51 protein-coding genes, 1 pseudogene and 1 riboswitch (1 of these 53 only partly in view) are annotated in these 55,087 nt (G+C 70.4%); of the genes and pseudogenes, 23 read left to right on the top strand and 29 right to left on the bottom strand.

The genetic code is table 11. The features are described 5' to 3' along the window. Positions 1 to 712: 712 nt before the first annotated feature. Complete coding sequence (locus AAFF41_RS45265) at positions 713 to 1,078, bottom strand: DUF488 family protein, N3 subclade (RefSeq protein WP_319752324.1); 366 nt, start codon at positions 1,076 to 1,078, stop codon at positions 713 to 715. Between the two features lie 98 nt (positions 1,079 to 1,176). Then, a complete protein-coding gene (locus AAFF41_RS45260; RefSeq protein WP_343325903.1) occupies positions 1,177 to 4,890 on the bottom strand; it encodes a S8 family serine peptidase in 3,714 nt (1,237 codons plus the stop codon). A 559-nt stretch (positions 4,891 to 5,449) separates the two neighbouring features. Here AAFF41_RS45260 and AAFF41_RS45255 point away from each other — a divergent pair. Further along, positions 5,450 to 5,761 (top strand): annotated as a pseudogene (locus AAFF41_RS45255) (GNAT family N-acetyltransferase); the annotation flags it as partial. Between the two features lie 67 nt (positions 5,762 to 5,828). Here AAFF41_RS45255 and AAFF41_RS45250 read toward each other — a convergent pair. Continuing rightward, positions 5,829 to 6,668: a LysR family transcriptional regulator gene (locus AAFF41_RS45250; protein ID WP_319752285.1), complete on the bottom strand. Its 840-nt coding sequence runs from the start codon at positions 6,666 to 6,668 to the stop codon at positions 5,829 to 5,831. Positions 6,669 to 6,761: 93 nt separating this feature from the next. Here AAFF41_RS45250 and AAFF41_RS45245 point away from each other — a divergent pair, with 93 nt between their 5' ends. Next, positions 6,762 to 7,499 carry an SDR family oxidoreductase gene (locus AAFF41_RS45245; protein ID WP_319752323.1) on the top strand — a complete coding sequence of 246 codons (738 nt, stop codon included), beginning with the start codon at positions 6,762 to 6,764 and terminating at the stop codon, positions 7,497 to 7,499. 30 nt (positions 7,500 to 7,529) lie between these two features. On the opposite strand, the gene AAFF41_RS45240 is transcribed toward AAFF41_RS45245, so the two are convergent. Both AAFF41_RS45240 and AAFF41_RS45235 read right to left on the bottom strand, forming a co-directional pair. After that, positions 7,530 to 8,786: a glucarate dehydratase family protein gene (locus AAFF41_RS45240; protein WP_343325902.1), complete on the bottom strand. Its 1,257-nt coding sequence runs from the start codon at positions 8,784 to 8,786 to the stop codon at positions 7,530 to 7,532. Between the two features lie 229 nt (positions 8,787 to 9,015). Continuing rightward, a complete protein-coding gene (locus AAFF41_RS45235; protein WP_319752283.1) occupies positions 9,016 to 9,957 on the bottom strand; it encodes an LAETG motif-containing sortase-dependent surface protein in 942 nt (313 codons plus the stop codon). Positions 9,958 to 10,414: 457 nt separating this feature from the next. Here AAFF41_RS45235 and AAFF41_RS45230 point away from each other — a divergent pair, with 457 nt between their 5' ends. Next, positions 10,415 to 11,089: a TetR family transcriptional regulator gene (locus AAFF41_RS45230; RefSeq protein WP_343326455.1), complete on the top strand. Its 675-nt coding sequence runs from the start codon at positions 10,415 to 10,417 to the stop codon at positions 11,087 to 11,089. A 186-nt stretch (positions 11,090 to 11,275) separates the two neighbouring features. Next, on the top strand, positions 11,276 to 11,650 hold the full coding sequence (locus AAFF41_RS45225) for a Zn-ribbon domain-containing OB-fold protein (RefSeq protein ID WP_319752321.1): 375 nt from the start codon (positions 11,276 to 11,278) through the stop codon (positions 11,648 to 11,650). Between the two features lie 60 nt (positions 11,651 to 11,710). Here the strand turns inward: AAFF41_RS45225 and AAFF41_RS45220 are convergent, their stop codons facing one another. From AAFF41_RS45220 to AAFF41_RS45210, 3 genes are all read right to left on the bottom strand, one after another. Beyond that, entirely contained in the window at positions 11,711 to 12,517 is an 807-nt protein-coding gene (locus tag AAFF41_RS45220) for a pectate lyase (RefSeq protein WP_319752282.1), read from the bottom strand. A gap of 35 nt (positions 12,518 to 12,552) precedes the next feature. Beyond that, entirely contained in the window at positions 12,553 to 13,533 is a 981-nt protein-coding gene (locus tag AAFF41_RS45215; RefSeq protein ID WP_343325901.1) for a pectate lyase family protein, read from the bottom strand. Positions 13,534 to 13,886: 353 nt separating this feature from the next. Then, entirely contained in the window at positions 13,887 to 14,411 is a 525-nt protein-coding gene (locus AAFF41_RS45210) for a hypothetical protein (protein WP_319752280.1), read from the bottom strand. A 364-nt stretch (positions 14,412 to 14,775) separates the two neighbouring features. On the opposite strand from AAFF41_RS45210, the gene AAFF41_RS45205 reads away from it, so the two are divergent. Genes AAFF41_RS45205 through sigJ form a run of 3 tightly spaced genes read left to right on the top strand, consistent with a single transcriptional unit; the run spans position 14,776 to position 16,971 of the window. Beyond that, positions 14,776 to 15,210, top strand: a complete 435-nt coding sequence (locus AAFF41_RS45205; RefSeq protein ID WP_343325900.1) for a hypothetical protein — start codon at positions 14,776 to 14,778, stop codon at positions 15,208 to 15,210. Then, complete coding sequence (locus tag AAFF41_RS45200; protein ID WP_319752278.1) at positions 15,207 to 16,031, top strand: SDR family oxidoreductase; 825 nt, start codon at positions 15,207 to 15,209, stop codon at positions 16,029 to 16,031. The genes AAFF41_RS45205 and AAFF41_RS45200 overlap by 4 nt, the downstream gene beginning before the upstream one ends. A 7-nt stretch (positions 16,032 to 16,038) precedes the next feature. Next, on the top strand, positions 16,039 to 16,971 hold the full coding sequence (gene sigJ / locus AAFF41_RS45195; protein WP_319752277.1) for an RNA polymerase sigma factor SigJ: 933 nt from the start codon (positions 16,039 to 16,041) through the stop codon (positions 16,969 to 16,971). Between the two features lie 41 nt (positions 16,972 to 17,012). On the opposite strand, the gene AAFF41_RS45190 is transcribed toward sigJ, so the two are convergent. From AAFF41_RS45190 to AAFF41_RS45180, 3 genes are all read right to left on the bottom strand, one after another. Further along, positions 17,013 to 17,963, bottom strand: a complete 951-nt coding sequence (locus AAFF41_RS45190) for an SDR family NAD(P)-dependent oxidoreductase (RefSeq protein ID WP_319752276.1) — start codon at positions 17,961 to 17,963, stop codon at positions 17,013 to 17,015. A gap of 318 nt (positions 17,964 to 18,281) precedes the next feature. Beyond that, positions 18,282 to 18,668, bottom strand: a complete 387-nt coding sequence (locus AAFF41_RS45185; protein WP_099919007.1) for a PPOX class F420-dependent oxidoreductase — start codon at positions 18,666 to 18,668, stop codon at positions 18,282 to 18,284. A gap of 44 nt (positions 18,669 to 18,712) precedes the next feature. Beyond that, positions 18,713 to 19,351: an HAD family acid phosphatase gene (locus AAFF41_RS45180; RefSeq protein ID WP_319752275.1), complete on the bottom strand. Its 639-nt coding sequence runs from the start codon at positions 19,349 to 19,351 to the stop codon at positions 18,713 to 18,715. A 230-nt stretch (positions 19,352 to 19,581) separates the two neighbouring features. On the opposite strand from AAFF41_RS45180, the gene AAFF41_RS45175 reads away from it, so the two are divergent. Further along, entirely contained in the window at positions 19,582 to 20,928 is a 1,347-nt protein-coding gene (locus AAFF41_RS45175) for an NAD(P)/FAD-dependent oxidoreductase (protein ID WP_319752274.1), read from the top strand. Between the two features lie 15 nt (positions 20,929 to 20,943). Here the strand turns inward: AAFF41_RS45175 and AAFF41_RS45170 are convergent, their stop codons facing one another. Then, a complete protein-coding gene (locus tag AAFF41_RS45170) occupies positions 20,944 to 21,705 on the bottom strand; it encodes a type 1 glutamine amidotransferase domain-containing protein (protein ID WP_343325899.1) in 762 nt (253 codons plus the stop codon). 136 nt (positions 21,706 to 21,841) lie between these two features. Here AAFF41_RS45170 and AAFF41_RS45165 point away from each other — a divergent pair, with 136 nt between their 5' ends. Together AAFF41_RS45165 and AAFF41_RS45160 are read left to right on the top strand one after the other, a co-directional pair. Beyond that, the gene (locus AAFF41_RS45165) at positions 21,842 to 22,672 is read left to right on the top strand and encodes an SAM-dependent methyltransferase (RefSeq protein ID WP_319752272.1); all 831 of its coding nucleotides are present in this window, start codon (positions 21,842 to 21,844) and stop codon (positions 22,670 to 22,672) included. 115 nt (positions 22,673 to 22,787) lie between these two features. Next, positions 22,788 to 24,170: a S1 family peptidase gene (locus AAFF41_RS45160; RefSeq protein ID WP_343325898.1), complete on the top strand. Its 1,383-nt coding sequence runs from the start codon at positions 22,788 to 22,790 to the stop codon at positions 24,168 to 24,170. Between the two features lie 89 nt (positions 24,171 to 24,259). Here AAFF41_RS45160 and AAFF41_RS45155 read toward each other — a convergent pair whose 3' ends face one another. Both AAFF41_RS45155 and AAFF41_RS45150 read right to left on the bottom strand, forming a co-directional pair. After that, positions 24,260 to 24,448 (bottom strand): hypothetical protein, encoded by a 189-nt coding sequence (locus AAFF41_RS45155; protein WP_060896602.1) that lies wholly within the window; start codon positions 24,446 to 24,448, stop codon positions 24,260 to 24,262. Positions 24,449 to 24,551: 103 nt separating this feature from the next. Further along, a complete protein-coding gene (locus AAFF41_RS45150; RefSeq protein WP_343325897.1) occupies positions 24,552 to 25,724 on the bottom strand; it encodes an ROK family protein in 1,173 nt (390 codons plus the stop codon). 184 nt (positions 25,725 to 25,908) lie between these two features. On the opposite strand from AAFF41_RS45150, the gene AAFF41_RS45145 reads away from it, so the two are divergent. Continuing rightward, complete coding sequence (locus AAFF41_RS45145; protein ID WP_319752269.1) at positions 25,909 to 27,111, top strand: Gfo/Idh/MocA family protein; 1,203 nt, start codon at positions 25,909 to 25,911, stop codon at positions 27,109 to 27,111. Positions 27,112 to 27,136: 25 nt separating this feature from the next. Here AAFF41_RS45145 and AAFF41_RS45140 read toward each other — a convergent pair whose 3' ends face one another. Next, entirely contained in the window at positions 27,137 to 27,832 is a 696-nt protein-coding gene (locus AAFF41_RS45140) for a L,D-transpeptidase family protein (protein ID WP_060896594.1), read from the bottom strand. Positions 27,833 to 28,013: 181 nt separating this feature from the next. Here AAFF41_RS45140 and AAFF41_RS45135 point away from each other — a divergent pair, with 181 nt between their 5' ends. Further along, positions 28,014 to 29,432: a pyridoxal phosphate-dependent decarboxylase family protein gene (locus AAFF41_RS45135; RefSeq protein WP_343325896.1), complete on the top strand. Its 1,419-nt coding sequence runs from the start codon at positions 28,014 to 28,016 to the stop codon at positions 29,430 to 29,432. On the opposite strand, the gene AAFF41_RS45130 is transcribed toward AAFF41_RS45135, so the two are convergent. After that, the gene (locus tag AAFF41_RS45130; RefSeq protein WP_319752267.1) at positions 29,398 to 30,174 is read right to left on the bottom strand and encodes an SDR family NAD(P)-dependent oxidoreductase; all 777 of its coding nucleotides are present in this window, start codon (positions 30,172 to 30,174) and stop codon (positions 29,398 to 29,400) included. The two genes, AAFF41_RS45135 and AAFF41_RS45130, sit on opposite strands and share 35 nt — an antisense overlap. An 18-nt stretch (positions 30,175 to 30,192) precedes the next feature. Here AAFF41_RS45130 and AAFF41_RS45125 point away from each other — a divergent pair, with 18 nt between their 5' ends. Further along, the gene (locus tag AAFF41_RS45125; protein ID WP_319752266.1) at positions 30,193 to 30,729 is read left to right on the top strand and encodes a hypothetical protein; all 537 of its coding nucleotides are present in this window, start codon (positions 30,193 to 30,195) and stop codon (positions 30,727 to 30,729) included. A 2-nt stretch (positions 30,730 to 30,731) separates the two neighbouring features. On the opposite strand, the gene AAFF41_RS45120 is transcribed toward AAFF41_RS45125, so the two are convergent. The 4 genes from AAFF41_RS45120 to AAFF41_RS45105 form a co-directional block, all read right to left on the bottom strand. Next, positions 30,732 to 31,646, bottom strand: coding sequence for an SDR family oxidoreductase (locus tag AAFF41_RS45120; RefSeq protein WP_319752265.1), 915 nt, complete (start codon positions 31,644 to 31,646; stop codon positions 30,732 to 30,734). Between the two features lie 123 nt (positions 31,647 to 31,769). Then, positions 31,770 to 32,399 (bottom strand): MBL fold metallo-hydrolase, encoded by a 630-nt coding sequence (locus tag AAFF41_RS45115; protein ID WP_319752264.1) that lies wholly within the window; start codon positions 32,397 to 32,399, stop codon positions 31,770 to 31,772. Next, a complete protein-coding gene (locus tag AAFF41_RS45110) occupies positions 32,399 to 33,484 on the bottom strand; it encodes an S-(hydroxymethyl)mycothiol dehydrogenase (protein ID WP_343325895.1) in 1,086 nt (361 codons plus the stop codon). The genes AAFF41_RS45115 and AAFF41_RS45110 overlap by 1 nt, the downstream gene beginning before the upstream one ends. A 31-nt stretch (positions 33,485 to 33,515) precedes the next feature. Further along, positions 33,516 to 33,974, bottom strand: coding sequence for a glycosyltransferase (locus AAFF41_RS45105; RefSeq protein WP_343325894.1), 459 nt, complete (start codon positions 33,972 to 33,974; stop codon positions 33,516 to 33,518). Positions 33,975 to 34,825: 851 nt separating this feature from the next. Between AAFF41_RS45105 and AAFF41_RS45100 the strand changes: the two genes are divergently transcribed. The 3 genes from AAFF41_RS45100 (at position 34,826) to AAFF41_RS45090 (ending at position 38,314) form a co-directional block, all read left to right on the top strand. Beyond that, on the top strand, positions 34,826 to 35,965 hold the full coding sequence (locus AAFF41_RS45100; RefSeq protein WP_319752319.1) for an inorganic phosphate transporter: 1,140 nt from the start codon (positions 34,826 to 34,828) through the stop codon (positions 35,963 to 35,965). A gap of 44 nt (positions 35,966 to 36,009) precedes the next feature. Beyond that, positions 36,010 to 36,246 (top strand): hypothetical protein, encoded by a 237-nt coding sequence (locus tag AAFF41_RS45095; RefSeq protein ID WP_319752260.1) that lies wholly within the window; start codon positions 36,010 to 36,012, stop codon positions 36,244 to 36,246. Between the two features lie 154 nt (positions 36,247 to 36,400). Continuing rightward, the gene (locus AAFF41_RS45090; protein WP_343325893.1) at positions 36,401 to 38,314 is read left to right on the top strand and encodes an SMI1/KNR4 family protein; all 1,914 of its coding nucleotides are present in this window, start codon (positions 36,401 to 36,403) and stop codon (positions 38,312 to 38,314) included. 42 nt (positions 38,315 to 38,356) lie between these two features. Here AAFF41_RS45090 and AAFF41_RS45085 read toward each other — a convergent pair whose 3' ends face one another. Beyond that, a complete protein-coding gene (locus AAFF41_RS45085; protein WP_319752258.1) occupies positions 38,357 to 38,503 on the bottom strand; it encodes a hypothetical protein in 147 nt (48 codons plus the stop codon). A 175-nt stretch (positions 38,504 to 38,678) separates the two neighbouring features. Between AAFF41_RS45085 and AAFF41_RS45080 the strand changes: the two genes are divergently transcribed. Continuing rightward, on the top strand, positions 38,679 to 41,456 hold the full coding sequence (locus tag AAFF41_RS45080; RefSeq protein ID WP_343325892.1) for an alpha/beta hydrolase: 2,778 nt from the start codon (positions 38,679 to 38,681) through the stop codon (positions 41,454 to 41,456). A 91-nt stretch (positions 41,457 to 41,547) separates the two neighbouring features. Here AAFF41_RS45080 and chvE read toward each other — a convergent pair whose 3' ends face one another. Next, a complete protein-coding gene (gene chvE / locus AAFF41_RS45075; RefSeq protein WP_319752256.1) occupies positions 41,548 to 42,636 on the bottom strand; it encodes a multiple monosaccharide ABC transporter substrate-binding protein in 1,089 nt (362 codons plus the stop codon). Between the two features lie 808 nt (positions 42,637 to 43,444). On the opposite strand from chvE, the gene AAFF41_RS45070 reads away from it, so the two are divergent. Continuing rightward, positions 43,445 to 45,199 (top strand): ABC transporter ATP-binding protein, encoded by a 1,755-nt coding sequence (locus AAFF41_RS45070; protein ID WP_319752255.1) that lies wholly within the window; start codon positions 43,445 to 43,447, stop codon positions 45,197 to 45,199. Between the two features lie 132 nt (positions 45,200 to 45,331). On the opposite strand, the gene AAFF41_RS45065 is transcribed toward AAFF41_RS45070, so the two are convergent. Beyond that, positions 45,332 to 45,622 carry a hypothetical protein gene (locus AAFF41_RS45065; RefSeq protein ID WP_054236541.1) on the bottom strand — a complete coding sequence of 97 codons (291 nt, stop codon included), beginning with the start codon at positions 45,620 to 45,622 and terminating at the stop codon, positions 45,332 to 45,334. A gap of 172 nt (positions 45,623 to 45,794) precedes the next feature. Between AAFF41_RS45065 and AAFF41_RS45060 the strand changes: the two genes are divergently transcribed. After that, the gene (locus AAFF41_RS45060) at positions 45,795 to 46,160 is read left to right on the top strand and encodes a nuclear transport factor 2 family protein (protein WP_319752254.1); all 366 of its coding nucleotides are present in this window, start codon (positions 45,795 to 45,797) and stop codon (positions 46,158 to 46,160) included. Positions 46,161 to 46,184: 24 nt separating this feature from the next. Here the strand turns inward: AAFF41_RS45060 and AAFF41_RS45055 are convergent, their stop codons facing one another. Further along, positions 46,185 to 46,829 carry a MarR family winged helix-turn-helix transcriptional regulator gene (locus AAFF41_RS45055; RefSeq protein ID WP_343325891.1) on the bottom strand — a complete coding sequence of 215 codons (645 nt, stop codon included), beginning with the start codon at positions 46,827 to 46,829 and terminating at the stop codon, positions 46,185 to 46,187. Positions 46,830 to 46,888: 59 nt separating this feature from the next. Between AAFF41_RS45055 and AAFF41_RS45050 the strand changes: the two genes are divergently transcribed. Both AAFF41_RS45050 and AAFF41_RS45045 read left to right on the top strand, forming a co-directional pair. Beyond that, entirely contained in the window at positions 46,889 to 47,833 is a 945-nt protein-coding gene (locus AAFF41_RS45050; RefSeq protein ID WP_343325890.1) for a hypothetical protein, read from the top strand. Positions 47,834 to 47,850: 17 nt separating this feature from the next. Then, positions 47,851 to 47,937, top strand: a riboswitch (ZMP/ZTP riboswitch). Positions 47,938 to 47,960: 23 nt separating this feature from the next. After that, the gene (locus tag AAFF41_RS45045; RefSeq protein ID WP_319752250.1) at positions 47,961 to 48,812 is read left to right on the top strand and encodes a bifunctional 5,10-methylenetetrahydrofolate dehydrogenase/5,10-methenyltetrahydrofolate cyclohydrolase; all 852 of its coding nucleotides are present in this window, start codon (positions 47,961 to 47,963) and stop codon (positions 48,810 to 48,812) included. A gap of 115 nt (positions 48,813 to 48,927) precedes the next feature. Here the strand turns inward: AAFF41_RS45045 and AAFF41_RS45040 are convergent, their stop codons facing one another. Both AAFF41_RS45040 and AAFF41_RS45035 read right to left on the bottom strand, forming a co-directional pair. Then, positions 48,928 to 49,914, bottom strand: coding sequence for a CU044_5270 family protein (locus AAFF41_RS45040; protein WP_343325889.1), 987 nt, complete (start codon positions 49,912 to 49,914; stop codon positions 48,928 to 48,930). Further along, positions 49,907 to 50,470 (bottom strand): RNA polymerase sigma factor, encoded by a 564-nt coding sequence (locus AAFF41_RS45035; RefSeq protein WP_319752248.1) that lies wholly within the window; start codon positions 50,468 to 50,470, stop codon positions 49,907 to 49,909. Before AAFF41_RS45035 ends, AAFF41_RS45040 begins: the two co-directional genes overlap by 8 nt. A 105-nt stretch (positions 50,471 to 50,575) precedes the next feature. Between AAFF41_RS45035 and ctaD the strand changes: the two genes are divergently transcribed. Both ctaD and AAFF41_RS45025 read left to right on the top strand, forming a co-directional pair. Then, complete coding sequence (gene ctaD, locus AAFF41_RS45030; protein WP_319752247.1) at positions 50,576 to 52,261, top strand: aa3-type cytochrome oxidase subunit I; 1,686 nt, start codon at positions 50,576 to 50,578, stop codon at positions 52,259 to 52,261. After that, complete coding sequence (locus tag AAFF41_RS45025) at positions 52,258 to 52,605, top strand: hypothetical protein (RefSeq protein WP_343325888.1); 348 nt, start codon at positions 52,258 to 52,260, stop codon at positions 52,603 to 52,605. Before ctaD ends, AAFF41_RS45025 begins: the two co-directional genes overlap by 4 nt. On the opposite strand, the gene AAFF41_RS45020 is transcribed toward AAFF41_RS45025, so the two are convergent. From AAFF41_RS45020 to AAFF41_RS45010, 3 genes are all read right to left on the bottom strand, one after another. Next, complete coding sequence (locus AAFF41_RS45020) at positions 52,592 to 53,584, bottom strand: polyprenyl synthetase family protein (protein ID WP_319752318.1); 993 nt, start codon at positions 53,582 to 53,584, stop codon at positions 52,592 to 52,594. The two genes, AAFF41_RS45025 and AAFF41_RS45020, sit on opposite strands and share 14 nt — an antisense overlap. A 111-nt stretch (positions 53,585 to 53,695) precedes the next feature. Further along, positions 53,696 to 54,376, bottom strand: coding sequence for an HAD family hydrolase (locus tag AAFF41_RS45015; RefSeq protein WP_343325887.1), 681 nt, complete (start codon positions 54,374 to 54,376; stop codon positions 53,696 to 53,698). Between the two features lie 458 nt (positions 54,377 to 54,834). Then, a protein-coding gene (locus AAFF41_RS45010) for a TetR/AcrR family transcriptional regulator (RefSeq protein WP_054236550.1) crosses the window boundary here: on the bottom strand, positions 54,835 to 55,087 show its end. 419 nt of this gene lie beyond the right edge of the window; 253 of the gene's 672 nt are visible here — the last part of the coding sequence; its start codon lies off the right edge, out of view — the gene reads right to left on this strand; its stop codon occupies positions 54,835 to 54,837.

Genomic DNA, 55,087 nt, shown 5'->3' with positions numbered 1-55,087 from the left:
TCCCTTGGGTGGGCCGGGACCGCGAACCGGCAGCGCATCTGAGAACGGGAGAGGGTGCCGCGCGTGGCGCGGCACCCTCTTGGTTCGTGCGGGTCAATGCTGCCCGCTTGCCTGATAGGAGTTGTTTCTCCTGCTTCTTGGTTGTCTTCAGGAAATCGTCTGCATTCCACAAGGTGATCACACCTCGCTTCCCCTCTGAGGTCTTCGGGCTGCTTGCCCGCCACAGCAGCTTTTCGGAGTCGCTGTCGTCCACCTCGACCATTCCCACCTCGTCCGTGGGGCAGGTGGGCATCTTGACCGAGAGGCGGGAGCCGTCGATCCGGATGCCCGCCAGGATGGTCGCCGCCGGGTCGGAATGCTGTAGGCGCCGTACACCCAGGTGCCGACGGCGGCGAGGGCCGCCAGGCCGAGTACTGACCCCATCAGGACAAAGGGCCACACTGGTCGTTCACGAGGCTGGTTCAGCAGGGGAGGTATCCCCCATCCCTCCAATTGGCGCGGCGTTCCCACCTCTTGTGGCACGGGTTGCTTCCTGCTCTGAGGTACATGTAGGCGAATCGGTAGCCGTACCGCATCCATTGCCGCATGTGCCGGTTCTCGTGACGTATCCGGGCCCTGTTGGTGAATTCACTGCGGTTATAGGTGAGGTACGTCGTGCCGAGGGTGGCTCCGCCGCGGGCGTGGAGGCCGAAGCCCCCCGTGCACACCCGCATCATCCCGTAGCGGTAGCGGCATCGATAGCCCAGGTAGCGGCTCCCGATGTACGCGAGGCCGACTCCGACGATGCGTGCCTGCTGGCCGTTTCGCCACCGGGAGTAGAGGTTGTGGGCGCGCCTTCCGTAGTGCGGTGCAGGCGGAAGCGAGCCGTGCCGGCGGGGATCCCGACCACAGCGGCGGCCTCCGTCGGCGTCAGCCCGGCTCGGTCCTTGGTGGCGGTGAGCAAGGTGACCTTGTCGTGGGCGGCGACATCACGCAGGTGCTGCACGGCCGGCCGGTGATCGGCGTCCTCCAGTTCGCCGATGTAGCGATCCCGGAACTCCGCGAAGCGCTCCTGGTCGTGGTGGTGCCAGTGGCGCAGGTCCGTCCTCTGACAACGGGGAACGCCGCGTGGGCAGGGCCGCCGGCTGCGGTCCCACCCACGCGGTGCTGTCCCAGGTGATTTCCCGGGGTGTGACGTCAGCGCAGGCCGAAGGCCCGAGTGATCGTCTGTGAGACGGTGTTGCCCGCGCTGTCCCGCGCGCCGACCCGGAGGGTGACGAAGTCGGCGGACCGCGGCGCGCGCAGGTTCGTCCGCCATCCGTCGTCGCACCGGCTCAGGTCGGTCCGCTGCCAGGTCGCACCGTCGTCGTACGACACCTCGACGGTCGGCTTCCCGATGGTGGCGGTGGTGCCCGGCAGGTGCGAGGCGGTCACCGTCAGGCCGGCGTGCCGGTCGGCACGGCCGGATTTGTCGGTGTCCACGCCGTAGTCGAGCTGGATGAGCGGCAGGGACACCGCCGCATCGCTGCCGGTGACCGCGGAGGTGAAGTCCCACTCGGTCAGTGTGTGCGTCGAGTACGGGTCGGCCCAGGTGCCGCGGTCGTTGTCGAGGACCAGCCGGTAGGGCAGGCGCTCGGCGCCGAGGCCGGGAACCTGCAGGTACTCGGCGTTGCCCCAGTTGAGCTGCTGGTCGCCCTGGTAGAGCGACATCCAGTCCTTGACGTCGAAGTTCGCGCCGGCCTCGCCGATGTGGCCGGACCCCGAGTCACCCCAGCCCGGCGCGGTGATGTACATCGTGTCGAGGTAGCGCACCGGCTGGTAGTTGACCGGGCCCATGCGGGGCCGCTGGATCGGGCCGAACCAGCTGACCTTGCCTGTCTTGCGCGCCGGGTAGTGCAGCGGGTCGATCGAGTGCTGCCCGGTCTCGCCCTGGATGAAGGCGTCGTCAAGCCACGTGGTGCCGGCGGTGACCCAGTCGGTGCGCTCGCCCTGGGCGGGCGCGGTGAGCTGGTTGCCGACGGCCCAGCCGCGCCAGACGTCCGGACGGAACTCCATCGCCTTGCCCTGCCGGTAGTTCCGGAAGGAGACGTTCACCCGGCCGAGGTCCTTGGACTCCTCACGCCAGGTCGGGTCCGCCGGAACGGCGCCCGTCCAGTGGTGCACGACGTCGTAGACGTAGTCGGTCGTGGGGTGCGAGGTGACCTTCAGCGAGACCGCGCCGTGCCGAAGTCGGCCGAGCAGGTCGGCGCCCTGGTCGGCGTTGAGCGTCGCCACCGTCACCGGGGCCGGGCTCTCCGGGCTCCAGGGGTTCTCGTCCCAGGGCTGCAGGCGGCCGACGCCGTCGTTGACGACCAGCAGCAGCCGGGCGCCGGCGGCCGCGGCGGCCTCCGCCTGGGCCTTGATCCCTTCCGTGCCGGCGCCGCGCACCACGACGGCCTTGCCGCGCACGTTCTGCCGCGCGAGCTCCTCGGCCGTGCCGTCACCGGCGAAGACCGCCGTCAGGTTCCGGGTACCGGCGGGCAGCGGCGTGGCCGCGCGCTTGACCAGCGGGTCGTTGAAGGTCGTCGACTTCGTGCTCACGGTCAGCGCGGGCTGCTCGAGGCGGAAGCGGGCGCCGGTCTCGAACTCGCCGTCGGTGACCTTCTTGCCGGTCGGGAGCGCCCAGATGCTGTCGTACGACGGGTCCGGCAGCATCGACGTCTCCACCAGGCTGTCGGTGAAGGACCGGTGGGCGTCCAGGCGCGGGGCGACGGCGGTGGTCTGCCGCGGCACGCGCGCCAGGATCCGGCGTGCCTTGCGGCCGTCCAGGGTGACGGTACGGTCCTGGTCCAGCTTCACGTCGTTGAAGGCGAGCAGCACCATGCCGCGCGAGTGCGGGCCTTCGGCGCCCTGCACGTCACCGGTGAGCCAGCCGCTGTAGCTGCCGACGGGCAGCCGCGCCGTGCCGGTGCCGGACGCGTCGAGATCCATCACCGTGAAGAGGTGCTCGGCGGTCAGGACGACCCGGCCCTCCAGCGGCTTGCCCGAACGGTCCTTGGCGACCACGGTCAGATTCTGCCGCTGGCCCTCGCGGGCCGCGCCGATCAGAGTCCGGGCGCGGACCGCTCCGCTGCCGTCCGTACCGGTGATCATGGCGCTGACCGACTGGTCGCCGCCCAGCTTGTCCAGCTCCGCCGTCAGGGCGACCGTGGCGGTGCCGTGGGCGGGCACGGCGACGTGGTCGGCGGAGAGGCTGAACAACCCTGCCGGGACGGTGCCGTTGACCGCCAGGTCGAGGTTGACCGGAGCGTCGCCGACGTTGGTGTACGTCACCGTCCGGACGTCGGTCTGCCCCGGCTTCGGCGGCCACGTGTGGAAGCCCGAGTAGGCGCTCGTGGTGGCGAAGACCGTGGTGTGCACGGCCGCCAGCGCGTCGAGCCGGCCGGCGCCCGCCTGGTACGGGGTGTACGCCGGGGTTGCCTTGGCGCTGCTGACCAGCGCCTCCTTGAGCTGGGTGCCCGTCCAGTCGGGGTGCTCCGAGGCGAGGAGCGCGGCGGCACCGGCGACGTGCGGCGTCGCCATCGACGTGCCGCTCATCGTGGTGTAGTAGCCGGAGCCGCGCTTGTAGTGCGAGCGCGCCGCGACGATGTCGACGCCGGGCGCGGTGATCTCCGGCTTCAACCCGCCGTCGCCGTCACGCGGGCCCTGACTGGAGAAGTCGGCGAGCGTGTCGGTGGAGTCGACGGCGCCGACGGTCAGCGCGGAGTCTGCGGCACCGGGGCTGCTGATGGAGTGCGGGCCGCCGTTGCCCGCCGCGATCACGAACAACGCGCCCGTGTCGTGGCTGAGTTCGTCGACGGCCTGGCTCATCGGGTCGGTCTTGTCACCGCCGCCGCCCAGGCTCATGCTGATGATCCTGGCCTTCTGGTCGCGGGCGGCCCACTCCATACCCGCGATGATCCAGGATTCCTGACCGCTGCCCTCGGAATTGAGCACCTTGCCGACGGCCAGCCGGGCGCCGGAGGCGACACCCCGCTCCTTGCCGTCGGAGGCACTGCCCGTGCCGACGATGGTCGAGGCGACGTGCGTGCCGTGGCCGTTGTAGTCGGCGATGTCGTCCTCGCCGGGGACGAAGCTGGCGCTGTCGGAGATCTGCCCCACCAGGTCCGGGTGTTCGGTGTCGGCGCCGCTGTCGAGCATCGCGACCTTCACGCCCTGGCCGGTGTCGCCCTCCGCCCAGACCTGGTTCGCGCCGATCTGGGCGGTGGAGTCGGCCAGGTCGGCCTTCACCTTGCCGTCGAGCCACACGTGGGCGACGCCGCCCGCGAAGGACGGCTTCGCGGACCGGGCCGCCGCGCCGGAACCGCCGGTGAGCGAGGACCAGAACTCCGGTGCCTGCTTGTGGTTCTGCGCGAGGGCCGCGCCCTGGATGCTGTCCAGACGGCGGACGTCGGTCGAGCCGGCCATCTTCGTCCGGGTGCGGGCCTTGGCGGCGGCTCCGGTGTAGCGCACGATCAGCGGCAGCCGGGAGCTGTGCGCGTCGTCATAGCCCTCGGTGATCAGCAGCGTCACGTTGAAGAGCTGCTTGTCGAGTTTGCCGGCGCTCACGTACGGCAGGGCGGCGTCGGGGTAAACATAGGTGGCGCCGTCCACGACAGCGCGGTGGAAGCCGGTGGTGGATCCGCTCGCGGCCTGGAAGGAGCGCACGACGGTGCCGTCGGCGGCGGTCCCGATGGTGACCTTGTCACCCGTGATCAGGGTGACGGTGTGCGTGCCGGCATCGCCGGGGGTTTGGTGTCCGGCGTCGTTGTGCGACACCTCACCGTCGGAGTACGCGGACACAGCGGCAGTCGCCGGTATGACGCCGACTGTTAGCGCGGCCGCCATGGCGAGGGCGATCGGCCCGGGCCGGGGGATGGGAACCTTGGGCAAGGAAGACTCCTGAGACGCGGCGAAGAGCGAAAGATCACTGGATCCTCCGGCCTCCCCCGCCGTCGTTCAAGGGGTCGCACCTGTCGCTCTTGTGCCATGGCACAGTTGCGCCGCGAGCAGACGGGGTCGTCGGCCACCGCGCGTCCGGGGGGACGGCGGCGGACCGCCCCCTGAATGCGGCGTGTCGAGGGACGGAGCAACGGGCCTGTGGGGCATCCCGGTCGGCGGATTGGCGCACGCCCTCCGCCGCGGCGGACGCCAGGTGCGGCGGGCCCGCGCTCTCACGTCATCGATGCGTGATGGGCCTTCCCGCGGGGGGCGACAGCCCCACAGCCGGTACCCACTCGCCGTCACTCAGTCCGCCTTCCTGACCCTCGGCTGCGCGCTCATACGCCGACCGTGCCCTTTCGTCGGCGAACAGTGAGAGATCCTCGCCTGGTCAGAGGGCGCCTTCCCACTCTGATCCAGCGTCGCGTAGGCCAGCGACACCACGTCGTCGTCGGCGCCCCGCAGATGGAACGTCAACGTGGAGTCGTCCCGGTACGAGTACGGCTGGAGGCAGGGACAGTTGGCGGGTCACGTGGTCCTCAAGAACGTCACCCCGGGCGCTTCGTCCGCCGAGGTCCGCTACTGGACCGCGGCGCATGCGCGCGGCCGGACAGTGGTGCCCCGAGCACTGCGGGCGCTGACGTACTGGGCCTTCACCGCCTTCCGCGGTGACGGGCCGAAGCGCCTTGAACTCTTGCATCAAGTGGACAACACGGCGTCATGCCGCGTCGCGCAGAAGAGCGGGTACGAACTGATCACGTTCCTGCCCGCGGCACCGCCTGCCTACCCCCTCGCCGGTCACCTGCACGTACGGGACCGCGACCGCCGACCCGGCCGGGCAGCCACCCTCGCACTGCTGATGACGGCTCCCCCATGGGGAGAACAGCCGGTCAAAGACGTGTCGCTACCCGGATCAGGTCGGCGACCGCGCGAAGTCGGCTCTGCGACGGCCAGGCGACCACCGTTGTCACGGGCGGAGCGTCCAAGACCGGAACGGCGGCGAGATCCCGGCGCAGGTCGGCGCCGGCGGACTCGGGCATGATCGCGGTGGTACGGCCGAGCGCGATCAGCTGGAAGAGCTGTGTCAGGTTCCGTACCTCTGCCCCTGGTCCCTCCGGGTAGCTGCCGCCAGGACCGGGCCAGCGTGCCATCGGGAGGTCCGGGAGCTCGGTGACCTCGGCCATCCTGACCTGAGAGCGGCCCGCAAGTGAGTGCGAGCTGGGCAGGATCGCCACCTGTCCCTCGGTGCAGAGGGTTTCGGTGTCGAGTCCGACCGTCGAATCGAAGGGCAAGTGCAGCAGCGCCACATCGGCCTGCCCGTCCTGCAACAGTTTCTGATGCTGATGCGCCTCACAGAGCAGCAGATCGACGGTGGCCGCACCGGGCTCCGTGCGGTAGGCATCCAGCAGTTTGGCCAACAACTCGCCGGCGGTGCCGGACTTGACGGCGAGGACGAGACGGGGACGCCTTTGCGCAGCCTGCCGGGTACGCCGCTCGGCCGCGGCTACCGCGCTGAGGATCGCACGCCCCTCGGACAGCAGCACGGCCCCGGCCTCGGTGAGCGTGACCTTTCGGCTGGTGCGCTCCAGCAGCGTGACCCCGAGCTGTCGTTCGAGCCGGGCGATCGCGCGGGACAGAGGCGGTTGGGCCATCTCCAGACGCTGAGCGGCCTTCCCGAAGTGCAGTTCCTCGGCGATGGCGACGAAGTACCGCAACTCGCGTATCTCCATCCGTCCACAGTAACTCCGGCGCACGGCCGATCGATGCCGCTCAGGTATCGCTGCATGACCGAGATGGTGTTGGTGCCGGGTCGAAGCGCAGCCATGCTCGCTGTCATGAGTGAGAAGACGATCGCGCTGGTCACCGGCGCGAACAAGGGAATCGGGTACGAGATCGCGGCGGGGCTGGGCGCATTGGGCTGGAGCGTCGGTGTCGGCGCTCGGGACGGGCAGCGCAGGACGGACGCCGTGGCGCAACTGCGCGCGGCAGGTGTCGACGCGTTCGGCGTTCCCCTGGACGTGACCGACGACGAGAGCGTGAGGGCCGCGGCGCAGTTGATCGAGGAGCGCGCGGGACGCCTCGACGTGCTGGTCAACAACGCCGGCGCTGCGGGCAGTTGGCCGGACGAGCCCACGACGACCGACCTCGAGACCGTGCGGCGGCTGGTGGAGACCAACGTCATCGGAGTCATCCGGGTCACCAACACGATGCTGCCGTTGCTGCGCCACTCGGCGCACCCACGGATCGTCAACCAGTCCAGCCATGTCGGCTCTCTGGCCCTGCAGACCACCCCCGGTGTCGACCTCGGAGGCATCAGCGGGGCGTACGCGCCGACGAAGACCTACCTCAACGCCGTCACCATCCAGTACGCCAAGGAGTTGAGCGGCACCAACATCTTGATCAACAACGCCTGCCCCGGCTACGTGGCCACCGACCTCAACGGGTTCAGCGGTTCTCAGACCCCTGCGCAGGGCGCGGTGATCGCCGTTCGGTTGGCGGCTCTGCCCGACGACGGCCCTACCGGCCAGCTGTTCGACGACAAGGGAGTCGTACCGTGGTGATCTTCTGAGGTGTTGCCCACGGTCCCCGGATCACCAGCGTGGAAGTCGCAACTCGTACTCGGGATGGAAACGCCGCATGTAGCCGGTGTCGTCGCGGCCGCGCAGGCCCGAGTCGAGATAGCGGCGGCGGAGGCGTTCCAGGGCGTCGTGGTCCAGTTCGACGCCGAGGCCGGGACCGGTGGGGACCTTGACCGCGCCGTCCCGCAGCTCCAGCGGGCCGGGGACGATCACGTCGTCCGCGGAGTTCCACGGGTAGTGGGTGTCGCAGGAGTGGTCGAGGTTCGGAAGGGTCGCGGCCACGTGGGTCATCGCGGCGAGGCTGATGCCGAGGTGGGAGTTGGAGTGCATCGAGAGTCCGATGCCGAACGCCTCGCAGACGGCCGCGAGTTCACGGGTGCGGCGCAGCCCGCCCCAGTAGTGGTGGTCGGTGAGGAGGACCTGGATCGCGTTCTGTTCCACGGCCGGGCGCAGGTGTTCCCAGGCGATCACGCACATGTTGGTGGCCAGCGGCATGGGTGAGGTCTCGGCGACCTCGGCCATACCGGCGAGGGTGGGGGTGGGGTCCTCCATGTACTCGACCACGCCCTCCAGTTCGCGTGCCACGTACCGCGAGGTCTCCACGGTCCAGGCCGTGTTGGGGTCCAGGCGGAGCGGGCTGCCGGGGAAGGCCTCGGCGAGGGCCTTCATCGCGGCGATCTCCTCGTCCGGCGGGAAGACTCCGCCCTTCAGCTTGAACGAGTCGAATCCGTACCGCTGTCGCATCACCCTGGCCTGCTCGACGATGCCCGCCGGGTCGAGGGCCTCGCCCCAGCCGTCGCCGATCGCCGGGCGGCCGTCGAGCGCCGGGTGTTCGGCCCACTTGTAGAAGAGGTACGCGGCGAAGGGCACGGAGTCGCGGACCCTGCCGCCCAGCAGATCACTGACGGGACGTCCGGTGAGCCTGCCCTGCGCGTCGAGGCAGGCCACCTCCACGGCGGAGGTGATCCAGCCACGCTCGTGGGAGCCGGGCACGGTGGGCAGCAGGGTGGCGTCGATGGCGGCGGCGACAGCCGTGGTGTCGAAGACGTCCATGCCGACGATCACCTTCCCGGCGGCCAGCAGACGTTCGAGCCGGTCGTCGCCGCCGGGGGTCTCGCCCAGGCCCACGGTGCCGTCCTCCAGGACGAGTTGCAGGACACAGCGCAGCGCGAGGGGCTCGTGCACTCCGCTGGAGTTGAGGAGAGGCGGATCGCTGAAGGCGATCGGTGTGACGATGAGCTGACGGATGCGACTGTCGGTGGAGTTCATGTGCGGACTGCCTCCAGATCGGGGTCGATCGCACCATGTTCATGTCCGTGAGCTCGCTTCATCAATCTGAATCATGCAACGGGCCCCGGTGCTCACGTACTCGGTGAGTGCCGGGGCCCGTCGAAGAGTCGTCGCGATCCGATGCTTCAGATGTCAGACGACAGACGACAGACGACAGATTTCAGATTTCAAAAACGCCTGTCAGACGTCAGGCGCCCGACGACAGACATCACGAGCTGGTGCGCGTCGAGCGTCGACGCCGGGTGACGACGGTGATCGCTCCACCGGCCACGACCAGGGCCGCGGCGCCGGCGGCGATCGGCAGGGTGTTGCCACCGCCCGTCTCCGCGAGGTCGCCGGGCGGCGTCGACTGGCCGCCGTTCGGCGAGGGAGCCGGCGGCGTGGTGGAGTCGGAGGCCGACGGGTGGGCCGGCGTCGTCTCCGGGGTCGACGGCTCGTCGGGCGTCGTCGGGGTCGGGCCGCCCGGGGTCTCCGCGGGCGGCGTGGAGGCCGGCGGAGTCGAGGCCGGGGGCGTGGTCTCGTGGGTGCTCGGCGGCTGCGCCGTGCAGTCCTTCTTGCCGCCGTTCCACGCCATGATCAGCTTGTCCTTGATGACCGCGCGGTCCGGCCCCTTGGGCAGGTCGCCGTGCTCGAAGCCGTCGTTGGCGTCGAGCTTGCCGTCGAACTTCACGGCGCCGCGGTAGAGGTCGATCTGCGCGTAGCAGCCGGCGTCGGGCACCGCGATGTCGAGGGAGTCGGTCTCGCCCGGCTTGACCTTGACGCTGTCGAAGTCGTGGAAGACCTGCTCACCGGAGGTCTTGAAGGTGGCCCCGTGGGTGCGGTACGCCGCGAGGGAGGCGGAGCAGGACCCGGCGTCGCCCGCCGCGCGCACCTTGATGTGCACCTTGCCGTCTTCGGTGGGCTTCAGGTTCTGGTCGTCGACGCGGACCCAGTCGTAGAAGTTCGTCCCGTCCAGGGAGAACTCGCAGCGATCCGCCGCGGTCACCGTACCGGCGCCCCGACCGGGCTTGTAGGCGCTGTTGCCGCTGTCCCAGCCGTCTCCGCCGGGAGTGCCCGTAGCCCAGGCGCTGGTGGTGGCCGCAGAGAGGGCGAGGGCCGCCGCGCCCGTCCCCAGCAGGCAGCGAAGGGTGACACGTCTCGCTATGGACATGCAGATCCCATCTTGATGATCCAAGACCCGGTCGTCGGCGGCAGGGCAGCACACAGCAGCCGGGGGCCGCACCGGGGATGAGTGGTCGAGGAAACACTGGGCCCACTGGTCACATGGGCCACAGCTCGACCACATAGTCGATCACTGTGCAGGGGCTGTCAACCTCCTTGAAAACACGGTGAGTTCACACGCCGCCACATTACCGACACATAGGGAATCAGTTGTTCCGCGGCGACTCGACGGCGGCAGGTCCGCGGGCGCCCGCGTCAGACCGAGCGCCGACACCGAGCGCCGACACCGACGGGGCACGCGATCGACCAGCACCTTCACCGGGGGCACTCAGTTCCCTCGATCATGTGCACTGAGTGCCACACGTTCCGCACGATGCTAGGTTCCGACCATGAGCGAGGAACCCCGTGGCGGCGACACCGCTGACACGACGACGGCGAAGCCGCCCATGCGGGACGCGCTGGTCGCGGCGGCCTTCCAGCTGTTCCTGGAGCGCGGGTACGAGCAGACCACGGTCGACGACATCGTCGCGCTCGCCGGTGTCGGCCGGCGGTCCTTCTTCCGCTACTTCCCCTCCAAGGAGGACGTGGTCTTCCCGGACCACGAGCGCTGCCTGACCGACATGACGGCATTCCTGGGCGCAGGCACCGACGAGGAGGAGCCGGTACGCAGGGTGTGCGACGCCGCCCGGCTGGTGCTGCGCATGTACGCCGAGAACCCGACCTTCTCCGTGCAGCGCTACCGCCTCACCAAGAAGGTCCCCGGCCTGCGCGCGTACGAGCTGTCGGTCGTCTGGCGTTACGAGCGCGCGCTCGCGGAGTATCTGCGCGGCCGCTTCGCCGGCCGGCCCGACGGCACCCTGCAGGCCGACGTCATCGCCGCGGCGGTGGTCGCCGCGCACAACAACGCCCTGCGCTCCTGGCTGCGTTCGGACGGACAGAGCGATCCCGACACGGCCGTGGACCACGCACTGGGATACGTGCAGGCCTCGTTCGGCGGCTCCCCCGGAGACGGTGGCGCGCCGGGCGAGGAGCAGGAGGACGTGGTCGTCGTGATCTCCCGGCGCGGGGCACCGATGTGGCGCGTCGTACGGGAGATCGAGTCCGCGCTCGGCCGGGAGTGAGACACCGAATCGCACCCACTTCCTCATATGAGGGTACCGAGTGCCTTTACGAGTGGCACTCAGTGCCATACCCTGTGGCTCGTGCGCGGCGTTCCGGGCACCTCAGACTCCGGCCCAGTGCAGGGAGATGACATCGTGTACCCCTCAGGAATCGCCCTTCATCCGGGCGTCGGACCCGCGACGGACATACGCGGCAGCGACTCCGCGCCGCACGGGACGTCGAGCTCGGACGCTCTCCTCTTCCAGCGGTGCCGCTGGTGCGGGACGGCGATGTACCACCGCCTCCTCTGCCCGGTCTGCGCGGGCAGCGACCTGCGAACGGAGACAAGCGCGGGGGCCGGCGTCGTACGCCACTCCACCATCGTCCACCGCAACACCCCGGCGGCTCGGAACGTCTCCCTCATCGAGATGGCGGAGGGGTTCACCGTGCGCGGCCGGGTGATGGGCGCGCCCGCCGACGTCCACAGCGGCGACCGGGTCCAGCTCTCCACCGCCCAGGACCCGGTGCGCAGCCAGCCGGTGTTCCAGCTCATCGACGGCCCCTATCGCGGCTGGAGTTGACATGGGGTGGCTGGACGGACCGGCGGCGCGCCGGTCCGTCCAGCCACTGGGAGAGGACCCTCAGCCGTACGTGATGTCGGACGTCCCGTACTTGCAGTAGGTGCTGTCGGGGCCGGTGCCGTTCGTGGTCGGTTCGGCCCCCGTGTTGTTGCCGATGTACTTCTGGCAGGGGATGATCTTCTTGCTGGAATCCCCGACGATCTTGATGGCCTTGAGGGTCGCGCTGTCGCCGTAGTTGGTGTTGATGCCGACGAGCTTGCTTCCCTTGTAGGTGGCCTCGATCCCGTTGAGGTTGATCGCCCGCTTGTACTGCGTCTTGCAGTTGCCGCACGAGCGGACGAACGTACCGAAGGTCTGCACCGCGAAGTTCGAGACGTTCAGCGTTCCGGCGCCGTTGAACTGGAACACCTTGTCGCTGGCTTCCTTCGCGCCGCCGCCCGAGACGGTGTAGACGTTGGACGACGAGGAGCCCAGGAACGTCGCCGCGTCCTCGCCGACGTCCTCCCACCAGACGTTCTGCAGCGTGCAGCTGCCCAGGCAGTGGATGCCGTCCGCGGCGGGGGCGCCGATGATGACGTTCTTCAGAACGGTGCCGGCGGCCAGCTCCAGGATCGGCCCCTGGTCCTCGCTCTGACTGCCGGAGCCCAGGTCACCGGTGCCGTAGAGCCGCTTCATCCCGTAGTCCTTGGTACCGGAGACCGAGATGGTGGCGGAGACGGCCTGACTGCCGTTCGCGGTCGGCCAGGTGGCGGCACTCGCCGGAGACAGGCCACCCTCTGCCATGATCATGACAGCAGACAGGCCGACTGCGGCCAGGGAGCCGGTGAGGGCGCGCCGTCGGGCGCGCGGGCGTGCCGATGAGGTCATGTCCCGATTCCTCCTTCTGAACGAACGTGGGGCGGTCAGAGCTTTCCGGCGCCCGCGCCGGACGTCACCGAGGCGACGACACTCGAGGCGAGCTCGGCGGTGTAGCCGTAGGGCGGGGTGGTGAAGGTGCCCACCCGCGAGATCTCGGTGGCGGCTCCCCCGAGGTCGTTGCCGCGCAGGTTGGCGTACCCGTCGACGTCGCTGTCGCGGTTGGTCGTGACGGCGACCGTCGTGGTGCGGAAGACGTTGTTCTCGACGAGCATCTGGGCGCCCATGCGGGAGTGCACGGCGGTGTCGGCCCCGACGACGTAGTTGTCGTAGAAGTGGCCGGTGCCGAAGCGCAGGCTGGGGATGCGGGAGTTGACGTTGTTGAACCAGTTGTGGTGGTACGTCACCCGCAGATGCCCGGTGTCCCCGCTCGCGTTGTTGTCGCTGTGCCCGACGAGTGAGCCCTTGTAGTGGTCCTTGAAGGTGTTCCAGGACACGGTGACGTAGTCGGAGCCGTGATTGATGTCGAGCAGACCGTCGTAGTAGTCCTTGCCGTGGTCAAGGTCGGACGAGAAGGAGTTGTGGTCGATCCACACCTTCGTCGACGCCTGCACGGTGATGCCGTCGGCCGGCTTGAGCGGCTTGCTGATGTTCAGGTTGCGGACGACCACGTTGGTCGCCTTCTTCAGCCGCAGTCCGCCGCCGGTGAAGCCGGACGACGAACCCGCGCCGAGAACGGTGGTGTTGGAGCCGATGTCGACCTGTCCACTGAGCGTGATCAGGCCGTTCACGCGCACCACCTTGGCGGTGTCGCCCGTGACGGCCGCCTTGAAGGCGTCGAGGGTCGAGACGGTGACGGCGGTGGCTCCCCCGCCGCCGATGGTCCCGGCACCGAAGCCGACCGGCGAGGTATCGGCCGCCGAGGCGGCCGACGGGAGGACGAGAGCGGTGGTGACGGCCAGGGCGGCCGCGGTGGCCGCGGCCAGGGCCAGTCTGTGAGTGCGTGTCCGTGGGGGGCGAGTACGCATGCGGGTGCGTCCCTTCGGGAGTGCCGTAGGTCATGTACGCGAACGATGTACGCCATGGCGAACAGCATGAGGTGCTCATGACATCTCACCGAGATTCGTCAGCTCCAGGGAGTGCTCATTCCCAGGTGATGCGGCTCGGAGATCTGATGTCTCGCATACGAGATGCCACGCGCGGGTCAGGCTGCTGAACGGGAAACGTAAGGAGCAAGCGCTTTCTAGTCAACGCTCCGCACAGACCACATCCGGTCAACTCCCTTGCCCCGCCGGGTTGGTGGACACAAGGAAGCCGGGCCCGATCCGCGGAGGGATCGGGCCCGGCGTGGTTGTTCTGCCGCGTAGCGACGGGCGGCGCGTCAGCTGAGACCGAGGTCGGAGAGGGCGGTGGTCCAGTCGTTGATGATGGCGTCCTGGGCGTCGGAGAGCGAGACCGTACCCGCACAGACGGCCTTCTTGAGCTTGTTCTCGACCGTGTCCTTGTTGGCCGCGGTCTCGGTGCCGTACTGCGGCTCGGGCCAGAGGTTGAGCTCGCTCTTCGGAGCACCGCCGAGCTCCAGGGGAACGAAGTGGTCTTCCTCGTAGTCCGAGGTGCTGGTGTCGGTGTAGCCGTACTCGACGATCTGCTTCTTCTTCAGGGCGGTGGTGTACGAGCTGGAGGGCCGTACGGTCGCGGTCCAGCCGGAGACGCAGATCGTGGAGCCGATGGTGGACTGGGTGACGTCCGGGTTGAGGTCGCCGGGCTGACAGCTGGGGTCCGGCAGGGGGAGGTACGCCTGGCTGCACGTCGCGGCGTGGGCGCTGCCGGTGGCGACGGTGAGGCCGGCGGCGGCGAGGGCGAGTGCGGACAGGGAGGTGACGAGGGAGCGGGATATGCGCGACATCGTGGGGGTCTCCCGATGTGGTGCCCGGCAGGAGTTCCGGGCGGTCGTGGGCATGACAGCACCGGGAGCGTCTATGCGGGTAGACCCTTTGACCGGACCGGGAGACGCTTGATTGAAGGTTTGTCCATGGCCTGACAGCAACGGATGAAGTCATGGCCTCGGCTTGGTTGTTCAACGCGGTACGACCGAACGGCGGCCCCCGTCACTCCGGACGCCGCCCCACCGAGGAGGTGCGTGGCGGCAGGCGTCGAAGTTCGGCACCCTGCGGACGGCGGGGCCATGGCCTGGGCGGTCGCCGCCGGTCGGCCTCACACGGTCGGGGCAACCCGCCTCACATTCGAGGAGGCTGTCTCGTCATAGAGGTATGAACTCGAAAATCAGGTACGCCAGTCTCGGCCTCCTGGCCGTGACCGGGCTGTACACAGGCACCTGGGCCTACTGCTCCCCGACGAGCTGGTACGCGAACTTCCCCGGCCTCGGACTGAGCTGGCTGCCCCAGCTGGGCCCCTACAACGAACACCTCGCCAAGGACGCCGGAGCCATGTTCCTGGCCCTGGCCTTCCTGACCGCCATCGCCCTGCGCTCCGTACACAACACCCGGCTGGTCCAGACGACAGGTGCCGTGTGGTTGCTCTTCAACGTGCTGCACTTCAGCTACCACGTCCAGCTCCTCGACATGTACAACACACGCGACCAGATCCTCAACGTAGTGTTCCTCGCCGCACTCATCCTGCTCGCGGCTCTCCTGCTGTTCCCCGCCCTCCCCGCCCTCCCCGCACGACAGGACCGCACACGATGAACCACAACGGCGACGACGGCGAGACAGGCAGCATGAGCGCGAAGGAGGAGCCCGGCATGCGGGTGGCGGTGGCAGGCGGAACCGGACTGGTGGGACGGCATGTGGTCGAGGAACTGAAGGCGGCCGGGCACCATCCGGTGGTCCTGGCCCGATCCACCGGTGTGGACCTCGTGACCGGCGCCGGACTCGACGGGGCCCTGGCCGGTGTGGACGCGATCGTCGACGTCACCAACGTGACGACCACGAGCGGGAAGAAGGCCGTCGCGTTCTTCGACCGCGTCGCCCACACCCTCCAGGACGCCGGTGAGCAGGCTGGTGTTCGCCACCACGTCCTGCTGTCGATCGTCGGGATCGACCGGGTCGGCCTCGGCTACTACCAGGGAAAACTGCACCAGGAAAGCGTGCTCAAGAGCGGGCGGACACCGTGGACGGTGCTGCGCGCCACCCAGTTCCACGAGTTCGCCCAGCAGACCCTCGACCGCGTCCCTGGACCACTCGCGGTGGTACCCCGGATGCGGACCCAGCCCGTCGCCGCCCGTGAGGTCGCCCACCGCCTCGTACGACTCGTCTCCGCCCCGGCGCAGGGCATGGCCCCCGAACTGGCCGGACCCCGTGTCGAACAGCTCGTCGACATGACGGGCCGGCTGCTGCGGGCCCGCCACCAGCGCCGGCTGCTGCTGCCCGTGAAAATGCCCGGCGCCACCGGCACGGCCATGACGGGCGACGGTCTGCTCCCCGCCGGGCCCGGCCCCCGCGGCAGTCAGACCTTCGACGAATGGCTCACCCTCCACACCCCTCACCACGCCCACCAGGGAGGATGACGGCCCCGTGTCCACACCCCCGGGACCCGCCCAGGACCCCACCCTCGGCACGCTCATGGCCGAACGCCGCCGCCTGCTCAACATCGGCTACCGCATGCTCGGATCCCTGCAGGACGCCGAGGACGTGGTCCAGGAGACCTACGCCCGCTGGTACAGCCTGCCCGAGGAGGAACAGCAGGCGATCGGCGCACCGTTGGCCTGGTTGACGCGGGTCGCCTCCCGGATCTGCCTCGACCACCTCACCTCGGCCCGCGTCCGCCGCGAGCACTACACCGGTGAGTGGCTGCCCGAGCCCGTCCGGCACAGTGCCACGTGGACCAGCGCAGGCGATGAGGGCGGGGCCGATCCGGCCGACCGGATCACCCTCGACGAGTCGGTCAGCATGGGCATGCTGGTGGTCCTGGACTCGTTCACTCCCGCGGAGCGCGTGGCCTTCGTCCTCCACGACATCTTCGGCATGCCGTTCACCGAGATCGCCGACACCGTGGGCCGCACCCCCGCCGCCTGCCGCCAGCTCGCCTCCTCCGCCCGTCGGCGCATCGCCGACCGACGTCCCGGCAGCAGCACCGCACAGGAGCACCGGCAGATCGTCACCGCGTTCCGCCACGCCTGCCAGACCGGCGACCTCGACACGCTGGTCGCTCTCCTCGACCCCGCCGTCGAGTCGCGAAGCGACGGAGGCGGCAGGGTCCGCGCCGCCCTGCGCCCGGTCATCGGCCGGGACAAGGTCGCCCGCCTCTTCCTCGGCCTCATGCGCAACGAACCCGGCGTCGAACTCGTCGAGGAGGACGTCAACGGCACCCCCGGCGTCAGCGTCCGCATCGCGGGTACCACGATCGCCGTCGTCGCCCTGGACATCCACGACGGCCTGGTCACCGACGTGTGGATGGTCGTCAACCCCGACAAGCTCCACGCCTGGACCGGCTACGAAACCCCCTGAGGAGCGGAGCCGAGCCCCCGGATCGTCCCCCTCGTGTGGATCTACCGCGACTCGAAACTCGGCTCCACGCCCGTCAGGTCGCGGCTGAGGTCCCACAGCCGAGCCGCGACCCGGGCATCGGCGAAGTGGTCCCGGACAGGTTCGAGCCGCGGTTCGCCGCGCAGGCCGAAGACCGTCGGCCCCCACAACTGTCCTCCGTCCACCCCGGGGTCGAGGACGGCCCGCACCACGGGCCAGGCACCGGCCTCCTTGCCCTGAACGAGGAGGCCGGCAGGCAGGCCCCGCAGCCGTTCACCGGTACCGCGCACGCGCACCGGCGGTCGGGAAGGGGTCAGGGAGTCCAGTGCGCCGCCGGGATGAGCCACCACACTCAGCACCGGGCTGCCTGCCGCCCGCAGACGGCGGTCGAGCTCGAATCCGAAGGTCATCTGCGCCAGCTTCGAACGCCCGTAGGTGCGCTTCGGCCGGTAGTCCCTGCCGGACTGCGGATCGTCCAGGTCCAGCCGCTCGGACCGCGCCGCGAAACTGCCGACCGTCACGACGCGGGCCGCCGGTGCGGCCGACAGCAGCGGCGCCAGCCACCGGGTCAGCGCGAAGTGCCCGAGGTGGTTGGTCCCGAACATCAGCTCGTTGCCGTCCCCGGTCCACCGTCGCGGCGGCTCGTCCAGCGCCACTCCGGCGTTGCAGACCACCGCGTCGAGGCACTCCGTCTCCAGCAGGTCCACCGAGGTCCTGAGCGATGCCAGATCGGCGAGGTCCAGCCGGAGACGGCGCAGCCGCGCACCACGGACGCGGGATCGGATCGACCCCATGGCGGCTTCGGCCCTCGCCGGATCCCGGCTGCCCAGGACGACGGTGGCCCCGGTCCCGGCGAGCTGCTCGGCGACGAAATACCCGATGCCCGCGTTGCCGCCGGTGATCAGGAAGGTGCTGCCGTCGGCGCGCGGCAGTCGACGGACATCCCACGGCCGGGTACGAGACATGGACGACATGAGGCAGGCTCCTGGTGCTGAGTACGACGGGACGGCTCCAAAGTCGCAACAGCGGCTGACAGATCACCTACAGGTCACCGACAACCCCGACAGGCCCCCGACAACCCCACCCAAGCTCGACGTCGCCCTGCACCACGGACAACCACTTCTTTCCGGACAGCAACCACATCCTGTCCTGGGACCGGAACTACGGCTCGGACGAGGGGCCGAAGTTCTCCATGGACTTCCCGCCCGTACAGATGAGTTGTCCCGAGGCATGACCGTGACACGGACAGGAGGGGGTGAGGGCCCGGCCGGCGCCGGGCTCTCACCCCCTCCTCACGTGGTCAGGGAGATGCGAATCCCGACCGTGCCGTCCGTGCCCCGCCGCAGACGGCTGCCGAAGAGGGTGAGACGGCCGAGGATGCCGTACTTTCCGGCGATCAGCCGACGGTAGCGCGCGGTGGCGGCCGGGTCGAGGATCTCCGCCGTGGCGGGAACCTGCTCGCCGGTCGGATTGCCGCGCACGTCGCACGGACCCACCAGGACGTCGGCCCGGTTGCGGATCCGCTTCACCTTCCAGGAGTCCGCGCTGGTCCAGGCGCCGAGCGCCGCACCGTCCCGGACCACCCACACGGGCGTCGCCACCCCCGTACCGTTCTTGCGGTAGCTCGTGATCAGCAGGAACTTGCTTGAAGCGAGCGCGTCCAGTTTCGTCTCGTCCATGCGGGGAGTCTAAGCAGTCACGACCGGGAGTCCACGCCGCCCGTTCAGGACAGCTGGCCGTTGTAGTCCGGCAGCTTGAACGTGCGCTCGGCGTGACCGCCGACGAGGTCGGAGTCGTTGTTGCCGACGTTGGCGATGATGGTGTAGCCCCGCGACTCGATCTCCGCGCGCTTGCTGGTCTTGTAGGTGCTGACCTCGTCGAACAGATCGGGCAGGTCGCGCGTGTAGAGACCGGAGACCGGGTAGCCGACGCTCGTCAGGTTCCACTCCGTCAAGGAGGAGATGATGCCCGGACGTGCGCTGATGAAGAAGATGTCGACGCCGCGGGAGCGCGCGTAGCGGGCGAGGTCGAGCGAGGGCTTGACCGCCGGGGTCGGCAGTTCGTACCACGGGTGGAAGTCCGTCTCCAACGTGGTGTTGTCGATGTCGAACACGAGGGCCAGCTTCTGCCCGGCGGCGTTCGCGGTGCGCTGCTCCACGTAGGGCCGTGCCTGGTCGATGACCGCCTTGACGTCGCTCTGCCAGGTGGCGTAGTCGACCGCGGCCGTCGTCGCCGTCGCGCTCACCGCCGTCTGGGCCGGAGCCGCGGCCGCGGTCCCCGCAGCGGTGACCGTCCCCCCGATGCCCAGCGCCACGACCACCGAGACCGCGCCGATCCGGCGCCCCACACCGCGTCCTGTCATGCTCGTCCCCTTTTCATGTCGGAGCGGCGAGGTGCCTCGACCGTCGCCGCTGGACAGATGATCGTGCCTAAGGATGTACAAGAAGGGAAGACGAAGTTACTGATCGGTAGAAGAACTCGTGGCCGCCGCCCTCCCCTCCGACTCGGGGTGGCACTTGGTGCCATCCCGTGTGAGCCTGGGCTGACGGGTGGCGGGCCACGATGTCTGACACACGGAGAGAGGTAGCTGGGATGGACGCACCTAACATCGTGATCGTCGGCGGCGGGTTCGCCGGGGTCGAGTGCGCACGCGGACTCGAGCACGCCCTTCAGCCGGGTGACGCCCGGATCACCCTGGTCAGCCCCACCGACTACCAGCTCTATCTGCCACTGCTGCCGCACGTCGCCGCCGGTGTCGTCACCCCGCAGTCCGTGGCCCCCTCGCTGCGCCGGATCCTGCGCCGCACGACGTTCCTGCCCGGCGGGGTGATCGGCGTGGATCCCGCGTCCAAGAGGTGCGTCGTACGCAAGATCACGGGGGAGTTCGTCGATCTGTCGTACGACTACCTGCTGCTCACGCCGGGCAGCGTGACCCGCACCTTCGACATCCCCGGTCTCCTCGACGAGGCGCGCGGGATGAAGACGCTCGCCCAGGCGGTGTATCTGCGTGACCATGTGATCGCCCAACTCGACCTGGCCGCGGCCACCTCGGACGAGGACGAGCGGGCGGCGCGACTGCAGTTCGTCGTGGTCGGCGGCGGATACGCGGGCGCCGAGACCGCGGCCTGTCTGCAGCGCCTGACCACCGCGGCGTCGAAGCGCTACCACCCGCGCCTGGATCCCGGGCTCATCAAGTGGCACCTGGTGGACGTCGCCCCCAAGCTGCTCCCGGAGCTCGGTGACAAGCTCGGCGCGAGTGCGTTGCGTCTGCTGAGCGAGCGCGGTGTGGAGATCTCCCTCAAGACGACCGTCGCCTCGGTCACGGAGGGCAAGATCACCCTCACGGACGGCCGGGTACTGCCGTCACGGACACTGGTGTGGACGGCAGGCGTCGCGGCGAATCCGCTGGTCGACTCGCTGGGCGCGGAGACCGTACGCGGCCGGGTCCTCACCGAGACGGACTTCAAGGTGCCCGGTCTGGACGGGGTGTTCGCGCTGGGCGACGCGGCCGCCGTACCCGACCTGGCCAGGGCCGACGGTTCCTACTGTCCGCCGACCGCCCAGCACGCCGCCCGACAGGGCCGGCACGCGGCGAAGAACCTGTCGGCGCTGCTGCGGGGGCAGCCCACGGCGCCGTACAAGCACAAGGACCTCGGCCTGGTCGTCGACCTCGGCGGCCACGACGCGGTGTCCAAGCCGCTCGGTATCGCTCTCAAGGGAGTGCCCGCACAGGTCGTGGCCCGTGGATACCACCTGTACGCGCTGCGCACGGGCTCGGCCCGGTTCCGTACGGCCGCCAACTGGTTCCTCAACGCGGTCGCGGGCGACGACTTCGTGCGCACCGGCTTCCTCGCCGACCGGAAGGGGACCCTGCGGGAATTCGAGCACACCGACAGGTATCTGACACCGGAGCAGGTCGCCGCCCGCCTGAGCCGTTAGGGCCTGCCCAGAGGATCACGCCGCCGACGCGGGGCTGTTCAGGAGGGCGAGGTAACGGCGGGCGAAGAGGTAGGCGTCACCCGGCCAGCGGGCCGAGAGATAGCGGCCGTCCTCGACGACGAACGCGTCCGAGTCGTCGGTGGCGGTGCCGCGCCGGGTCAGGGTGCGGGGGCCGCGTACGAACTGCGTTCCCGGATCGGCGAGGGCCGCCCTGACCTCGTCCTCGACGTACGCGGGATAGGTGCGGTAGTAGCGGCCGAGGCGCCAGGCGGTGGTGAAGTAGGCCGTGCGTTCCATGTATGCGGGCAGGCAGGTCGTGCGCCGGTCGGCCAGGAGGCTCCGGCCGGTGGTGAGGTCGCGGGCGCGGGCGAGCACCAGGACGCCGTGGCAGATCGCGCCGACGGGCCGTCCGAGGGCCCAGAAGCGGGCGATCTGCTGGTGAAGCGCCGTCGAGCCGAGGTACTGCCGCATGCCGGGTGCGTGTCCGCCGGGCAGCAACAGGCCGTCGTACTGCTCGATGTCGACCTCGGCCCAGGAGACGGTGGTGGTGAACTCCGGTGACTTCGTGAGCTGCTCGTAGAACCGCCGGGGCTCCTCGGCGGCGCCCAGTTGTCCGAAGAGCACCCCCGTCAGCAGCCGTGGGTCCGCCGCCGGCCGGGTGCCCGCGCGCTCGGTGGCGAGCACCACCTCGTGCCCCGCATCGGTGAGGATCCGCCAGGGAACGGCCACTTCGGTGACGTCGAAGTCGCGGTCGGGGACCGGCATCAGCACACGCATGCGCCCATCATGGCAGGCCCCGGGTCTGCCGCCGGTACGGCCGGCAGGAGAGTGACAACTTCCCTTTTCGGATGGCTTGTTCACGCCTACATTGCCGTTGACGCGTCATCACAGGAAATGCCCAGGAGCTGATTCCGTGCCCGAGAACCCGGCCGCCTCGGAACTTCCCGCCGAGGGGGTGCTCAGCCGGATCATCACGACCCGCCCGCACACGGCCCGGATCTGGAACTACTGGCTCGGCGGCGGCGACTACTACGAGGTCGACCGGGCGGCCGGGGAGCGGATCCGCCAACTGCACCCGGGCATCGGCGACTACGCGCGGGCGGACCGGCTGTTCCTGGGACGCGCCGTACGCCATCTGGTCACCGAATGCGGAATACGCCAGTTCCTCGACATAGGCACCGGCCTGCCGACCGCGGACAACACGCACGAGGTGGCGCAGCGACTCGCACCGGACGCCCGGATCGTCTACGTCGACAACGACCCGCTGGTCCTGGCGCACGCCCGCGCCCTGCTCACCAGTGCCCCCGAGGGCCGCACCGACCACCTCGACGAGGACCTGCGCAATGTGGACGCCATCCTCGAACGCGCCGCGAGGACACTGGACCTGAGCGAGCCGGTCGGGCTGATGCTGCTCGGGGTCGTCATCTTCATCGGCGACGACGCGGAGGCGTACGACATCGTGCGCCGGCTGCTGGAGGGTCTGCCGTCGGGGAGCCATCTGGTCCTCTCGCACACGATCACCAGCCCGGCGATGCCTGACGTGGACGCCGCCGTCTCCTACTGGAACCAGCACGGCACCCCCTGGATCACCCAGCGCACCCCCGAGGCGGTCGCCCGGTTCTTCGACGGTCTCGATCTCCTGGAGCCCGGTGTCGTCTCCTGTTCACGCTGGCGTCCGCAGCCGACGGACGGGGACGAACCGGCGGAAGTGGCCATGTTCGGCGGGGTGGGCCACAAACCCTGAACCGGAGAACGGCCGGGGGTGAACGCGAGGGCACGGGCGCACGTATGGAAGGAGGGCTCACGACCGGAGCCCCGGCGGCGTCGACGCCGCACCGTACGGCTTCGGGAGCCCATGCATGAGGCACGCACGACGACGGATCGTCCGACGAGGGACGCGACTCGCGGCCGTCGGCGGGGTCCTCTGCGGAGGGTTGATGGTGACGCACGCCATGGCGAGCGAGCCGTCCGCCGCGTCACGTGCCCCCCAGAGCGCCACCCTGGCCGCCGCGGGCAAGGGCGCGGGGCTGGTGTCGACCCTCGGCACCTCGCGTACGGCGGGCAGTTGGATCGCCGCCGACGGGCGCCCCGTGGTCGCGGTGACCGACTCGGCCGCGGCGGCCGAGGTGAAGAAGGCGGGCGCCCGCCCCAAGGTCGTGAGCCACAGCATGGAGGACCTCAAGTCCGTGACGAAGGCGCTGAAGGTGGCGCCACGGGTCGCGGGCACCGCCTGGGCCATGGACTACGTCCACAACGAGGTGGTGGTGCAGGCCGACCGCACCGTGTCCGCCTCCGACTGGTCCCGGATGAAGAAGCTCGCCGCGAGCATGGGCAGTTCGGTCCGCATGGAGCGGACGGAGGGCACGTTCACCACACGGCTCAACGCCGCCCTGCCGATGTTCTCGACCGGCGGTCGCTGTTCGGCGGGCTACAACGTGACCAACGGACGCAACGAGTTCATCCTGACGGCCGGGCACTGCGGGCCGGCCGGGTCCGTCTGGTTCGGTGACAACCAGGGCGCCAAGCAGCTGGGGCAGACGGTCACCACGGCGTTCCCCGGCAGCGACTTCTCCCTCATCCAGTACAACAACGGCCAGAACGACACCGGGAACAACATCGTGTCGATCGGGGGCGGCAAGGGCGTCCAGATCATCGGCGCCGCCGATCCGACGGTCGGCCAGCGGGTCTTCCGCAGCGGCAGCACCAGTGGACTCCACGACGGTGAGGTGAAGGCGCTCAACGCGACGGTCAACTACCCCGAGGGCACCGTGACCGGTCTGATCGAGACCAACGTGTGCGCCGAACCGGGCGACAGCGGCGGTCCGTTGTTCTCGGAGGGCATCGCGCTCGGTGTGACCTCGGGGGGCAACGGCGACTGCACCGCGGGCGGTACGACGTTCTTCCAGCCGATCACCAAGGCGCTCACGGCGCTCGGGGTGAAACTGACCGGACCGGGAGCGGCCGCCCAGGGCGCGGCGGGAGCCACCGCCCAATCCTCCCCCGCGCCCGCCTCCTCGCAGGGTGCGGCCGTCGTGCCGGGATCCGCCGCGCCCGGCTCCGTCCAGGCGGTCGGGTCGGGCGCCTCCGAGCCGCTCCTCACCCGCCTCACCGACCCGCAGAACATCGGTCCGGGGCTGCTGGTCATCGCCGGCAGCATCATCGCGCTGGTCGCCACGCGGTACATCCGTACGGAACAGGATCGCAACCGCTACCGGCGGCAGTACTCGCAGAGTTGGGGCTGAGGCCGGGACGGCGGACGAGGGGACGGGGCGGAGACTCAACGAGGAGTCACGCCCCGTTCGTCACGGGCCCGCTGGGCGGCCGAGCGGGTTCACGCCGCCTGGGTGGGCGACTGGGGGGCGGCTTCCGCCCACTCCAGGACGAGCCGCTGGTACTCCCGCCGCTCCTCCATGCTCAGCGTCCCACCGGCCCGGAACCACAGGGCCCGGATCTCCTCGTTGACATCGGCGGCGGACCGCACGGAGTCGGTTTCAGGAGTGGTGGACATGGTGTGAAGCATACGGGCCTTGGCGTGAAGGCGCTGTGAGTAAAGGTACACCTTACGACAATACGGACCGTGAACCTGATCACTCGTCCGACGTGGGATCACCCCCCGCACCTGCTCACCGTCTCTCCCCCGCCCCCAGCACCAGCACCTGAATGGCCAGCACCGCGGCCCCGCGCGCCCAGTCGTGGAAGTCGGAGACCTTCGTCTCCAGATGGACCGGATCGGCCTGCGGGTGGCGGTGTGTGAGGATCGTCTCCTCGACCATCGGGCCCGCCACGTCGACGAGTCCGACGCCCTCTCCGGCGAGCAGGATCTTCTGCGGCATGACGAAGTTGGCGATCTGTGCGACGAGGGTGCCGAGCGCGCGGGCCGCCTCGTCGAGGACGCGGGCCGGCACCGGGTCACCCGCCGCGGCACGGACGAGGATCTCCTCATAAGTCAGGTCCTCGCCGGTGGCGGCACCGACCTGGTAGCGGATGCTGGGGATGGTCAGCAGGGAGATGGCGCTGCCGCGTTCCCCTTCGGGGGTGAGGGGGCCGTACGGGTTCACGATCCAGCGGCGGCCCACGCCCCGCCCGTCCTCGACGGAGGCGACCCGGCTGCCGCCGAGGACGAGGCCGTAGCCGATGCCGGCGCCGATGGTGAGGACCACGAAGCGGTCGAGTCCACGACCGGCGCCGAACCAGGTCTCGGCCTCCACGAGGGCGGCGACGTCGTTCTCGACGACCACCGCCAACCCGGTGCGCGATGCGACGAGTTCGGCCAGCGCGACGTCCGTCCAGCCGAGGAAGGCCGACTCGGCGACGACCGATCGTTTCTCGACCCGGCCGCCGACTCCGATGCCGATTCCGGCCGGCGCGGGAAAGGACCGGGTGAGTTCCTCGGTCATCTCCGCCAGCAGGTCGGCGACTTCGGCCGGGGCGTGGGTGGTGAGCGGGCGGTCGTGACGCGCCACGACGTCGCTGCGCAGGGTGGTGACGACGCCGTAGACCATGTCTTCGGTGATCTTGAATCCGATGAAGGAGCGGGACTCCGCGACGATGTCCAGGGGCTGCGAGGGACGCCCCTGCCGTACCTCCGCACTCTCCCCCTCCCCCGACTCGGCGGCGTCGATCAGCAGGCCGGACTCGATCAGCGGTTTGGTCAGCCGGGTGAGGCTGCCCGCCGACAGGTTCAGGCGGCGCGCGATCTCGCTGCGCGACAGCGGCCCGTGCACGAGCACCTCGATCGCCACCGCACGCTCACCCGTACTCAGCGGCAGCCAGCCGGCGGCGGCATGTGTGGTCATGAGGGTCGAACTCCCACAAGATTTTATTTCGCCTCGGAATTAATGACATCACTCTATGGCGCGACAGTTCGCCGGAAAAGATGCGTACAGGACTCTTGACGCGTTGATTGTTCCGCATCAAAAGTAAATGAGGCCAGGACGAGCCCGACCCGTGAAGTCTCCACCAGTGAAGGATGTTGCTCAGATGACGTTCTCTCTCGGCATCGTCGGCGCCGGCCAGTTCTCCGGCCAGTTCGCGAAGCTGTTCCTCGCCCACCCCGGCGTCGCCGAGGTCCACGTCACCGATCTGCTCCCCGAGCGGGCGGAGGAACTGGCGGCCACTGAAGGGCTGTCGGGCACCTTCCCCTCGTACGAGGCGATGCTGGAGTCGAAGGCGGTGGACGCCGTCGCGATCTTCACCCAGCGCTGGACCCACGGGCCGCTGGTGCTCCAGGGACTCCGGGCGGGCAAGCACGTGTACTCCGCGGTGCCGATGGCCATCACCCGGGACGAGATCGCCGCGATCGTCGACGCGGTACGGGCGACCGGACTGACGTACATGATGGGCGAGACCAGCCAGTACAACCCGGCGACGGTCCACGCCCGCAACCAGATCGCCGAGGGCGCCTTCGGGCGGCTGTTCTACGCCGAGGGCGACTACGTCCACGACATGGATCTCGGGTTCTACGAGGCGTACCAGTACAGCGGTGGCGAGAACTGGAAGGCGACCGCCAGCTATCCCCCGCTCCTGTACCCGACGCACTCGGTGGGCGGGGTGCTCGGCGCCTGGCGGACGCACGCGGTGAGCGTGTCGGCCATCGGAGTGCGCGACGAGCGCGGGGACGGGGTGTTCGACAAGGAGGTCAGCCAGTTCGGCAATGACTTCTCCAACGCGACGGCGCTGTTCGAGGTGGCGGGCGGCGGCTCGTTCCGTACGAACGAGTTCCGGCGGGTCGGATATCCCTCGCACATCCGGGAGTCCCGCTTCCGGTTCTTCGGGACCGACGCCAGCATGGAACAGCTCGCCACGGTGAGCTTCTGGCAGGACAAGAAGGGGGTGCGGGACATCACGGAACTCCTCGAGCCCAAGTCGACGCTGGCGCCGGACGATCCCTCGCTCCAGCACATCGCGCCGGCTCTGCGGGCCGCGTTCACGTCCGGGTCGGCGCCCGTGCACGACCGGGCGCGGCTCCCCCGGGAGTTCGACCACCTGCACAACGGGCACGAGGGCAGCCACCACTTCCTGGTGGACGACTTCGTGACCGCGGTCAACACCCGGACGCTGCCGTCGGTGAACGCGTGGGTCGCGGCCCGCTACACCCTGCCGGGCATCGTCGCGCACGAGTCCGCGCGGCAGGGTGGGGTCAGGCTGGAGATCCCGGACTTCGGGGACGCGCCCGGGGCGTGAGGTCCCCGGGCGGGGCCGGGTGCCGTCAGGTGCCCGGCTTGCGGCCGTACACGAAGACGTCGTCGCCGGTCTTCAGCAGCGACCAGTACTTCTTGGCGGTGGTCGTGGTCATGTTGACGCACCCGTGCGAGCCGGGCGGGTTCCACATGCTCAGGCCGACCGAGTGGAAGGCCTGGCCGCCGTCGAAGAACTGGCTGTAGGGCATGGGCACGTTGTAGATGTTCGAGACGTGGTCGATGTCCCGCCAGTAGATCTTCTTCAGACCGGTGCGGGTCTCGTACCCGTCGCGTCCCGTGCGGACCGGCACCGGACCGTAGACGAGCCTGCTGCCGTCCTGGATCCAGCTGAGCTGGAGCGTCAGGTTGACGCAGGCGATGCGGCCCTTGTTGACGGGACACTTCCCGTCCTTGTTGGGCTTGTTGCCGACGGCCTTCTGCTTGTTCATCAGGTCCATCACGCCCCAGGTGACGGACCCGGCGTAGCCCGCGTTCGGGGTGATGCCGTGCTTGGTCTGGAAGGCCTGGATCGCCTTGCAGTCGGCGGTGGACTGCCGGCCGTCGACCGGTCGGCCGAGGAACTTCTCCACCTGCTTCTGGTACGGGCCGGTCTGTGTCGTGCAGCTCGCGGCCTGCGCGGGCGCCGTGCCCAACGCGAGCGTCAGCGGCGCGACCAGTCCGGTGATGCCCAGAGCGACGGCTCCCCGTCTGCGTATGTCCCCCATGTCAGGCCTCTCTGTCTGCGTGTTTCCGGGTGTTTCCCTTGTTCTCCGCCTGCTAGACCCGCGTCGGGGCGCAGGCGTTGTACGGCTGTCCGGTCTGCGACGAAACGGTGACATCGGGAGCAGTCCAGTCACCCCGGATTGGACCAGGCTCCGGGTGCGGCGCCCGATCTACGCTGCCGCCATGCACCGCACACTCGCCGACGATCTCTCCCGGCTTCCCGAGGTCCTGCAGTCCGCCCGTGACTTCGCCGCCGGGGAGGTGGACGGGCTCGACGGGCGTCCCGTCGCCCACCCCGGCAAGGTGCCCGACCCCGAGCCCCTGCCCGCCGAGGGGCACGGCGCGCAGGGGGCGCTGAGCCGGTTCGCCGAGCGCTGGGCGCCCGGATTCTCCGGTTCCGCGGGGCCCCGCTACCTCGGTTTCGTCACCGGCGGCGCGACGCCCGCCTCGCTCACGGGCGACTGGCTGACCGGCGCGTACGACCAGAACGTGTCCGGTGGCGCCGGATCGTCGGCGAGCGCGCTGGAGCGGGAGACGGTGGGCTGGCTGCGCGAGCTGTTCGGACTGGGCGAGGCGCACAGCGGGGCGTTCGTGACCGGCGCGAGCGTCTCGAACACGGTCGGTCTGGCGATCGCGCGGGAGTGGCTCGGCGAGCGGCTGGGCGTGTGCGTGTCACGGGAGGGCGCCGCCGCGCTCGGACCGGTCGACGTCCTGTCCGGCTTCCCGCACTCCAGCGTCACCAAGGCGCTGTCGGTGCTCGGCATCGGCCGGGACCGGCTGCACAGGGTGCCGGCGCTGCCCGGGAACCGTGAGGCCGTCGACGTCGAACGGCTGGCCGCCGCCCTCGATGCGCTGGACGGGCGCCCGGCGGTCGTCGTGGCGAACGCCGGAACCGTGAACACCGTCGACTTCGACGATCTGCGGGCGGTCGCCGCGCTCAAGGAACGGTACGACTTCTGGCTGCATGTGGACGCGGCGTTCGGCGGCTTCGCCGCCCTGTCACCGTCGTACGCCCATCTCGTCGACGGGCTCGACGCGGCCGACTCCGTCTGTGTCGACCTGCACAAGTGGCTCAACGTCCCCTACGACGCGGCCGTGCAGTTCACACGCCGCCGGGACCTCCAGGTCCGGGTCTTCCACAACGAGTCCCCGTACCTGGGCCTGCCGACCGCCGACCCCGACTTCCTGCACCTCACACCGGAGAACTCGCGCCGGCTGCGGGCGCTCCCGGCGTGGTTCTCGCTGATGGCGTACGGGCGCGAAGGGCATCGCGAGATCGTCGAGCGGAACATCGCGCTCGCCCGGCTGCTGGGCCAACGCATCGCGGACGTACCGGAGTTGCGGCTCCTGGCGCCCGTCCGGCTCAACGTCGTCTGCTTCACCCTCGCGGACGAGCCCCCGCGGGAGCGGGTGCACGCGCTGGCGGCGGCGGTCGAGGCCTCGGGCGAGGCCTACGTGACGCCGACCGTGTACGCGGGGACCCAGGGGCTGCGGGCCGCCTTCAGCAACTGGCGTACGACCGAGGCCGACACCGAGAGGGTGTTCTCCGCCCTGCGGTCGGCCGCCCTCACGGCCTCACCGCGCTCCGGAAAGCCGTGTTGACCGCGGTGAGACCGCCGTCCACGCACAGCGTGGTCCCAGTGATCCATGCCGCGTCCCGGGAGGCGAGGAAGGCGACGGCGGCCGCGATGTCGTCCGGTTCGCCGACCCGTCCGAGGGGATGGATCCCCGACGCCTGGGCGAGATCGTCGTCGCGGCCCTCCCACGCCGGGGTGCGGACCGTGCCCGGCGCGACCAGGTTGACCCGCACACCACGGGGCGCCGCGTGCCCCGCGAGGGTGCGGGTGAGGGACATGAGGCCGGCCTTGGCCGCGCTGTAGGCATGGTTGCCGAAGTCCTGGATGCCGTTCACCGAACCGATGTTGACGATGGCGCCCCGGCCCGAGGCCACCAGGTGCGGAAGGGCGGCGCGGCTGCAGCGGTACGCGCCGGTCAGGGTGAGGTCGAGGTCACGGGCCCACACCTCGTCCGGCTCGTCCTCGAAGAGCGGCGCGTCGGGAGAGCACCCGTACGCGTTGTTGACCAGGACGTCGAGCGAGCCGAAGGAGCCCACGGCGTACGCGACAGCCGCCTCCACCGCCGCGCGGTTCCCCACGTCACACGCCAACTCCTCGGCTCTCGCCCCCAGTTCCCGGATCGAGGCGGCCGTCTTCTCCGCCTCGGCCGGGTCGACGTCCGTGACGAGCACCCGGGCGCCCTCCTCGGCCAGCCGGCGGGCGGTGGCCGCGCCGATGCCGCGGGCCGCGCCCGTGATCAGAACTCCGTATCCTTCAAAGCGCCTCATGACAGATACCGTGCGCCCATGTCCGCGTTCATACAACAACTTCCGGCACTGATCGGCGTGGTCATCGGTGCGCTCGGCTCGTATCTGGCGATCGTGCGAGGCGATCGGGCCCGCTTCCGTCGGGAGCAGACGGCCCGATGGGAGGAACGGCGGCTCGCGGTGTACGCCGACTACGCGCGATCGCTCAAGAAGAGCGTCACTCTGACCTACCGGGTGGCGTCACACCTGGGCAACGACCCGCACCCGCATCCCTTGTCCCCGGAGGAGGCCGAGCCGCTGCTGGCCGAGGCCACCCTCGCACGGGATCCGTCCGGGGAGACGCTGATCCTCCTCGGCAGTCCGGAGGTGGTGGAGCGAGCCCGGGCGTGGGTGGTCGGGGTGATGGAGATGGAGCAGTTCCTGCGCGACGGGACACGTGACCCACAGGCATGGCAGACCCTGTTGGAGCGACAGCGCGCCGGACGCGAGGGCTACTACGCGGCCGTGCGGGACGATCTGGCGCTGCCCCCGGGCCACTCCGCGCGCTGGCCGCTGTCGCCGGTGCGTCCCACCTGAGCTCACCGGTACCCCGTCGCATCCGCCGGTCTGCCCGCGTCCTGGACCTCGACGAGATAACGCCAGGCATCCGGCCTGCTGCCGTCGCGGTCGGTGAAGCCGTACTCCTTGGCCAACTGCCCGCTGGAGAGCGAGCGTCCGTTCCAGCGTGCGACGTCCGGGTCGGCGGCCAGCGCGGCCACGGCACGGCCGACGTAGAAGGGCGTCTCGGAGATGGCGAAGTGCGGGACGCGCTCCAGGGCGTCCCGCCAGTTCTCCTCGCTGACAGCGAAGGTGTCGAGCATCATCTCCGAGCGCAGCCAGCCGGGGGTGAGCGCGAGGGCGGTGGCGCCGCGCGGGCCGAGTTCGTGGCCGAGGGAGAACGCCATGCGCAGGACGGACGCCTTGGCGAGGTCGTAGAAGAAGGAGACGCGGTAGGTGTCCCGGTTGTACTCGGCGGTGCCGTCGGTCATCTCGACGACGAGGCCGCCGGGGGTGCGCAGCAGCAGGGGCAGTGCGTGGTGGCTGGTGATCGCGTGCGTCTCGACGGCCCGGCGCAGCAGCCGTAGGCCCTGGTCGAGGTCGGTCTCCCAGAGCGGGGTGTCCCACGCGAAGTCCTTCTCGCCGCCCCAGACGTCGTTGACGAGGAGGTCGAGGCGGCCGTGTTCGTCCGCGATGCGGGCGACCAGGGCCTCGACCTCGGCGGGGACCAGATGGTCGGTGGGCACCGCGATGCCGGCGCCTCCGGCCTCGGTGACCAGGTCCGCCGTGTCCTCGATCGTCTCGGGGCGGTCGTACTCGGAGCGCCGTTCGCGCGTGCTGCGTCCGGTGACGTAGACGGTGGCGCCTGCCGCGCCGAGCTCCACCGCGATTCCCCGGCCCGCTCCTCGGGTCGCTCCCGCGACCAGCGCGACCCTGCCGTCCAACGGCCCTGGCATGTCCGACCTCCGTGCTCGTGGCGGTCACGGGCTGCCTTCGCCCGTGCGTCCCCACGAGAGTCCCTCGGAAGCCGGACATCTCCTGTCGTGATTCGCTGGTGTGTCGCGACGGGACCGGCCCGGTCAGTGACCGCGCTTGATCCACTCCTCCAGATGCGGGGCCTCGGCACCGATCGTGGTCGAGTCCCCGTGCCCGGTGCGGACGACCGTGTCGGCCGGGAGGGTGAGCAGGCGCTCGCGGATCGACTCGACGATCGTCGGGAAGTGGGAGAAGGAGCGCCCGGTGGCTCCGGGCCCGCCCTGGAAGAGCGTGTCACCGGTGAAGACGGTGCCCAGACCCGGGTCGTAGAGGCAGACCGCGCCCGGGGCGTGGCCGGGCGTGTGCAGGACGGTCAGGTCCGCGCCGGCCGCCTCGATCACCTGCCCGTCCTGCAGCCAGGCGTCGGGGAGCCGGTCGGGGTGGGTCTGCTTCCACAGCTGCAGATCGTCGGGGTGGAGCCAGATCGTGGCGCCCGTGCGCTCGGCGAGGGCGGGCGCGGCGTCGATGTGGTCGTTGTGCGCGTGGGTGCACACGATGGCCAGCAGCCGCCGGTCGCCCACCGCCGCGGCGATGGCGTCGGCGTCGTGCGCGGCGTCGATGACGATCACCTCGTGGTCGTCGCCGACGATCCACACGTTGTTCTCGACGTCCCAGGTGCCGCCGTCGAGCGAGAACGTGCCCGAGGTGACGAGGTGTTCGACCCGGGCGCCCATCACAGCACCACCACCGAACGCAGCACGTCACCGTGGTGCATCCGCTCGAAGGCGGCCTCGATCTCGTCGAGGGCGATCGTCTCGCTCACGAACGCGTCCAGGTCAAGTCGCCCCTGGAGGTGCAGGTCGATGAGCATCGGGAAGTCGCGGGAGGGCAGGCAGTCGCCGTACCAGGACGACTTGAGGGCGCCGCCGCGTCCGAAGACGTCGAGGAGCGGCAGTTCGAGCTTCATCTCGGGGGTGGGCACGCCGACGAGGACGACCGTGCCGGCGAGGTCGCGGGCGTAGAAGGCCTGCCGGTACGTCTCCGGGCGGCCGACCGCGTCGATGACGACGTCGGCCCCGAAGCCGCCGGTGACTCCCTGGATCGCCTCGACGGGGTCGGTCGAGGCGGAGTTGACGGTGTGGGTCGCGCCGAGCTTCGAGGCGGTGGCGAGCTTCCGGTCGTCGATGTCGACGGCGATGATCTTCGCGGCGCCGGCCAGCCGGGCGCCGGCGATCGCGGCGTTGCCGACGCCACCGCAGCCGATGACGGCGACGGAGTCCCCGCGGCCGACGTTGCCGGTGTTGAGGGCGGCGCCGATGCCCGCCATCACCCCGCAGCCGAGCAGACCGGCGACCGCCGGGGAGACCGCGGGGTCGACCTTGGTGCACTGTCCGGCGGCGACCAGGGTCTTGTCCGCGAAGGCGCCGATGCCCAGGGCCGGGGACAGTTCGGTGCCGTCCTTGAGCGTCATCTTCTGCTTGGCGTTGTGCGTGTTGAAGCAGTACCAGGGCCGCCCGCGCAGACAGGCCCGGCACTGCCCGCACACCGCACGCCAGTTGAGGACGACGAAGTCGCCGGGAGCCACGTCCGTGACGCCGTCGCCGACCGACTCCACGATCCCGGCCGCCTCGTGGCCGAGCAGGAAGGGGAAGTCGTCGTTGATGCCGCCCTGCTTGTAGTGCAGGTCGGTGTGGCAGACCCCGCACGCCTGAATCTTCACCACGGCCTCTCCCGGCCCCGGATCCGGCACGACGATGGTCTCGACGCGCACCGGTTCGTTCTTGCCCGGGGCGATCACGCCACGTACTTCCTGCGCCATGGTGGTGAACCCTTCCGTAGATCGACGTTCGTCAACCGACCCTACGGTGTGACCCACCGGTAACCGACCGGTAGAACGCCAGGTGGCGTGCGGCCGCCCCGGTCCCGGTGCCGGGGGCGGCCGACTCCCGGCCAACGGCGGCGCGTACCGGATCGTCCGAGGCGAGGGCGTGGCCGAGCGCGGTGGTGAAGGTCTCCGGCGTGTCCGCGAAGCGGGCGGCGGGCCCGAAGACCTCACGCAGGACGAGCAGATCACGGACGACCAGCGGGACGCCCGCGGCGAGCGCCTCCATCACGGCGAGTCCGAAGCCCTCCTTGAGGAAGGGGAACGCGAAGACGTCGGCCGCGGCCACGAGCGACGACAGATCGGACTCCGGTACGGCGCCGAGGACGACCGGCTCGACGCCGAGTCCGAAGGCCCGGGCCTCCCCCTCGCCCGGTGGTCGCGGTGGTCGAAGCGGGTCAGTCGCGGTAGTCGAAGCGGGTCTCACCGCCCGCGATCACCAGCCGCGCATCGGGGCGCGCGGCGCGCGGCAGGGCGTACACCTCGATGAGGTCGAGGGAGCCCTTGCCCGGTTCGAACCCGCCGACGGTCAGGACGTACGGGCCGAGGCGGGCGCGCCAGGCGGCGCGGGCCGCGGGATCGGTGGTCGCGAACCGTTCCTACGCCCCTCCGTTGGGGATGACGGCGGGGTCGAGGCCCCAGCGCGCGCGGAGTTCGTCCGCGACGGACCGCGAGACGCGAGAGGTGTGCGTACGGCTCGACGACGGCCCGTTCATAGCGGGCGGCCAGTTCGGGGGTGGTGAAGTGGTCGAGGTGGTGGACGGTGGGACGCAGGGGCCCGCCGCGTTGGCGGGACAGCGGACCCCGCGACCCGGGGGGCTCACACTGTGCTCCTGAGCGGGTCGAGGGTCGCGCCGATGGCGAGCACCGCGCCGGCCGACCCCTCACGGACAACCGCGAGGCCGCCGGTCGCCGCGCGCGGCGGGGACGGGTGGGACACGTGGAGCTACGCCTGGTCGCCGTGAAGCCACGGCGTCCAGGGCCGGCGGCCCCACCTCGTCGCGGCCTTGCCCTGGAGCTCGGGCAGGGCGGCGCCGGGCGCACGGCGTGGCGGCCGAACTCGCGCTGATCGAGAAGGGGGCGACGCTTCGCCCGGCGACCGGCCGTCGGCGATCGCGCGAGCGGCGCCGGGGCCGACGTGAGGCGTGACCCGGTCGCGGGCCCCCGGGCGCGGGCCCCCGGTCGCGGGCCCGGGAGGAGCCGCCTAGCGTGGAAGACGTCCGGGCGGGGGACGGCACCGCGGACGTGGGGGCCGTCCTGTTCTTCGGAGGTCCCCCCGTGGGTACGGTCTCGTTCCTCCTCGTCGTGGTCGTCCTGACGGCCCTGGCCTTCGACTTCACCAACGGGTTCCACGACACAGCCAACTCGATGGCGACGTCGATCGCCACCGGGGCCCTGAGACCGCGCGTGGCCGTGGCCGTCGCGGGAGCGCTGAATCTGGCGGGCGCGTTCCTGTCCACGGAGGTCGCCAAGACCATCTCGGGCGGCATCGTGGACGACGCCAAGGTCTCCCTGGTGATGATCTTCGCCGGGCTGGTCGGCGCTCTCCTGTGGAACCTGCTGACCTGGCTCGCCGGGCTGCCGTCGAGTTCGTCGCACGCGCTGTTCGGCGGGCTGATCGGCGCGGTGTGGGTGGGCGCCGGCGGATCCGCGGTGCAGTTCGGGGCGATCATCGAGAAGATCCTGATCCCCGCCGTCGTCTCGCCGCTCATCGCCTGTGTCGTGGCCCTGCTGGCGACCTACTTCGCGTACGTCATCACCCGGCGGACGGCGCCCGACCAGGCGCGGCGGGGATTCCGTCGGGGGCAGGTCGGTTCGGCGTCGCTGGTGGCGCTGGCCCACGGCACCAACGACGCGCAGAAGACCATGGGGGTCATCACTCTGGCCCTCATCTCGACCGGGGCGCTCGCCCATGACTCCGCGCCGCCCTGGTGGGTGGTACTCATCTCCGGAATGGCGATCGCGCTCGGCACGTACACGGGCGGGTGGCGCATCATCCGCACCATGGGCAAGGGGCTCACCGACATCGAGGCGCCGCAGGGCTTCGCGGCCGAGACCAGCGCGACGGCCGTGATTCTCGCCTCGTCCCACCTGGGATTCCCCTTGTCGACCACGCAGGTGTGCACCGGCAGCATCCTGGGCGCGGGCCTGGGCCGCAGGTTGGCCCAGGTGCGGTGGGGCGTGGCCGGGCGCATCGCACTGTCCTGGCTGCTCACGCTGCCCGCGGCGGCGGCCGTCGGCGGCGCGGCGGCCTGGACCGCCGGCCACGGCACCGCGGGCGTGGCCCTGGTGGCCGCCGTCGCGGCCGCGGCGGCGGCCGGGTTCTGGGCCCTGTCGCGCCACCGGCCCGTGACTCCGGACAACGTCAACGAACTGCCCACCCGGTCGGCCGAGCCCGTGGCAGAGCCTGCGGCGTAAGTGCCGGCCGACCGTCCCGTCCGGCAGCGAAAGGAGGCGCGGCGATGGACATCCACTGGGCCGCCCTCGGTGGTGTGTTCGGTGTGAGCCTCGGGATCACGCTGCTCACGGTCGTACTGTTCTCCCTCGGTGTCGCCGCCCGGCCCCGTGGCGACGGCGGAGGCCACGGCGGAGAACACGCCCGCGGCGCCAACCTGACGGCCACCGCGGCAGCGCTGCTGTGCTTCGGCGCGTGCCTGGCGGTCGCCGTCTACGGGCTCACCCTGATCATCGGCGGCTGACATACGCCGTGCCCGAGGCACCGTCCGTCGTGCCCGGGGCACCCGACGTGCCGGACCGGGTCGTCCACCCCTACAGGCCCGAGGCCTGGCCTGCGGACCCGAAGTGCCCGAGACGGCCGGGGCGTTGTCAGTGGTGGCCGGCAGGATCGCCGGCATGACGGACCTCATGGACGGGTGGCGGTCGTTCCTGGTGCGCTGGAGCCAGGAATGGGCAGACGCACAGGACCCCGACGCACCAGCGAGCGAGCGTCACGTGGGGGACGAGGAGCCTCTGCGTACGCGCTGGCTGGGGTTCCCGCCCGCGTCCGAGGAGCGCATCCGCGCCCTGGAGGAGCGGCTCGGGCACCGGCTGCCGCCCTCGTACCGGACGTTTCTGGCGGTGAGCGACGGCTGGCGGCACGCGGGCGGCTTCGTCTGGCTGCTCGCCGGTACCGACGCGGTGCGCCGGCACGAGGACGCGGCGGGCCTGGCCGAGTACTTTCCCGGGGATCCGGACGACGACCTCACGCCCGAGGACGTGTTGCTCGCCGGGATGTGGGAGCGGGCGTTGCAGCTGGACGTGGAGTCGGACGCGGTCTACGTGTTGCTGGACCCGGGGGACGTGGACGACGCCGGTGAGTGGGCGGTGTACTGCTACGCGTCGTGGCGCGCGAGTCCTCCGGAACGGTACGCGTCGTTCGGCGCGTTCATGGAGGCGATGTACCGCGAGTTTCACAGCCTGCAGGTCAGCTGCTCGAAGAGTGCGGGGGCGGAGTTCGTCAACGCGACGACGAGGGCCCTGGACGCGTCCGTCGAGGCCGCGCGGCTGGACGCGCTGGGCGGGAGGTACGAGCGGGCCTCGGCGTCGCTGGCGGAGGCGATCGCGTACGGCAGGCCTCGGGCGACAGGGCTGCGCGACCAGATCCGCCGGTTGCTCGGAGAGACGTACCTGGTGTCTTTCGACGGGCTCACGGCCGACCCGCTGTACGCGCCGGAGTTTCTGGCCGTGCTGGCGGCCGAGGACGTGTGGCATCACCAGGAGCGCCCGTCGTCCTCCCGCCACGTGGGGGGCGCCTCCGTCGAGGTGCGCGAGGCTGCGGGCGAGATCCTGCGGCAGGTGGGGGACGGCACCTTCCGCTACACCGCCGAAGGCTCCTTCGGCCGTGCCGTGGAGGAGGCGCGGGAGCTGGCGCGCTGGGGCGATGGGGACGCGGCCTGGCGCATTCTGCACGCCGCGCTGCCCGAGTGGCGGCCGGTCGGCCCCGAGCACCTCGCGCCGGTCGGCCTGTGCGCCGACCCGCTCCTCGGCCCCTTGATCACCCCGGAGCGGGGCCGGGAACTGCTGGCCACACCCCGGGCAGGACAGCGGGGCGACACACCGGCTCCCGCGGCCGACCGGGATCCGCCGGGCCTGGCGTGGCTCGCGGAAGGAGATCGCGGCAACTTCCTGACGTCGTACCGCTTCGTCCTCGTGCAGTCGGTGGAGCCGGCCGAGCTGCCCAGCCGTATCGGCGCCCCCGGCGACGCCGTGCTGAACGCGCCGACGACCTTGTGGGACTCGCGCACGCGTTTCCCCGGCACCGGCACCGTGACGTGGGAGGACGAGGCGCTGGCCGCCGTCGGCCGGGCGGGCCCCGGCTGGAGCTTCGCCTTTGAGGCGGCGCCGGCCGGGAGGTTCGACGAGCGGTGGTTCGTCTCCCCGGGCGTCGCCGCTTCCCGGGGCACCCGTGCGGTGACGGTGTGGAGCGAGCCGAGCCGCACCCACCGTCCCGGTGTCTTCCACCTGTCCGTCACGGAGGACGGCGAGGAGCGGTACGCGTTCACCGTTCGGGCCACCTCGGTCAGCAGACGGGGGTCCGTGCCGGCCGCACTGGACCCGGACCGTCTCTTTCCGCGGGACGACGCGCACGCCGAGCGGCTGGGCGAGCGCCGTGCCCTGGAGGCCCTTGCCGTCGAGTTCGGCGTCCGGCTGCCCCGGTTCGCCCTCGGTCGCGGACGTCTCCACAGCTTCCGGACCCGGCCCTGGAACCGGCCGCCGGGCCCCGGCGAGGGCTATGCGACGTGGGGCGTGGTCCGCGCGTGGCCCTGATGCCATACGCAGGCGGCCGAGGCAGGATGCCGGTCCGCGAGGTCACGGGACGGTTCGCACGCGGCCAGGGTTGAAGCGGTGGGCAGGGGCGGCGGTGAGGGACTCGCCGGCGCCCCGGGCGGTGCCCAGGATGCGGGCGCGGTGGGCGGTGCCGACGAGGGCCGTGCGGACAGGGGGAGTTCGGCCCATGGAGGGGGCCATTTCCGGCGTCCGCGCGGGGCGTTCCCGTGACTCGATTCTTGTCCTGCGCGGGCACACCTCCCTGGCACGGGCAACCCACAGGTCCCGTTTCCCTTCCTTCGAGGCGCGAGGGGCTCCCGGTATCGACGGGGCGCCCGCGCTCGAAGTGTGAGGAGGGGGATCCTTGAACCGTACCCGGCGCACAGCGGTCACCGCCGTGGCCGTTCTCGCGGCCCTGGCGGGCTCACCGGGACTGGCCCAGGCCCAACATCCGCCCAAGGTGGAGCCGTTGACGCGGAGGGCGGGCAGCGCACTGCCGCCGGGCTGGCGCGTCACCGGGAAGGGTGTCGCGCGTGAGCTGGTCTGGCGGTCGGACAGGGCCGTGCCCGTGGGCGACGCCCGTGTCGAGTTCCACGCGGCCGGCCGACTGCTCGGCCTCCCGAAGGCGGCCGAGGACGGCCACACGTTCCGACTCGCCCTCCACGGAGCCGCCCCGCTCAAGGATCTTCAAGTCCTGGCGGCCGGGCGCCGGTTGGACGCGCCTGCCGACAACACCGGCGAGAGACCGAAGAACTCCCTGACCGTCGCGCAGCCCCCGGCCCCACTCCCGGCGAACTCCGTGGACCCGGGCCGACCGGGCGGGTACCGCACGGTCACCGGCGAGTACCACCTCGACCCGGTGAGGCTCCCCGGCCTCGCCCGGCCGGTCGAGATGCAGGCCGTCGTCGTCGCGCCCACCGGCGCCACCGGCAGGCGACCGCTCGCCCTGTTCCTCCACGGCCGCCACGCCACCTGCTTCAAGCCGGGCGGGACCGAGGACGACGTGACCCTTGAGTGGCCCTGCTCGGCCGGCACCCAGCCGATCCCGAGCCACAGGGGCTACCTGAAGGACCAGAAGCTGCTGGCCTCGCAGGGCTATGTGACGGTGTCGATCTCGGCGAACGGCATCAACGGCCAGGACGGGGACGTCGAGGACGGCGGTGCGCAGGCGCGCTCCTCGCTGGTGCGACAGCACCTCGCCCAGTGGGCCGGCTGGGCCGCCCATCCGAGCACCGCCCCGGCGGCCGTGCCCGACGCGGCGAAGGCCGACCTGTCCCGCGTGCTGCTCGTCGGCCACTCGCGCGGCGGCGAGGGTGTCAACCGGGCCGCCATGGACAGCCTCTACCCGCCGCCCGCCGCGCAGGACGGCTACCGAGGACCGGTGCGCTGGAAGATCCGCGGGACCGTGCTCATCGGACCGACGATCTTCGGCCAGAATCCGGTGGCCGACGTACCGTCCACGACGATCCTCCCCGGCTGCGACGGCGACGTCTCCGACCTCCAGGGCGAGGTGTACGTCGACGGGACGCGCGGGGTCGGCCGGGGCACCGCCCTGCACAGCGCCGTCTATGTGGTCGGCGCCGACCACAACTTCTTCAACACCGAGTGGACGCCGGGCAAGTCCGAGGCCCCCTCCTTCGACGACTTCTGGGACGACCCGGAACAGCGGCCCGACCCGGTGTGCTCCACGGGCGCCCGCACCCGGCTGACCGCCGACCAGCAGCACCAGGCCGGCGCCACCTACATCGCCGCCGCGGCACGACTGTTCGTCGCCGACGACGACCGGGTGCGCCCGCTGCTCGACGGCTCGGGCCGGCGCGCCCCCTCGGCCGACCCGGCCCGCGTGCTGACCCACGCGGTGGGCGCCCGCCGCACGGGCGGCTTCCTGCCCGACGCCCCGGTGAAGGTGACCGGCGGCAGGCTGTGCTCGGCGCTCGACCCCGACCCGGCCGTGGCATGCCTCGACCCCGACGCCGCGGGGAGGTCGCCGCACTTCGCGCGGTGGTGGACGGAGAAGGAGGCCGGCCGCGGCGCGGTCGCGCTGAAGTGGTCGGCGCCGGGCGCGCCGACAAAGGTCCGTCCCGCCGCTCCGGTGTCCCTTTCGGGCGCCAAGAGCCTTGCGCTGCGCGTGTTCGTGCCGCCGAACACGACCGGCACCGAGCTGGTCGTGGCCGTCACCGACTCCAACGGCCGCCGGGCCGAGCTCGGCCAGGTCCAGGTCGACGGGCTGCCGGGCACCGACCGCACCGCCTCCTACTGGGCGCGCGAGCTGCGCGTCCCGCTCACCGCGGCCACCCGCGCCGGCCTCGACCTGAGGCACGTCAAGTCCCTTGAACTGACCCCGCGTTCGCCGTCCGGACAGGCCTGGCTGATGGATGCCTGGGGCTGGGCGCCCGGTACCCCGGCGGCCAGGGCCGCGACGCTGCCGCGCGTCGACATCGGCCGACTCACCGTCAAGGAGGGCGACTCGGGCACCCTCACCTACCACATCCCGGTCCGGGTCTCCGGGCACGGCAGCGGCAAGGTCCGCTTCTCCGTCCTCGACGCGGACACCGGACAGGCCAAGGACAAGCTGGTCACGGTACGGCCGGGCAGCTCCCCCATCGACGTGCCCGTGAAGGTGAACGGCGACACACGTTTCGGCTACGACGAGCAGTACGACGTCGTCGCGAAGGCCGTGCGCGGCGCCGTCATCGGCTCGTACCGGGGCGGGGTCACCGCGGTGAACGACGACCCCGCGCCCGCGGTCACCCTGACGCCGGTCACGGACCGGGTGACCGAGGGAGGGACACTGACGTGGCGGCTCTCGCTCTCCGAGCCCGCCGAGGTGGACATCCTGCAGCCGATGCGGGTGCTTGCGGTCACCGAGGGCGCCGAGCTGTCCACCAAGGACGTGGACCCGCGGTGGCTGATGGACCGCGCAGGTGAGCTCCCCGACCCGGAGCGCGCGCTCTCCCGGGCGAACCTGTGGGTGGGGACGGACATCCCGGCCGGGAACACCACCGCCGATTTCACCGTGCCGACGGTGACGGACCAACTGGCCGAGCCGGCCGAGTCGCTACGCCTCGCGCTGACCGACGACAACGCCGAACCGCTTCCCGGCCGTCCCGTGCTGACGGGCACGGTGGTGGACGCACCGTGAACCGCCCTGCGCAGGGGGCATGGACAGCGTTGGTCCATGCCCCCTGCGGTCCTGCGTGCGCTGGGCGGCGCGACAGGCCATGGCCGTTCGGCTACTTGAGCTCGGCGTCGGTGTAGTAGCCACCCGCGACCAGAACACTGTCGTAGTTGGTCTTGTCGACGCTGATGGGCTGCAGCAGGTAGGCGGGCACGACCTTGGCGCCGTTGTCATAGGTCCTGGTGTCGTTGAGCTGAGGCTTCCTCTTGTTGAGCACGTCGTCGACCATGTTCGCGGCGACATCGGCGAGCAGTCGGCTGTCCTTGTAGACGGTCTGCGCCTGCTGACCCGCGATGATCGACTTGACCGAGGCCAATTCGGCGTCCTGCCCCGTGATGACCGGGAGGGGCTTGCTGAGGGAGCCGTAGTCGTCCGACCTCAGCGCCGCCAGGACGCCGATGGATATGCCGTCGTACGGCGACAGGACCGCGTCCACCGTCTTCGTCCTGTACGAAGTGGCGAGGATGTTGTTCATCCGCTTCTGCGCGGTGGCACCGTCCCAGCGCAGGGTGGTGACCTGGTTGAGCGCGGTCTCGCCGGACCGGACGACGAGTTGCTTGCTGTCCAGGAACGGCTGCAGAAGGTGCAAGGCGCCGCTGAAGAAGTACTTGGTGTTGTTGTCGTCGCTGGAGCCGGCGAACAGCTCGATGTTGAACGGACCCTTGCCGTGCTCCAGGCCGAGCTTGTCGATGATGAAGCGGGCCTGGAGCCGGCCGACCTGCTCGTTGTCGAAGGAGGCGTAGTAGGTCACGTTCTTGGTGCCGAGGATGAGCCGGTCGTAGGAGATCACCGGGATGTTCGCGTCGGCGGCCTGCTGGAGCACCTTGTTCAGCGACTTGTTGTCGATGGCCGCGATGATCAGTGCGTTGACGCCCTGCGTGATCAGGTTCTCGATCTGCGAGACCTGGGTTGCCGGGTCGTTCTCGCCGTAGACCAGCTTGGTCTTGTACCCATTGGCCTGCAGGTCCTTGACAACGCTCTTGCCGTCGGTGATCCAGCGCTCGGAGGCCTGGGTCGGCATGGCGATGCCGATCGTGCCGCCCTTGGAGCTGCCCGTGCTGCTCTGGCCGCCGCAGGCGGACATGGTGAGGGCGACGGAGGCAGTTCCGGCGATGGCGGCGAGGGCGGCTCTGCGATTGCGCATGGTGATCGTTCCTTGTTCTTCTCGTCGTTGAGAAAGATGACGGCGTGTCAGATGTCTGCGAAGAGGCGAGGGTGGAGCGAGTCGGGCGGCCGACGAGCAGGTCGAGCGCGAGTCGGTGCCGTGCCGCAGCCGGAATGGGATCCCCGCGTACGGGTGCCGTACGGGTGGATCCCGGGCGCCCTGAACAACCCGAACGTGAGGTGAAGCGGTGCGCCGCGGCGGATCGGCTCGGTGACCTTGCAGATCCGCACGCAACCACCGAGGTCGTCGGGGTCTTTGGTGCGCATCTCCACGGGAGTGAGCCACCAGTATTCCCTGGCGAGATGACCGACGGTCAGGTTCCGGGCACCATTGTGGAGTTGGGCCTCATGAGCCTCGGCGCCTCGCGGCTCGCCGATCGACGCGCCGTGGCCCAGACATCCGGGTCCTGCCGACTCGCGTGACCCCTCCGCCGGCGTGCACCTGAACGTACGTCGGGCCGCGCCGCGGGGTTACGTCCACACGTGTTCCCACTCCGGTGATGCACAGGGCAGTTGCCTTTCAACCGTTCGAAATGTCGTCACACGTTCGGAACGTAGGCGTGACCCTAGGAGGGCGGGCGCGGGGTGTCAACGGGGAAGGACCGGTAAGGGCTCCGGAAGGGTGTTGTAGATTCGCTCCCTGAAGGCTCGAGCGTGGCCTCCCCCACAGGACTGCGTCACTGGTGAGGCAGGCGAGGCCGTCTCTGACACCGGGTGGGCCCGTTCCCCTCCGGAGGCCGCGCCGACGTAGCCTGAATGCTCCGCACCGAACTCCCGCTAGGAGCACCGTGAGCATCGCAGAGCCGCACGCCGGACCGCCCGCCTGGCGGCTGCTCCTCGGGTACGTACGACCGCATCGATGGGCGCTGCTGGCGGGCGCGTTGCTGGCACTGACGACCGGCGCCACCGGTCTGGTGCTGCCACTGGTGGCGCGGGGGCTCATCGACGACCTGTCGCACGACCGGCCCATCGGGCGGGCGCTCGTCGGCATGGCGGCGCTGGTGGTCACCAACGCCGCGGTGGGGGCGCTGGGTTCGTACGTACTGCGACGCACCGCCGAGTCGGTGGTGCTCGGCGCGCGGCGCGCCCTGTCCTCGTATCTGCTGCGGCTGCGGATACCGGCCGTGGACCGCAGCGAACCGGGCGACCTGATGGCCCGCATCACCTCCGACACCACGCTGCTGCGCGAGGTCACCACCGATTCACTGGTGGGCATCGGCACCGGCGGCCTCACCCTGGTGGCGACGGTGGTGATGATGGGCCTGGTCGACGTGGTGCTGCTCGGCGTCACCCTGGGGGTGATCCTGTGCGCGGGCACGGTGCTCGGCGTGATCGTGCCGCGCATCAACCGGGCCAGCAAGCAGGCCCAGGACGCCGTGGGCGTGATGGGCGCCTCGCTGGAGCGGATCCTGGGCGCGCTGCGCACGGTCAAGGCGTCGGGTGCCGAGCACCGGGAGGAGCAGACCATCCACGCGGCGGCCGAGGAGTCCTGGCGGCAGAGCGTACGGGCCGCCAAGTGGTCGGCCGCAGCGGGCAACACGGCCGGTCTCGCGATGCAGATCGCCTTCATCACGGTCCTCGCGGTGGGCGGCGCACGGGTCGCGACCGGCGCCATCCAAGTCGGCACGCTGGTCGCCTTCCTCCTCTACGTCTTCTATCTGATGTCGCCGATCCAGCAGGTCGTGGGCGCGATCACCCAGTACCAGACCGGCGCCGCCGCGCTCGCCCGCATCCAGGAGGCGCTGCGACTGCCCGCCGAACCGGACGCGCTGCCCGCGCCGCTGCCGACCCCCGGCGCCGCGCCGGCCGCGCTCGCCTTCGACGACGTCCGCTTCCGGTACGCCGACGACCTGCCCTACGTCCATCACGGCGTGACCTTCTCCGTCCCGGCCCGCGGCATGACCGCCTTCGTCGGCCCCTCCGGCGCCGGCAAGACCACCGTGTTCTCGCTGATCGAGCGGTTCTACGACCCCGAGGCGGGCGTCATCACGGTCGACGGCCTTCCCCTGGAGCAGTGGGACCTGCCCCGGCTCCGGTCGGCCATCGGGTACGTGGAGCAGGACGCCCCGGTCCTGTCCGGCTCCCTGCGTGACAACCTGCTGCTGGGCAACCCGGAGGCCGACGACGCCGATGTCACACGTGTGCTGAAGACGACCCGGCTCGACGGGCTGGTCGCCCGGCTGCCGCGCGGCCTGGACACGCTCGTCGGGCACCGCGGAACCAAGCTGTCCGGCGGCGAACGCCAGCGGGTCGCGATCGCCCGCGCGCTGCTGCGCCACCCCCGGCTGCTGCTCCTGGACGAGGCGACCTCGCAGCTCGACGCGGTGAACGAGGCCGCGCTGCGCGACACGGTCGCCGATGTGGCCCGCACGACCACGGTCCTGGTGGTCGCGCACCGGCTGTCCACCGTGACGATGGCCGACCGCATCGTCGTCATGGACGCGGGCCGCGTACGCGCCGTGGGCACCCACCGGGAACTGGTGGCCGGGGACCCGCTCTACGCGGAGCTGGCCGCGACCCAGTTCCTCGCGACGGCGGGCTGAGGAGAGCGGATCGTCGCGCGTTCTCCGTACGAAGTTTCCTTCACTCGACCCGTGACACCTGTGTCTGCCCCGGCACGGGGTGCCGGGGCAGACGCGGGCGGGCAGGCCAACACCCGATCCGAAGGACCGGGCCTAGGCCTGGAGGCCCGGGAGGAGTCCGGTGACGGGGGCGACCAGGTCGGTGACCTGGTGCAACTGGTTGAGGTCGTTCAGGCGGTTGAGTCCGCCCAGTTGCTCGGAGATTCGCGGGATGTCGGCCTGGTGCTCCGCGGGGATGTCGCTGACGGCGAGCGCGTCGAGCTGGGTGATCGGGTTCAGCTTCCCCGCGTCCGGGGCCTCGGCCGCGGACGCCATCGGCGCGGCGAGACCCGTGACGCCGACGGCGAGACCAACGGCGGCGACCATACGTCGTGTTGAGATCATGCTTGCAGAAACGGTCCCGGACGGCGCGCGGTCACGGCCGTCCCCCGGTCCTCACCCGAGAGGCGCATCGCGCCGGCTGGGCTTGCCGTGAGCCAGGGGGCGGAGGAGGCTCGGTAGAGAGGCCCTTCGCGGTCCCTTCCTCAGCGGATCGCGGCCTTCCAAGGAGGTCGACATGGGCACCATGGCAGGCCCCGCCTTCGACACCGAAGCGCTACGCCGGGGCATAGAAGGACACAATGCGGCGGATCTCCTGTCGCTCTACGCGGACGACGCGGAATTGACCATCGTCGACCGCAACACCCAGCCAAGTCACCCGATGATCAAACACGGTCGCGGCGAGATCGCCGAAATGCTCAACGACGTCTACAGCCGCGACATGACCCACAAGTTGGAAGAGTGTGTCGTCCAGGGCGACCACGTCGCGTTCACCGAGTCCTGCCAGTACCCGGACGGCGTGCGGGTACTCGCCAGCTCGATGATCTCGCTGCGGGACGGCAAGATCGTCGAACACACACTGCTCCAGGCATGGGACGAGTAGGAAGGAACTGGCCGAAGGTCCAGATCAACTCTCGCGTGACCTGGACCTTCTCGGTGAGGGCCGAGATGGGTCGCTCGCGCTCGCAGCGGCCTCGGCTGCCACGACCAGTTTCCGCAGCAGGTCTGCGAGCGTCCGCTTCTCTGCTGGGGTCAGTACTGCGAGCAGCGCGTTCTCACCCCGGTCCTCCGACACCGCGTGCTGTTCGAACGCGGCGTATCCGGCGTCGGTGATCCGCACCTCCACGCGACGCCGGTCGGTCGTGTGGTGGGTACGGGCGATCAGTCCCTCCTCCTCCAGCGGACCCAGCCGCGCCGACAGGGCGCCACGGGTCAGCCCGAGCATGTTGGCGAGCTGCGAGGGGCTCGCCGCGTAGGGCGGCCCGAGTCTGCGCAGCATCAGCAGCACCTTGAACTGCCAGTGCTGCAGCCCGTCGGAGTCGAGCACGTCCCGGCGGGCCTGTGCCGCGTGCCGGGCCAGGATCGCGAGCCGGACGAAGATCTCCTCCTTGACCGGGTCCATCCAGTCGAGCTCCTTCGCCCAGACCGCGACGTGCCGGTCGACCGAGTCCGCCGCCGACGCCTGCCCCCGCGCGGACTTCGCCTCTCCCGCCCTCGCCTCTCCCGCCCTCGCCTCTCCCGCCCTCGCCTCTCCCGCCTTCACATCTTCCACGCGCCACTCCGTAGATAGTTTTCTTGTGGATAGTTTTTCTGATTACTACTTTTCCCGCCATGACGAACACCGCAAGTACCCTTCGTACGGCCGTACCGCTCGACGAACTCATCGCTGCTGCAAGGGAGTTGAGGATCGGCGGTCGCTGGGAGCGCGCTACGCGCCTGCTCGACTCGGGCGAGGCGACCGATCCGAGGTCCCGTGCCCTCCTCGCCCTGGCCGCCGCCGAAGTCGCCCTGGAGAGCGACTGGTTCGGCGGGACCGCCCTGGCGGAGCCACGGCTCGCCGCCGCCGGGCTTTTCGTCGAGGTCCTGCTCGCGAGCCTCGACGGGAAACCGGCCGATGAGGCGCAGTCCGACATCCGCTGGGATCTGGACTTCCTCCGACTGCGCCACGGCTACCTCGGGCAGGTGCGCGTCGACGGTGTCTTCCGTGTCGGACCCGACGGCAGGGATCCGGACGCGCCCGCCGCCCTCCGCACGCACGCCGAGCGGCTGCGCGGCGAGGCCCCGGACGGCGTGCGCCGGGGCTGGGCCGAGATGTATCTGGGCCTCGTCGCCGACAACCTCTTCGCCGAGCGGGACGTCGCGCCCGGCCACTACGAAGCCGCGCTGTGCGCCGGTGAAGCAGGTGAGGCAGGTGGAACGGGTGAAGCCGGCGGCTCACACAACTCCGGTGACGACCTGCTCGTCCGTGAAGCGCTGCGACACCTCGGCGATCACGACCACGATCACGGTGACCACGCACGGGCACGGGAGCGCTGGAGCAGGGCGACCGAGCTAGGCGCCCGGGCCGGGACCGTCCCCGGCACCCTCTCGCAGCAGCTGCTCCTGGCGGTGCTGACACGCGACGCGGGCGACGAGGCCGGGGCCGTCGCGATGGTCCGCGAGATCGCCCGCTGGGCGGGGGCCATCGGCGCCATGACCACCGAGGCACAGGCCAGGGGCTTCCTGGCCGGGGTCGACCCGACGGCGCCGCCCGCTCCCGCCGAGTCGGACAGCTGATCGTACGAGCTACCCTGGTCGCGGGCCGTGACTGGCGCTGAGGTGGATTACCACCGGGGAGCGGCCTGACGAACGGGTCTTTGCCGCGCGCCTGGGCGATTGTGTCAGCAACGCTCAGGAGTAGCTCATGTCCCAAGCCCAGCTCATGGACGGCGCGGGTCTCGCGCGCCGCATCATCGAGGAGACCGCGAAGCGCGCGGCCGCGCTCACCGGGCGCACGGGGAGGGCACCGTGTCTCGCGACGGTGCTGGTCGGCGAGGATCCCGCCTCGGTCACCTACGTCCGGATGAAGCAGAACCGCAGCCGCAAGGCCGGCATCGAGTCCCGGCACGTCGCCCTGCCCGCCGGCACCACCACCGCCGAGCTGGTCGACACGCTGAAGGCGCTGTCGGGAGACCCGACCGTGCACGGCATCCTGCTCCAGCACCCCGTCGGACCGCACATCGACGAACGGGCGGCGTTCGAGGCCATCGCGCCGGAGAAGGACGTCGACGGGGTGACGCTCAGCTCGTACTCGGCGATGAGCTTCGGGCTGCCGGGCTTCGTGTCCTGCACCCCCGGCGGCATCATGCGGCTCCTCGACGAGTACGACGTCGACCCGGCGGGTCGGCGCGCCGTCGTGGTGGGGCGCAGCGCGATCCTCGGCAAGCCGGTCGGGATGCTGCTGCTCGGCCGCGACGCGACGGTGACGTACTGCCACTCGCGGACGACCGGTCTCTCGTCGGTCGTCCGCGAGGCGGACATCGTGGTGGCCGCCGTGGGCCGGCCACGGCTGATCCGCGGTGAGGACATCAAACCGGGAGCCGTCGTGATCGACGCGGGCTACAACCCCGGAAACGTCGGCGACGTCGACTTCGACACCGCCCGCGAGCGCGCCCGGTTGATCACGCCGGTGCCGGGTGGTGTCGGCCCGATGACGATCGCGGTCCTGCTGGAGCAGACCGTGACCGGGGCCGAGCGCCAACTCGGCCTCCGGTAAAGCGTTTGCGCCTCGCCCACAGCGTCTCAGGTGCGCCCACAGCGTTTCGGGTTCGGCTAAAACGTTTCGGGTTCGGCTACAGCGTTTCGGGTTCGCTCACAGGACTTCGGTCCGCTCAACGCATCCACGCGCTGTACGACATCACGTCCCCGGCCTTGACGCCGTACTCGGGATCGTCCTTGGTGACGGTGTCCTCGATCCCGAGTACGGCGCCGCTCCTCGGGTCGAGGACCAGCATCCGGCGCGCGGAGTGTGCGGCGTCCTCGTACACGTACGCCTGCCCCTGCCTGCCCAGCCGGTCGGTGACCGCTCCGGCCGGGCGCAGCCCCTTCGCGTCGGCGAGGACGCGGACGAGCGCGGCGTCCTCACGGGCGCCCAGCGTCCAGTTGTCCAGCAACTCGGCTACGGCGTCGAGAAGTTCGGATGTACCCATGGCCTCGATGCGGTCGATCTCGTCGAGGTAGGCGCGCAGCCGCTCGGCGTCGTGCGGCGGCCGGGCCACCGGCGGGGCGTCGCTCCAGCTCGGCGGGTAGGTCCGCCGGCTGAGGACGCGCCCGTCCTCGACCGTGCGGGGGACGGGGTCGGCGTCGGTGACGACCGGCCTGCCCGGATGACGGGGGTCGGTCGCCACGACGAGTTCCGTATGACTGCCGTCGGCCTTCCAGCGGACCACGCGTTCCGCGGGGAGGGTGATCGGCGGCCGGACCCCCGGCCCGGAGGTCAGGCTCATGCTCCAGGTCTGTACGTGGGTGCCCTGGACGAGCCGCTGCGAGCCGGCGGACGCGGTCACTCGGTCGGCGAGCCGGTCCAGCGGTACGGGGGTGGAGCCCGCCTCGACGATCAGCGGGCGGGGTGCGGCTACGGCCGGGGTGGAGGTCGATCCCGACACCGTGAGTGTCAGGACGACGGCACCGACGGCGGCCGCGGTGCCGACGCTCCAGACCCAGCGGCGCAGCGGACGGGGGCTCGTGCGGTGCCGTTCGCCGTGCAGCAGTTGGTTGAGACGGCGCTGCGCGTGCTGGTCGAGGGGGCGGTCGTGGAAGTGGGGGGCGGTGGCCGGCACCGGGTTGGCGCGGCGCAGGATGTCGAGTTCGTCAGCCATGGCCGTGCTCCTTCGGGGTGTCGCGGCGGGGCGAATCAGGGCCGCCGGCCACGGTGATGTGCATGCGGTCGATCTCGGCTCTGAGCCGGCGGCGGGCGCGGTGCAGGCGCATGGCCGCGGCGCGGGTGCCACAGCCGAGGGCGACGGCGACCTCGTCGACGCCGAGTTCCTCCCAGGCGGTCAGGCGCAGTACCTCCTGGTCGGCCGGGGAGAGCCGGGCCAGCGCCTCGTGCACCCAGTCGCCCGGCGACGCGGCGTCGGGACTGTCGACGACCTGTCTGCCGTGCGCGCTCTCGTCGTTGCCGATCCGGTCGAGGAGCCTGCGGCGGCGCCCGTAGCCGCGTACGGCGTTGGCCAGGCAGTGGCGTGCCACCCCGTACAGCCAGGGAAGCGGGGACGGCGGGAGGTCGGACCGGCGCCGCCAGGCGACGGTGAAGACCTCCGCCACCACCTCCTCGACATCACTGCTCCGGCCGTCCAGTCGCCTCGCCACGTAGCGGCTGACCGCCCAGTAGTGCTCGCGATAGGCAGCGGCGAAGGTCTCGTCGTTGCTCATGATCCGTAGGTGTCCGGCAGGTGCGCGATCGTCACCGGTGCGGGTGTGACGCTCGTCGCTTCGTTCAAGTGTGACGGCGGCCCCGGCGGCGGACACAGGCGGGGCATGGAAAGCACCACAGTGACGACGCCGCCCGCAGCCTTTCCCGCGCGTGCGCGGCGTCCTGGACTCGCCGCGGTGAAGTGGCTGACCACCACGGATCACAAGACGATCGGGACGCTGTATCTGGTCACGGCGTTCGGCTTCTTCTGCGTCGGCGGGGTGATGGCGCTGCTGATGCGCGCCGAACTCGCCCGGCCGGGGCTTCAGATCATGTCCAACGAGCAGTTCAACCAGGCGTTCACGATGCACGGCACGATCATGCTGCTGATGTTCGCGACGCCGTTGTTCGCGGGTTTCGCGAACTGGATCATGCCACTGCAGATCGGCGCGCCCGACGTGGCGTTCCCGCGGCTGAACATGCTGGCGTACTGGCTCTATCTCCTCGGCTCACTGATCGCCGTGGGCGGGTTCCTGACGCCTCAAGGAGCGGCCGACTTCGGCTGGTTCGCCTACAGCCCGCTGTCGGACGCGGTCCGCTCGCCCGGTGTCGGCGCCGACATGTGGATCATGGGTCTGGCGCTCTCCGGCTTCGGCACGATCCTCGGTGCGGTCAACTTCATCACGACCATCATCTGCATGCGCGCTCCCGGCATGACGATGTTCCGCATGCCGATCTTCGTGTGGAACGTGCTGCTCACGGGTCTTCTGGTGCTGCTGGCCTTCCCCGTGCTGGCCGCCGCCCTGTTCGCGCTGGAGGCGGACCGCAAGTTCGGTGCCCACGTCTTCGACGCGGCGAACGGCGGTGCCCTGCTCTGGCAACACCTCTTCTGGTTCTTCGGCCATCCAGAGGTGTACATCATCGCCCTGCCGTTCTTCGGCATCATCTCCGAAGTCGTCCCGGTGTTCTCCCGCAAGCCGATGTTCGGCTACATGGGCCTGATCGCCGCGACGATCTCCATCGCCGGTCTGTCCGTGACCGTGTGGGCGCACCACATGTACGTCACCGGTGGCGTCCTGCTCCCGTTCTTCTCCTTCATGACGTTCCTCATCGCCGTACCGACAGGCGTGAAGTTCTTCAACTGGATCGGAACGATGTGGAAGGGGTCGCTGAGTTTCGAGACCCCGATGCTGTGGGCGACCGGCTTTCTGATCACCTTCGTCTTCGGCGGCCTGACCGGTGTGATGCTCGCCTCACCGCCGATGGACTTTCCGGTTTCGGACTCGTATTTCGTGGTGGCGCACTTCCACTACGTGATCTTCGGTACGGTCGTGTTCGCGATGTTCTCCGGATTCCACTTCTGGTGGCCGAAGTTCACCGGCAAGATGCTCGACGAGCGCCTCGGGAAGATCACCTTCTGGACGCTGTTCGTGGGCTTCCACGGCACGTTCCTGGTGCAGCACTGGCTGGGTGCGAACGGAATGCAGCGCCGTATCCCCGACTATCTGGCGGTGGAGGGCCTGACCACCCTCAACACCGTCTCCACCATCTTCTCCTTCCTCCTCGGCAGTTCCCTCCTGCCGTTCTTCTACAACGTCTGGAAGACCGCCAAGTACGGCGAGAAGGTCCAGGTCGACGACCCGTGGGGCTACGGCCGCTCGCTGGAGTGGGCGACCTCCTGTCCCCCGCCGCGCCACAACTTCCTCACCCTGCCGCGCATCCGCAGCGAGTCCCCCGCCTTCGACCTGCACCACCCGGAGATCACGGCCGCGGCCGTACCTCTGGAGTCGCCCCTGAAGGAGCTGCGATGACGACCATGGACGATCGACCGCCGACCCCGCGGGCTCTCATCGACGAACTGGAGGGCCATCTGCTCATCGAGGCAACCAAGGCCGAGGGACGGGCGGAAGCGGCTCGTTTCACCCATTCCCTGGCCTGCCTGACGGACACCCAACGCGAAGAGGTGGAAGAACGCTTCACGGACACCTACCTGGCCCTCACCCGCTGCTCCTGGGAACGGACGGCACGGCGCGGCCGGGAACTGTGCGCCGAGTACGAGGCGAGGTACCGCGCACTGCGTCGGCGCCTGTGCGCCGTGTACCTCCTCGGTGCCGCTCTCGCGCTGGTGGCCTTCGTCTCGGTCAGCCGACGGTGACCTCGCGCGCGAGGTCGGCGCGCAGAAGCATCCTGGACGATTCGTCCACCAGATTCCGCATCACCGACAAGTAGGGCTCGTCGCCACCCAGTTCGTCCAGCATACGGTGCGCTTCACCGCGGAACTCGTTGATGTCGTCCTCGTAGCGACCAAGAACGACCGGTGCCAGAAGGGTGTCGACGAGCTCCGCTCGGGCGTCACGGGAAGTTCTCGCGTCTGCGTGCAGCCGCAGGATGCGCACCGTGGAGCGGGACGCGGACGTATCGAGGGCACATGCCAGGAGATAGGTCACCGTGCCGTTCAGAAGGTCCTCGTTGCGGCCGGACAGGACGTCTTCCTGATCGTTGGAAATCTGCCACAGGATGCCGAACACATCGCCGAAATCGCGCCAGAGCTCCACTCTCGCCTTCTCGACACCCGCCAATTCGGCGGCCATTGCGGTGACCATGCTGAAGGGGGCGCCGGACTTCCCTCGGTAGGCCGTGACGACCGAGTCGCGCGTGGCCGTCGCCGCATCTCCGCGCAGATCACTCAACTGGCCTTCGACCGCGAGGATCGAGCACTTCACGATCTCGGCCGACAGGGCGCCGCGCACCGATTCCGGGACTGCCTGCGACTGGACGACGAGCAGCGGGAGTGGAGTCCCGCCGACGAACGCGGCGAGCAGCGCCTCAGCCCCGCCGAGGTCTCCCCCGAGGTGTGCGACCTGTCCGTCGGCCAGGTCGTCGAGATGGCACGCCGAGATCCACCACAACTCATGCACGACGGCCAGCGGCACGGCCGGTTCGGGCGCGCCCGTCTCCACGGCATGCACGATCAGCGGCAGTACCGAGAGCGGATGGGTGAACTCCCGGTTCCGTACGAGTTCCGCGACCGCGGCCCGCACCGCGTCGGCCTGAGGGGCGAGTCTTTCCAGCGTGGCCTGCATCTCCGCGTCGATGTCCATCGAGAACCGACGATGAAGATCCAAGTAGGACATGGAACGCACGTGGAGACCCCTCACCACCGAGATCGAATCGAGCACCGATTCGATCACTCCAACTGAAGGGCAACCAGAGCGACTTTCAGCCACGGCTTTTGCGCTAGTTCCTCATTGGTTCGGCGAGGGTGTGGTCGCGGCGTGGGACCAGGGTGTGACGGCGAGGATGTCGCGGACCGCTTCGCGCAGGCTCCCGAAGTGACGGTGCACCCCGTCCGCCGCGGCGGGTGCGTTGACCCCCCACACCGTCATCCCGGCACGCAGTCCGGACTGCACGCCGGAGGGTGCGTCCTCGATGACCAGACAGTCCTGCGGCCGGGCACCGAGCCGCTTGGCGGCCAGGAGATAAGGGGCGGGCGAGGGTTTGCCTTCCTCGACGGAGGCGGCATCCACGATGATCCTCGGGACCGGCAGGCCGGTGCGGGCGAAGCGGCCGCGCACCCGGTGCTCGTAGTTCGACGTCACCAGCGCCCAGGCCTCCGGCGGCAGAGCGTCCAGCAGCTCGGACGCTCCGTCGAAGGCCGCGTACACGCCGGACCGGACGTCCTCGTCCTCGAGTTCGTGCAGCACGGCCAGGCACTCCTGCGGGTCACGGTCCGGAACGACCTGCGCGAAGGTCTCCATCGGCCTCGTCCGCAAGGCCACTTGGTGGACCTCGTCGGGGTCGAGTCCGTAGCGCTCGGCCCACACCCTCCACACCCGGCGCTGGTTGTCCACGGCATCGATCAACGTGCCATCGACATCGAACAGGACATACCTCTTGGCTCCGGGCCGAGCGCGTTCACCGATCACGCCCTGATCATGCCATCAGGCCCCCGAGCAGGTCCCGCCCGCGGTCGACGACCGTAAGGGGGTCCCTCCCCCGCGTCCGTCCTGCCTCCGGAGGACATGGCTGAGCTCATCTCCTGCATTCCGAGTAGCGCGATGTTCGGCACGCGCACGACGACGCGGCGGATCCCGGTCGGACAGGATGGGCGGTGCCCAGGGAGCGACCGTGTTCGCAGCTCCACCTCTGGGCCCTCGGGCCGCGCAGGCCCACGGCTTCCCCCGGTCGTGGGCTGCCGGCAGGGGCATCCTCGCGCGAAGGCGGCCCCACTGCGCCGAACCCGTGGGGACGGGGAGCGGCGCGCGGGTCCCGAACCCGGTGGCGGATCCCCCGGGATCCGCCACCGGGTTCGAGGACACCCCGACCGGCGGCCGGCACGGCACGGCACGGCACGGCACGGCACGGCACCAACGGTGAGGTCACGTCACGGGGTTCCGGGGCCGTGCGGGTTCCACCCCGCCGGTCGCAGGATCCCCAGCAGCTGACGGACCAGTTCCTCGACCACCTCGTCGAGCGTGGCCGCCACCCAGCCGGCGCGCCAGTCGTGCAGGAGGCCGTTGACGCTGCCGATGAAGGCGGTGGCGGCGATCCGGTAGTCGCGGGGCACCGCCTCGCCGCGGTCGGCGGCCGCGGTCGCCTCGGCGCAGATGAAGTCGACCCAGCGCGCCCGGCGGGCG

Origin of the sequence: Streptomyces mirabilis (genome assembly GCF_039503195.1) — a bacterium.
In the GTDB taxonomy this organism is placed as follows: domain Bacteria; phylum Actinomycetota; class Actinomycetes; order Streptomycetales; family Streptomycetaceae; genus Streptomyces; species Streptomyces mirabilis_D.
The sequence above is the reverse complement of the archived record's forward strand: the minus strand, read 5'-3'. Positions and strand labels throughout refer to the sequence as shown.

Bases quoted from the DNA above. Each gene is read 5' to 3' on its own strand.
- AAFF41_RS45250 (WP_319752285.1), bottom strand. From the start codon at position 6,668: ATGGAGATACGCGAGTTGCGGTACTTCGTCGCCATCGCCGAGGAACTG.
- AAFF41_RS45245 (WP_319752323.1), top strand. From the start codon at position 6,762: ATGCTCGCTGTCATGAGTGAGAAGACGATCGCGCTGGTCACCGGCGCG.
- AAFF41_RS45240 (WP_343325902.1), bottom strand. From the start codon at position 8,786: ATGAACTCCACCGACAGTCGCATCCGTCAGCTCATCGTCACACCGATC.
- AAFF41_RS45235 (WP_319752283.1), bottom strand. From the start codon at position 9,957: ATGTCCATAGCGAGACGTGTCACCCTTCGCTGCCTGCTGGGGACGGGC.
- AAFF41_RS45230 (WP_343326455.1), top strand. From the start codon at position 10,415: ATGCGGGACGCGCTGGTCGCGGCGGCCTTCCAGCTGTTCCTGGAGCGC.
- AAFF41_RS45220 (WP_319752282.1), bottom strand. From the start codon at position 12,517: ATGACCTCATCGGCACGCCCGCGCGCCCGACGGCGCGCCCTCACCGGC.
- AAFF41_RS45215 (WP_343325901.1), bottom strand. From the start codon at position 13,533: ATGCGTACTCGCCCCCCACGGACACGCACTCACAGACTGGCCCTGGCC.
- AAFF41_RS45210 (WP_319752280.1), bottom strand. From the start codon at position 14,411: ATGTCGCGCATATCCCGCTCCCTCGTCACCTCCCTGTCCGCACTCGCC.
- AAFF41_RS45205 (WP_343325900.1), top strand. From the start codon at position 14,776: ATGAACTCGAAAATCAGGTACGCCAGTCTCGGCCTCCTGGCCGTGACC.
- AAFF41_RS45200 (WP_319752278.1), top strand. From the start codon at position 15,207: ATGAACCACAACGGCGACGACGGCGAGACAGGCAGCATGAGCGCGAAG.
- AAFF41_RS45190 (WP_319752276.1), bottom strand. From the start codon at position 17,963: ATGTCGTCCATGTCTCGTACCCGGCCGTGGGATGTCCGTCGACTGCCG.
- AAFF41_RS45185 (WP_099919007.1), bottom strand. From the start codon at position 18,668: ATGGACGAGACGAAACTGGACGCGCTCGCTTCAAGCAAGTTCCTGCTG.
- AAFF41_RS45180 (WP_319752275.1), bottom strand. From the start codon at position 19,351: ATGACAGGACGCGGTGTGGGGCGCCGGATCGGCGCGGTCTCGGTGGTC.
- AAFF41_RS45175 (WP_319752274.1), top strand. From the start codon at position 19,582: ATGGACGCACCTAACATCGTGATCGTCGGCGGCGGGTTCGCCGGGGTC.
- AAFF41_RS45170 (WP_343325899.1), bottom strand. From the start codon at position 21,705: ATGCGTGTGCTGATGCCGGTCCCCGACCGCGACTTCGACGTCACCGAA.
- AAFF41_RS45160 (WP_343325898.1), top strand. From the start codon at position 22,788: ATGAGGCACGCACGACGACGGATCGTCCGACGAGGGACGCGACTCGCG.
- AAFF41_RS45155 (WP_060896602.1), bottom strand. From the start codon at position 24,448: ATGCTTCACACCATGTCCACCACTCCTGAAACCGACTCCGTGCGGTCC.
- AAFF41_RS45150 (WP_343325897.1), bottom strand. From the start codon at position 25,724: ATGACCACACATGCCGCCGCCGGCTGGCTGCCGCTGAGTACGGGTGAG.
- AAFF41_RS45145 (WP_319752269.1), top strand. From the start codon at position 25,909: ATGACGTTCTCTCTCGGCATCGTCGGCGCCGGCCAGTTCTCCGGCCAG.
- AAFF41_RS45140 (WP_060896594.1), bottom strand. From the start codon at position 27,832: ATGGGGGACATACGCAGACGGGGAGCCGTCGCTCTGGGCATCACCGGA.
- AAFF41_RS45135 (WP_343325896.1), top strand. From the start codon at position 28,014: ATGCACCGCACACTCGCCGACGATCTCTCCCGGCTTCCCGAGGTCCTG.
- AAFF41_RS45130 (WP_319752267.1), bottom strand. From the start codon at position 30,174: ATGAGGCGCTTTGAAGGATACGGAGTTCTGATCACGGGCGCGGCCCGC.
- AAFF41_RS45125 (WP_319752266.1), top strand. From the start codon at position 30,193: ATGTCCGCGTTCATACAACAACTTCCGGCACTGATCGGCGTGGTCATC.
- AAFF41_RS45120 (WP_319752265.1), bottom strand. From the start codon at position 31,646: ATGCCAGGGCCGTTGGACGGCAGGGTCGCGCTGGTCGCGGGAGCGACC.
- AAFF41_RS45115 (WP_319752264.1), bottom strand. From the start codon at position 32,399: ATGGGCGCCCGGGTCGAACACCTCGTCACCTCGGGCACGTTCTCGCTC.
- AAFF41_RS45110 (WP_343325895.1), bottom strand. From the start codon at position 33,484: ATGGCGCAGGAAGTACGTGGCGTGATCGCCCCGGGCAAGAACGAACCG.
- AAFF41_RS45095 (WP_319752260.1), top strand. From the start codon at position 36,010: ATGGACATCCACTGGGCCGCCCTCGGTGGTGTGTTCGGTGTGAGCCTC.
- AAFF41_RS45090 (WP_343325893.1), top strand. From the start codon at position 36,401: ATGACGGACCTCATGGACGGGTGGCGGTCGTTCCTGGTGCGCTGGAGC.
- AAFF41_RS45085 (WP_319752258.1), bottom strand. From the start codon at position 38,503: ATGGGCCGAACTCCCCCTGTCCGCACGGCCCTCGTCGGCACCGCCCAC.
- chvE (WP_319752256.1), bottom strand. From the start codon at position 42,636: ATGCGCAATCGCAGAGCCGCCCTCGCCGCCATCGCCGGAACTGCCTCC.
- AAFF41_RS45065 (WP_054236541.1), bottom strand. From the start codon at position 45,622: ATGATCTCAACACGACGTATGGTCGCCGCCGTTGGTCTCGCCGTCGGC.
- AAFF41_RS45060 (WP_319752254.1), top strand. From the start codon at position 45,795: ATGGGCACCATGGCAGGCCCCGCCTTCGACACCGAAGCGCTACGCCGG.
- AAFF41_RS45050 (WP_343325890.1), top strand. From the start codon at position 46,889: ATGACGAACACCGCAAGTACCCTTCGTACGGCCGTACCGCTCGACGAA.
- AAFF41_RS45045 (WP_319752250.1), top strand. From the start codon at position 47,961: ATGTCCCAAGCCCAGCTCATGGACGGCGCGGGTCTCGCGCGCCGCATC.
- AAFF41_RS45040 (WP_343325889.1), bottom strand. From the start codon at position 49,914: ATGGCTGACGAACTCGACATCCTGCGCCGCGCCAACCCGGTGCCGGCC.
- AAFF41_RS45035 (WP_319752248.1), bottom strand. From the start codon at position 50,470: ATGAGCAACGACGAGACCTTCGCCGCTGCCTATCGCGAGCACTACTGG.
- ctaD (WP_319752247.1), top strand. From the start codon at position 50,576: ATGGAAAGCACCACAGTGACGACGCCGCCCGCAGCCTTTCCCGCGCGT.
- AAFF41_RS45025 (WP_343325888.1), top strand. From the start codon at position 52,258: ATGACGACCATGGACGATCGACCGCCGACCCCGCGGGCTCTCATCGAC.
- AAFF41_RS45020 (WP_319752318.1), bottom strand. From the start codon at position 53,584: ATGTCCTACTTGGATCTTCATCGTCGGTTCTCGATGGACATCGACGCG.